At 62.6% G+C, this 57,671-nt stretch carries 51 protein-coding genes, 1 tRNA gene and 1 pseudogene; 36 read left to right on the plus strand and 17 right to left on the minus strand.

Annotated elements, in window-relative coordinates; genetic code table 11:
- From E4O92_RS05950 to E4O92_RS06015, 14 genes are all read left to right on the plus strand, one after another.
- Positions 1 to 2,360 (plus strand): motility hub landmark protein FimV (locus E4O92_RS05950; RefSeq protein WP_135188840.1); only part of this gene is annotated, 2,360 nt, incomplete at its 5' end.
- Complete coding sequence (gene truA, locus E4O92_RS05955) at positions 2,357 to 3,142, plus strand: tRNA pseudouridine(38-40) synthase TruA (protein ID WP_135188841.1); 786 nt, start codon at positions 2,357 to 2,359, stop codon at positions 3,140 to 3,142. The genes E4O92_RS05950 and truA, both read left to right, overlap by 4 nt.
- Positions 3,143 to 3,148: 6 nt before the next feature.
- On the plus strand, positions 3,149 to 3,814 hold the full coding sequence (locus E4O92_RS05960; RefSeq protein WP_206076823.1) for a phosphoribosylanthranilate isomerase: 666 nt from the start codon (positions 3,149 to 3,151) through the stop codon (positions 3,812 to 3,814).
- Between the two features lie 11 nt (positions 3,815 to 3,825).
- Complete coding sequence (trpB, locus tag E4O92_RS05965; RefSeq protein WP_135188843.1) at positions 3,826 to 5,070, plus strand: tryptophan synthase subunit beta; 1,245 nt, start codon at positions 3,826 to 3,828, stop codon at positions 5,068 to 5,070.
- Between the two features lie 40 nt (positions 5,071 to 5,110).
- Positions 5,111 to 5,911 carry a tryptophan synthase subunit alpha gene (gene trpA, locus E4O92_RS05970; RefSeq protein ID WP_135188844.1) on the plus strand — a complete coding sequence of 267 codons (801 nt, stop codon included), beginning with the start codon at positions 5,111 to 5,113 and terminating at the stop codon, positions 5,909 to 5,911.
- A gap of 252 nt (positions 5,912 to 6,163) precedes the next feature.
- Entirely contained in the window at positions 6,164 to 6,439 is a 276-nt protein-coding gene (locus tag E4O92_RS05975) for a hypothetical protein (RefSeq protein ID WP_135188845.1), read from the plus strand.
- 122 nt (positions 6,440 to 6,561) lie between these two features.
- The gene (gene accD, locus E4O92_RS05980; RefSeq protein ID WP_135188846.1) at positions 6,562 to 7,434 is read left to right on the plus strand and encodes an acetyl-CoA carboxylase, carboxyltransferase subunit beta; all 873 of its coding nucleotides are present in this window, start codon (positions 6,562 to 6,564) and stop codon (positions 7,432 to 7,434) included.
- Positions 7,435 to 7,503: 69 nt separating this feature from the next.
- Positions 7,504 to 8,802: a bifunctional tetrahydrofolate synthase/dihydrofolate synthase gene (gene folC, locus E4O92_RS05985; RefSeq protein ID WP_135188847.1), complete on the plus strand. Its 1,299-nt coding sequence runs from the start codon at positions 7,504 to 7,506 to the stop codon at positions 8,800 to 8,802.
- Positions 8,803 to 8,880: 78 nt separating this feature from the next.
- Entirely contained in the window at positions 8,881 to 9,834 is a 954-nt protein-coding gene (locus E4O92_RS05990) for an SPOR domain-containing protein (RefSeq protein ID WP_307721742.1), read from the plus strand.
- A gap of 6 nt (positions 9,835 to 9,840) precedes the next feature.
- Entirely contained in the window at positions 9,841 to 10,329 is a 489-nt protein-coding gene (locus tag E4O92_RS05995) for a CvpA family protein (RefSeq protein ID WP_135188849.1), read from the plus strand.
- A gap of 44 nt (positions 10,330 to 10,373) precedes the next feature.
- A complete protein-coding gene (purF, locus tag E4O92_RS06000; protein WP_135188850.1) occupies positions 10,374 to 11,897 on the plus strand; it encodes an amidophosphoribosyltransferase in 1,524 nt (507 codons plus the stop codon).
- Positions 11,898 to 12,030: 133 nt separating this feature from the next.
- Positions 12,031 to 13,275, plus strand: coding sequence for a cystathionine gamma-synthase family protein (locus tag E4O92_RS06005; protein WP_135188851.1), 1,245 nt, complete (start codon positions 12,031 to 12,033; stop codon positions 13,273 to 13,275).
- 143 nt (positions 13,276 to 13,418) lie between these two features.
- Positions 13,419 to 13,949 (plus strand): hypothetical protein, encoded by a 531-nt coding sequence (locus E4O92_RS06010; RefSeq protein ID WP_167759705.1) that lies wholly within the window; start codon positions 13,419 to 13,421, stop codon positions 13,947 to 13,949.
- Positions 13,950 to 14,087: 138 nt separating this feature from the next.
- On the plus strand, positions 14,088 to 14,834 hold the full coding sequence (locus E4O92_RS06015) for a tetratricopeptide repeat protein (protein WP_135188853.1): 747 nt from the start codon (positions 14,088 to 14,090) through the stop codon (positions 14,832 to 14,834).
- Here the strand turns inward: E4O92_RS06015 and E4O92_RS06020 are convergent, their stop codons facing one another.
- Both E4O92_RS06020 and lexA read right to left on the minus strand, forming a co-directional pair.
- Positions 14,835 to 15,443, minus strand: a complete 609-nt coding sequence (locus E4O92_RS06020; protein WP_167759706.1) for a glutathione S-transferase family protein — start codon at positions 15,441 to 15,443, stop codon at positions 14,835 to 14,837.
- Between the two features lie 8 nt (positions 15,444 to 15,451).
- The gene (gene lexA, locus E4O92_RS06025; protein WP_135188854.1) at positions 15,452 to 16,084 is read right to left on the minus strand and encodes a transcriptional repressor LexA; all 633 of its coding nucleotides are present in this window, start codon (positions 16,082 to 16,084) and stop codon (positions 15,452 to 15,454) included.
- A 186-nt stretch (positions 16,085 to 16,270) separates the two neighbouring features.
- Here lexA and E4O92_RS06030 point away from each other — a divergent pair, with 186 nt between their 5' ends.
- From E4O92_RS06030 to E4O92_RS06065, 8 genes are all read left to right on the plus strand, one after another.
- Complete coding sequence (locus E4O92_RS06030; RefSeq protein WP_135188855.1) at positions 16,271 to 16,837, plus strand: NnrU family protein; 567 nt, start codon at positions 16,271 to 16,273, stop codon at positions 16,835 to 16,837.
- 135 nt (positions 16,838 to 16,972) lie between these two features.
- Positions 16,973 to 17,362, plus strand: coding sequence for a 30S ribosomal protein S6 (rpsF, locus tag E4O92_RS06035; RefSeq protein ID WP_135188856.1), 390 nt, complete (start codon positions 16,973 to 16,975; stop codon positions 17,360 to 17,362).
- Between the two features lie 41 nt (positions 17,363 to 17,403).
- Positions 17,404 to 17,697, plus strand: a complete 294-nt coding sequence (gene priB / locus E4O92_RS06040) for a primosomal replication protein N (RefSeq protein ID WP_135188857.1) — start codon at positions 17,404 to 17,406, stop codon at positions 17,695 to 17,697.
- Positions 17,698 to 17,729: 32 nt separating this feature from the next.
- Positions 17,730 to 18,020, plus strand: coding sequence for a 30S ribosomal protein S18 (gene rpsR, locus E4O92_RS06045; protein ID WP_107143310.1), 291 nt, complete (start codon positions 17,730 to 17,732; stop codon positions 18,018 to 18,020).
- Positions 18,021 to 18,065: 45 nt separating this feature from the next.
- Entirely contained in the window at positions 18,066 to 18,518 is a 453-nt protein-coding gene (gene rplI / locus E4O92_RS06050) for a 50S ribosomal protein L9 (protein ID WP_135188858.1), read from the plus strand.
- Positions 18,519 to 18,632: 114 nt separating this feature from the next.
- Positions 18,633 to 20,018 carry a replicative DNA helicase gene (locus E4O92_RS06055; protein ID WP_135188859.1) on the plus strand — a complete coding sequence of 462 codons (1,386 nt, stop codon included), beginning with the start codon at positions 18,633 to 18,635 and terminating at the stop codon, positions 20,016 to 20,018.
- Positions 20,019 to 20,084: 66 nt separating this feature from the next.
- Entirely contained in the window at positions 20,085 to 20,711 is a 627-nt protein-coding gene (locus E4O92_RS06060; protein WP_135188860.1) for a DUF47 domain-containing protein, read from the plus strand.
- Positions 20,712 to 20,731: 20 nt separating this feature from the next.
- The gene (locus E4O92_RS06065; RefSeq protein ID WP_135188861.1) at positions 20,732 to 21,742 is read left to right on the plus strand and encodes an inorganic phosphate transporter; all 1,011 of its coding nucleotides are present in this window, start codon (positions 20,732 to 20,734) and stop codon (positions 21,740 to 21,742) included.
- 262 nt (positions 21,743 to 22,004) lie between these two features.
- On the opposite strand, the gene E4O92_RS06070 is transcribed toward E4O92_RS06065, so the two are convergent.
- From E4O92_RS06070 to E4O92_RS06120, 11 genes are all read right to left on the minus strand, one after another.
- On the minus strand, positions 22,005 to 22,895 hold the full coding sequence (locus E4O92_RS06070; RefSeq protein ID WP_135188862.1) for an MBL fold metallo-hydrolase: 891 nt from the start codon (positions 22,893 to 22,895) through the stop codon (positions 22,005 to 22,007).
- Positions 22,896 to 23,120: 225 nt separating this feature from the next.
- On the minus strand, positions 23,121 to 24,899 hold the full coding sequence (locus E4O92_RS06075; RefSeq protein WP_135188863.1) for a PhoH family protein: 1,779 nt from the start codon (positions 24,897 to 24,899) through the stop codon (positions 23,121 to 23,123).
- A 229-nt stretch (positions 24,900 to 25,128) separates the two neighbouring features.
- Positions 25,129 to 25,614 carry a peroxiredoxin gene (locus tag E4O92_RS06080; protein ID WP_135188951.1) on the minus strand — a complete coding sequence of 162 codons (486 nt, stop codon included), beginning with the start codon at positions 25,612 to 25,614 and terminating at the stop codon, positions 25,129 to 25,131.
- A 43-nt stretch (positions 25,615 to 25,657) separates the two neighbouring features.
- The gene (locus tag E4O92_RS06085) at positions 25,658 to 26,599 is read right to left on the minus strand and encodes a polysaccharide deacetylase family protein (RefSeq protein ID WP_135188864.1); all 942 of its coding nucleotides are present in this window, start codon (positions 26,597 to 26,599) and stop codon (positions 25,658 to 25,660) included.
- Between the two features lie 3 nt (positions 26,600 to 26,602).
- Positions 26,603 to 27,655, minus strand: a complete 1,053-nt coding sequence (locus E4O92_RS06090) for a bifunctional UDP-4-keto-pentose/UDP-xylose synthase (protein WP_135188865.1) — start codon at positions 27,653 to 27,655, stop codon at positions 26,603 to 26,605.
- A gap of 23 nt (positions 27,656 to 27,678) precedes the next feature.
- Positions 27,679 to 28,593 carry a formyltransferase gene (locus E4O92_RS06095; protein WP_135188866.1) on the minus strand — a complete coding sequence of 305 codons (915 nt, stop codon included), beginning with the start codon at positions 28,591 to 28,593 and terminating at the stop codon, positions 27,679 to 27,681.
- Positions 28,594 to 28,745: 152 nt separating this feature from the next.
- Positions 28,746 to 29,741, minus strand: a complete 996-nt coding sequence (locus tag E4O92_RS06100; RefSeq protein WP_135188952.1) for a glycosyltransferase — start codon at positions 29,739 to 29,741, stop codon at positions 28,746 to 28,748.
- A gap of 11 nt (positions 29,742 to 29,752) precedes the next feature.
- Positions 29,753 to 30,892 carry a DegT/DnrJ/EryC1/StrS family aminotransferase gene (locus E4O92_RS06105; protein WP_135188867.1) on the minus strand — a complete coding sequence of 380 codons (1,140 nt, stop codon included), beginning with the start codon at positions 30,890 to 30,892 and terminating at the stop codon, positions 29,753 to 29,755.
- Between the two features lie 89 nt (positions 30,893 to 30,981).
- Entirely contained in the window at positions 30,982 to 31,356 is a 375-nt protein-coding gene (locus E4O92_RS06110) for a DMT family transporter (protein WP_135188868.1), read from the minus strand.
- Positions 31,357 to 31,363: 7 nt separating this feature from the next.
- Positions 31,364 to 33,019, minus strand: coding sequence for a glycosyltransferase family 39 protein (locus E4O92_RS06115; RefSeq protein ID WP_135188869.1), 1,656 nt, complete (start codon positions 33,017 to 33,019; stop codon positions 31,364 to 31,366).
- Positions 33,016 to 33,405, minus strand: a complete 390-nt coding sequence (locus tag E4O92_RS06120) for an Mth938-like domain-containing protein (protein WP_135188870.1) — start codon at positions 33,403 to 33,405, stop codon at positions 33,016 to 33,018. The genes E4O92_RS06115 and E4O92_RS06120 overlap by 4 nt, the downstream gene beginning before the upstream one ends.
- Positions 33,406 to 33,578: 173 nt before the next feature.
- Here E4O92_RS06120 and E4O92_RS06125 point away from each other — a divergent pair, with 173 nt between their 5' ends.
- Together E4O92_RS06125 and E4O92_RS06130 are read left to right on the plus strand one after the other, a co-directional pair.
- On the plus strand, positions 33,579 to 34,808 hold the full coding sequence (locus tag E4O92_RS06125; protein WP_135188871.1) for a pyridoxal phosphate-dependent aminotransferase: 1,230 nt from the start codon (positions 33,579 to 33,581) through the stop codon (positions 34,806 to 34,808).
- A 21-nt stretch (positions 34,809 to 34,829) separates the two neighbouring features.
- Positions 34,830 to 36,149, plus strand: coding sequence for a homoserine dehydrogenase (locus tag E4O92_RS06130; RefSeq protein ID WP_135188872.1), 1,320 nt, complete (start codon positions 34,830 to 34,832; stop codon positions 36,147 to 36,149).
- A 67-nt stretch (positions 36,150 to 36,216) separates the two neighbouring features.
- Here E4O92_RS06130 and E4O92_RS06135 read toward each other — a convergent pair whose 3' ends face one another.
- Entirely contained in the window at positions 36,217 to 36,396 is a 180-nt protein-coding gene (locus E4O92_RS06135; protein WP_135188873.1) for a hypothetical protein, read from the minus strand.
- A gap of 630 nt (positions 36,397 to 37,026) precedes the next feature.
- On the opposite strand from E4O92_RS06135, the gene E4O92_RS06140 reads away from it, so the two are divergent.
- The 4 genes from E4O92_RS06140 to ftsH all read left to right on the plus strand — a co-directional run bounded on the left by E4O92_RS06140 (position 37,027) and on the right by ftsH (position 41,785).
- Positions 37,027 to 38,910: an MFS transporter gene (locus E4O92_RS06140; protein WP_135188874.1), complete on the plus strand. Its 1,884-nt coding sequence runs from the start codon at positions 37,027 to 37,029 to the stop codon at positions 38,908 to 38,910.
- A 147-nt stretch (positions 38,911 to 39,057) separates the two neighbouring features.
- Positions 39,058 to 39,393, plus strand: coding sequence for an archease (locus E4O92_RS06145; protein WP_135188875.1), 336 nt, complete (start codon positions 39,058 to 39,060; stop codon positions 39,391 to 39,393).
- Between the two features lie 13 nt (positions 39,394 to 39,406).
- Positions 39,407 to 39,856: a universal stress protein gene (locus E4O92_RS06150; protein WP_167759707.1), complete on the plus strand. Its 450-nt coding sequence runs from the start codon at positions 39,407 to 39,409 to the stop codon at positions 39,854 to 39,856.
- 72 nt (positions 39,857 to 39,928) lie between these two features.
- Positions 39,929 to 41,785: an ATP-dependent zinc metalloprotease FtsH gene (ftsH, locus tag E4O92_RS06155; protein WP_135188953.1), complete on the plus strand. Its 1,857-nt coding sequence runs from the start codon at positions 39,929 to 39,931 to the stop codon at positions 41,783 to 41,785.
- Between the two features lie 35 nt (positions 41,786 to 41,820).
- On the opposite strand, the gene ppnP is transcribed toward ftsH, so the two are convergent.
- Positions 41,821 to 42,141, minus strand: a complete 321-nt coding sequence (gene ppnP / locus E4O92_RS06160; RefSeq protein ID WP_135188877.1) for a pyrimidine/purine nucleoside phosphorylase — start codon at positions 42,139 to 42,141, stop codon at positions 41,821 to 41,823.
- 179 nt (positions 42,142 to 42,320) lie between these two features.
- On the opposite strand from ppnP, the gene polX reads away from it, so the two are divergent.
- On the plus strand, positions 42,321 to 44,039 hold the full coding sequence (gene polX, locus E4O92_RS06165) for a DNA polymerase/3'-5' exonuclease PolX (protein ID WP_135188878.1): 1,719 nt from the start codon (positions 42,321 to 42,323) through the stop codon (positions 44,037 to 44,039).
- Between the two features lie 128 nt (positions 44,040 to 44,167).
- A tRNA-Pro gene (locus tag E4O92_RS06170) sits at positions 44,168 to 44,244 on the plus strand.
- Positions 44,245 to 44,411: 167 nt separating this feature from the next.
- On the opposite strand, the gene E4O92_RS06175 is transcribed toward E4O92_RS06170, so the two are convergent.
- Together E4O92_RS06175 and E4O92_RS25440 are read right to left on the minus strand one after the other, a co-directional pair.
- The gene (locus tag E4O92_RS06175; protein WP_135188879.1) at positions 44,412 to 46,535 is read right to left on the minus strand and encodes a GmrSD restriction endonuclease domain-containing protein; all 2,124 of its coding nucleotides are present in this window, start codon (positions 46,533 to 46,535) and stop codon (positions 44,412 to 44,414) included.
- Between the two features lie 9 nt (positions 46,536 to 46,544).
- Positions 46,545 to 46,712: pseudogene (locus E4O92_RS25440) on the minus strand (DUF4391 domain-containing protein); the annotation flags it as partial.
- Positions 46,713 to 47,415: 703 nt separating this feature from the next.
- Between E4O92_RS25440 and tssF the strand changes: the two are divergent.
- The 6 genes from tssF to E4O92_RS06210 all read left to right on the plus strand — a co-directional run bounded on the left by tssF (position 47,416) and on the right by E4O92_RS06210 (position 57,602).
- Positions 47,416 to 49,281, plus strand: coding sequence for a type VI secretion system baseplate subunit TssF (tssF, locus tag E4O92_RS06185; protein ID WP_135188880.1), 1,866 nt, complete (start codon positions 47,416 to 47,418; stop codon positions 49,279 to 49,281).
- Positions 49,245 to 50,339: a type VI secretion system baseplate subunit TssG gene (gene tssG, locus E4O92_RS06190; RefSeq protein ID WP_135188881.1), complete on the plus strand. Its 1,095-nt coding sequence runs from the start codon at positions 49,245 to 49,247 to the stop codon at positions 50,337 to 50,339. The genes tssF and tssG overlap by 37 nt, the downstream gene beginning before the upstream one ends.
- Before the next feature lie 4 nt (positions 50,340 to 50,343).
- Complete coding sequence (locus tag E4O92_RS06195; protein ID WP_135188954.1) at positions 50,344 to 53,148, plus strand: type VI secretion system Vgr family protein; 2,805 nt, start codon at positions 50,344 to 50,346, stop codon at positions 53,146 to 53,148.
- Positions 53,145 to 55,508, plus strand: a complete 2,364-nt coding sequence (locus E4O92_RS06200) for a T6SS effector phospholipase Tle3 domain-containing protein (RefSeq protein WP_135188882.1) — start codon at positions 53,145 to 53,147, stop codon at positions 55,506 to 55,508. The genes E4O92_RS06195 and E4O92_RS06200 overlap by 4 nt, the downstream gene beginning before the upstream one ends.
- A gap of 131 nt (positions 55,509 to 55,639) precedes the next feature.
- A complete protein-coding gene (locus E4O92_RS06205; RefSeq protein WP_167759708.1) occupies positions 55,640 to 57,277 on the plus strand; it encodes a type VI lipase adapter Tla3 domain-containing protein in 1,638 nt (545 codons plus the stop codon).
- A 55-nt stretch (positions 57,278 to 57,332) separates the two neighbouring features.
- Entirely contained in the window at positions 57,333 to 57,602 is a 270-nt protein-coding gene (locus E4O92_RS06210) for a PAAR domain-containing protein (protein WP_135188884.1), read from the plus strand.
- Positions 57,603 to 57,671: the final 69 nt, after the last annotated feature.

Below are 57,671 nucleotides of genomic sequence, written 5' to 3' on the forward strand. Positions count from 1 at the left end.
GGCCGGAGCGCGCCAGCGCCGCCGGCCAGTCCGCGGCGTCGCATGCCGGCCGCGAAGCGACTGCCGGGCAATACCGGGTCAAGCGCGGCGATTCGCTCGGGCGCATCGCCACGCAGCTCAAGCCGGCCGACATCTCGCTCGACCTGATGCTGGTCGCGCTGTACCGCGCAAATCCGAACGCCTTCATCGGCAACAACATGAACCGCCTGAAGTCGGGCCAGATCCTGTCGGTGCCGACCGCCGACGAGGCGCGCGGTATCGCTGAGGGCGAAGCGCACGGCATCGTGGTCGCCCACGCTGCCGACTTCAACGCCTATCGCAACAAGCTGGCGGGCCAGGTCGCGGCAGCCAGCCCGGCGCCCGCCCCGCAGGCCGGCCAAAGCGCGACCGGCAGGGTCACCGCCAAGGTCGAGGAACGCCCGACCGCCGCCAACGAAGCCCAGGACCAGTTGCGCCTGTCGAAGGCGACCGGGCCCGGCGCCGTCGGCAAGGGCGGCACCAGCAACAGCGAGGAAGCGATCGCCCGGCAGAAGGAGCTGGACGAAGCGCAGGCCCGCGTCAAGGAGCTGGAAAAGAACGTCAGCGACCTCGAGAAGCTGATGAGCGTGAAATCGAAAGCCGGCGCGGATGCGCTCGCCAACGCCAAGCAGGAGAGCGCGGCCCCGGCCCCCGCCAAGCCCAGCCCGGCCGCGACCAAGCCGGAGCCCGCCAAAAAGGCCATCGTTCCGGCACCGAAGAAGGCTGCGCCTGCCCCTGCGCCGAGCCTGTTCGACACGCTGATGGACAACGTCACCTACATTGCCGCCGGCGCCGTCGTGCTGCTGCTGGGCGCATTCGGTGTCGCGCAGCGCCGCAAGAATAAGCCGGAGCCGAAGAAGGCCGCGACCGAGCCTTCGGTCCTGGGCGTGCCTCCCGCCGACCAGGCGCCCTCGCTGTTCGCGCAGGCGGGCGGGCAGAGCATCGACACCAACAACAGCGTATTCAACTCGAGCTTTGCTCCATCGGCCAGCCAGCTGGATACCAACGAAGTCGACCCGGTCGCGGAAGCCGACGTGTACATCGCCTATGGCCGCGATGCCCAGGCCGAGGAGATTCTCAAGGAAGCGCTGCGCACCCACCCGGAGCGCTATCCGGTGCGCCTCAAGCTGCTCGAAATTTACGCCGCGCGCAAGGACCTGCGCGCGTTCGAAACCCAGGCCAGCGAGTTGTACGGCATGACCCGCGGCCAGGGCGACGAGTGGGCGCAGGCCGCCGCGCTCGGCCTGTTGATCGATCCGCTCAATCCTTTGTTCTCGAACGGCGGGACGCCGGCTGCACACCCGAGCCTTGAAGAGCGCGGCCAGCAGGCCCTGCTCGCGCAGCAGCTTGAACAGGCGTTCCGCGGCGACGAGCCTGCTGCCACGGCCGATGCACAGCTTGACCACGAACTGACCGCGCTGCCGGAACCGGCGGGGCAGGCCAAGACCGAAGACGACCACCTGCTCGATTTCGACCTGGGCGGACTGAGTTTCGAGCCGGTGGAATCGCTTGATCCGACTGCGGCGCCGACTCCGGACGATGCCGAAAAACCCGAGCCGACGGCGGTGTCGGACCTGGACTTCGACATGGAGCCGTTCCCGCCGCTGGCGGCGCCGGCCGCCGAGGCCGTGCCCGCGACGCAAGCGCAGGACGAGTCGTTCGACCTCGCATTCGACACGGACTTCGACGAGTCCCCCGCCAAGCCGGCGCAAGACGAGGACGCTCTTGCGCTCGACCTGTCGCTCAGCGGCCCGGCGACCGATATCAACATGGCCGACCTGGCCAAGGAATTCGACCTGCCGAACGTGCCGGCCGCAACCGAGCAGGCGGCGCCGGCCAGCGAGCAGAAGGATCCACTGTTCGACCTGGACGCGATGAGTTTTGAGCTGCCGGGGAGCGCGCCGAAGGAAGCAGCGCCTGCGGCGACTGAGCCGAAGAGCACCCTGGCCGAACTGGACGCGATGGACTTCGAGGCGCCGGCAAGCGAGCCGGTGGCGGCACCGTTTGAGGACACGATCGTCCTTGAGGACGAGCCGTTCGCCTCAATCGGCCAAGCGGGGGCGCCGGCTGACTCGCCATTGCCAAGCTTTGACATGTCGGGCATCGACCTGGACCTGCCGGAGCAGGAGCACGCTGGCGAGCCGCTGCCGGAAGCCGAGATTAGCGCCGGCGGCGAGATGTCGGCCGCGCACATGGAAATGGAAACCAAGCTTGACCTGGCCATCGCGTACCAGGAAATCGGCGACAAGGAAGGCGCGCGCGAGCTGCTGGAGGAAGTGATCAAGGGCGGCAACAGCGAACAGGTCAGCAAGGCCAGTGCAATGCGCGCGAAGTTGGCGTGAAGCGTATCGCATTAGGTCTCCAGTACGTCGGCACCGGCTGGAACGGCTACCAGAAACAGCCCGCCCGCGACACCGTCCAGGACCAGCTCGAGATCGCGCTCGAGAAGTTCGCCTGCGCCCCGATTCACACCACCTGTGCCGGCCGCACCGACGCCGGCGTGCATGCGGTCGAGCAGGTGGTCCACTTCGGCACCGAACTGTCGCGCGCGGACCAATCGTGGGTGCGCGGCGTGAACACCTTCCTGCCCGATTCGATCACCGTACGCTGGGCCAGGGAAGTGGATGCCGACTTCCACGCGCGCTTTTCGGCGCGCTCGCGCACCTACCACTACGTCCTGTACAACAACCCGAACCCGTCCGCGCTGCTGGCCGGGCGCGCCGGCTGGGTGTTCCGGCCACTGGACGTCGAGCGCATGCGCGCAGCGGCGGCGCACCTGATCGGCACCCATGACTTCACGAGTTTTCGCGCTTCCGGCTGCCAGGCCAAATCGCCGGTCAAGGACATGCACGAGCTGTCGATCGAGCGGCGCGGCGACATCATCGTGTTTACCGTGCGCGCCAGCGCCTTCCTGCACCATATGGTGCGCAACCTGGTGGGCGCGCTGATCTATGTGGGAACCGGCCGCAACGAGCCGGACTGGATGGCCGAGGTGCTGGCCAGTTGCGACCGCGACGCGGCCGCGCCGACCTTCATGCCGGACGGCCTGTACCTTGCTAAAATCGAGTACGATCCAAAGTGGGGACTGCCGCAGGAGGCGGTCTCGCCGCTGCCCTGGCTGTAATCGATCATGCAACGTACCCGAATCAAAATCTGCGGATTCACCCGCGAAGAGGACTTACGCGCGGCGGTGGATGCCGGCGCCGACGCCCTCGGCTTCGTGTTCTATCCCAAGAGCCCGCGCTACGTCACGCCGCTGCAGGCGGCGCGCCTGGCCTCCAGCCTGCCGCCCTTTGTCAGCGCGGTCGCGCTGTTCGTCAACCCGACCCTGGCCGAGGTCGAGGAGGTGGTGCGGGTCGCGCCCATCTCCCTGCTCCAGTTCCACGGTGACGAAACGCCAGCGCAGTGCGCCGCGATCGCGGCTGCGGTCGCGCGGCCGTTCGTGCGCGCCTGCCGCGTCAAGCCGGACACGGGCGCATCCGATTTGCTAGAATGTGAACTTGCATACCGCGCCGCCAGTCCGTGGTTTTCGGGCCTGTTGCTCGACACCTGGGTGGACGCCTACGGCGGCGCAGGAAAGGTCTTCGATTGGTCTCTCATCCCAAAAGAGCTCGCGCCTCGGGTCGTTTTGAGTGGTGGCTTGAGCGTACAAAACGCGACTGACGCGGTGTCGCGCGTACGTCCCTATGCGGTCGACATCAGCAGCGGTGTCGAGGCCGGCAAGGGAATCAAGGACGCCCGCAAGATCGCCGCGTTCATCGCCGCGGTGCGGGCCGCCGATGCCAACACCTCTTAAGCGAACCTACCATGACAGACGCACATGAGCGCGGCGCCGCCGCGTTGTTCCACACCACCGAATACCAGCTGCCGGACGCCAAAGGCCACTTCGGCCTATATGGCGGCAGCTTCGTCGCCGAGACCCTGAGCCACGCGCTGGCCGAGCTCGACGAAGCCTATGCGCGCTACAGCAAGGACCCGGCCTTCCTCGAAGAGTTCCGCTACGAGCTGGCGCACTTCGTCGGCCGTCCGTCGCCGGTCTACCATGCCAAGCGCTGGTCCGAGCAGGCCGGCGGCGCCCAGGTCTACTTCAAGCGCGAAGACCTGAACCACACCGGCGCGCACAAGATCAACAACGTGATCGGCCAGGCGCTGCTGGCGCGCCGCATGGGCAAGAAGCGCATCATCGCCGAAACCGGCGCCGGCCAGCACGGCGTGGCCACCGCCACCATCTGCGCCCGCTTCGGGCTCGAGTGCGTGGTCTACATGGGCAGCGAGGACGTCAAGCGCCAGGCGCAGAACGTGTACCGCATGAAGCTCCTGGGCGCCACCGTGGTGCCGGTGGAATCGGGCTCCAGGACGCTCAAGGACGCGCTCAACGAGGCAATGCGCGACTGGGTCACCAACATCGAAAACACCTTCTACATCATCGGTACCGTGGCCGGCCCGCACCCGTATCCGATGATGGTGCGCGACTTCCAGTCCGTGATCGGCGAAGAATGCCGCGTGCAGATGCCGCAGATGGCGGGGCGCCAGCCGGACTATGTGGTGGCCTGCATCGGCGGCGGCTCGAACGCGATGGGCATCTTCTATCCGTACATTGACGAAGCGCTCGTCAAGCTGGTCGGCGTCGAAGCGGCGGGCGAGGGCATCGACAGCGGCAGGCACGCGGCGTCGCTTTCCGCCGGCATTCCCGGTGTCCTGCACGGCAACCGCACCTACCTGCTGCAGGACGCGAACGGCCAGATCATCGAGACCCATTCGGTGTCGGCCGGCCTGGACTACCCGGGCGTGGGGCCGGAACACGCGTGGCTGAAGGACAGCGGCCGCGCCGAATACGTCTCGATCACCGACGACGAAGCGTTAGCAAGCTTCCACGACTGCTGCCGGATCGAGGGCATCATCCCGGCACTCGAATCGTCGCACGCGATCGCATACGGCGTGAAGCTGGCGGCCACGCTGCCGAAGGATAAGCTCATCCTGGTCAACCTGTCGGGCCGTGGCGACAAGGACATGCACACGGTGGCGCAGCGGATGGGGCTCGACTTTGGCTGATCACGACGCACGCCATCTCGACAATTACCAGGAAAACAGCATGTCCCGAATCGACACAACCTTCGCCGCGCTCAAGGCGCAAAACAAGACCGGCCTCGTGACCTTCATCACGGCTGGCGACCCGGCACCCGAACTGACGGTACCGCTGATGCACGCGCTGGTCGCGGGCGGAGCGGACGTCCTGGAACTGGGTGTCCCGTTCTCCGACCCGATGGCCGAAGGCCCGGTGATCCAGCGCGCCTGCGAGCGCGCCCTCAAATACGGCGTCAGCCTGACTGACTGCTTCGGCTTCGTGCGCGAATTTCGCAAGACGAACGGCACCACGCCGGTCGTCCTGATGGGCTACGCCAACCCGGTCGAGCGCATCGGCCCCGACAACTTCATCCGAAAGGCAAAGGATGCGGGTGTGGACGGCGCGATCGTGGTCGACTACCCGCCCGAAGAATGCGAAGCGTTCGCGCACGCGATGCGCGAAAACGGCCTCGACCTGATCTTCCTGCTTGCCCCGACCTCGACGACCGAGCGGACCCGCCAGGTGGCGAAGTACGGCAGCGGTTTTTCGTACTACGTTTCGCTCAAGGGAGTAACCGGGGCGGGCGGCATCGACACAGCCGACGTGGCGCGGCGGGTGTCGGCGATCCGCGAGCATGTCAAGCTGCCGATCGGTGTCGGCTTCGGCATCCGCGACGGCGCAACGGCAAAGGCGGTGGCCGAAGTGGCCGATGCGGTGGTGATCGGTAGCCGCATCATCCAGGAGCTGGAAAACACGCCGCAGGACCGGGCCGAAGAGGCGGTACGAAACTTCGTGGCCACCATCCGCACCGCCCTCGACAGCAAGTAATTCCCCCAACTGGGGTCAGAGTCGAATTAATCGGAAAGACTGTGAAATTTCCGATTAATTCTACTCTGACCCCATTTTCTGTTTGGCATCCGCTGCGCGTCAAAGGTGGGGTCAGAGTCGATTTAATTAAAAATTTAACAATGTTCCAATTAATTCGACTCTGACCCCTATTTCATTTTTGTTCAGTTTTGCTTGTGGGTGAGGTACAGTGGTTGCCGTAGTATTTCCCAAACAAAAAACTAGGGGCCGAAAATGAAAAAACAGGTTGTGCATGTGTCCGTGATGCAAACGTCCAAAGTGATGGCGGTCTTGTATCTGGTCATTTCCTTGCCGCTGGTGGTGTTGTCCGCTATCCCGATGTTATTTGGCGGCCAGGGCGCTCTCCCCGTATTCATGCTGATCCTGCTGCCGCTGCTGTACATGGTCTTCGGATACCTGTTCACCTTGCTTGGTGCCTGGGTCTACAACCTCGTCGCGGCGCGTATCGGCGGCTTCGAGTTCACCACTGTTGAGACCGGAGCCGACTGAACAAGGTGGATCCGTGACGGCCGAAATTGTCAAATTTTTAATTTGAATTGGCAAGCATTCGACAAGCAGGGCCGGGCCGTATAAACTACCGCCAACTTTAGATTTGCCGCAAAGGAGAAAAAATGAGTTGGCTAGAAAAACTGCTGCCCCCACGGATCCAGCGCTCCGATGCCGCCAAACGCCAGACCATGCCCGAGGGCCTGTGGGTCAAGTGCCCGTCCTGCGAGGCCGTCCTCTATCGTGCCGACATCGAGTCGAACCTGCATGTGTGCCCGAAGTGCAGCCACCACATGCGCATTCGCGCCCGCGACCGTCTGGACGCGCTGCTGGACGAGGGTGGCCGCTATGATATTGGGCAGGAGACCCTGCCGGTCGATACGCTCAAGTTCAAGGACAGCAAGAAGTATCCGGACCGCCTCAAGCAGGCGATGGATGCCACCGGCGAGACCGACGCGCTGATCGTGATGGGCGGCGCAATCATGAGCATGCCCGTGGTCGTGTCCTGCTTCGAGTTCGAGTTCATGGGCGGTTCCATGGGCTCCGTGGTAGGCGAGCGTTTCGTGCGCGGCGCCCAGGTTGCGCTTGAGCAGAAGGTGCCGTTCATCTGCATCACCGCCACCGGCGGCGCGCGGATGCAGGAAGGCCTGCTGTCGCTCATGCAGATGGCCAAGACCACTTCGATGCTGACCAAGCTGTCGGAAAAGAAGCTGCCGTTCATTAGCGTGCTGACCGACCCGACCATGGGCGGCGTGTCCGCTTCGTTCGCCTTCATGGGTGACGTGGTGATCGCCGAGCCCAAGGCGCTGATCGGCTTTGCCGGCCCGCGCGTGATCGAAAACACCGTGCGCGAGAAGCTGCCGGAAGGCTTCCAGCGCGCCGAGTTCCTGCTGCAGAAAGGCGCGGTCGACATGATCGTCGATCGCCGCAAGATGCGCGAAGAGATCGCGCGCCTGCTGGCGCTCCTGCAGAACCAGTCCGCGGAAGTCGTCGCGTAAATCCTCCCAGGCGCAGGCCGCCAGGCCTGCGCCATGCGCCCCTGCGCCAGCACCTCTCGTTTCATCCCCATGCCAAACCTCCCGACCACTTTGCCCGACTGGCTGGCGCTGCTCGAGTCGCGCCATGCTGAAGTTCATATCGACATGGGCCTTGACCGCGTGCGTACCGTGAAGGAGCGCATGGGCCTGGCCTTCCGCTGCCCGGTGATCATGGTCGCCGGCACCAACGGCAAGGGCTCGACCTGCGCCATGCTCGAGTCGATCCTGCTGCAGGCCGGCTACCGCGTCGGCCTGTACATCAAGCCGCACTTCCTGGACTTTAACGAGCGCGCCCGCATCAACGGCGACATGGCGAGCGACGCGGCGCTGGTCGAGGCTTTCGATTTCGTCGAGGCGCACCGCGGCGAGGTCGACCTGACCTATTTCGAGTTCACCACGCTCGCGATCATGCACCTGCTCTCGAAAACCGATCTCGATGTCGCGATCCTCGAGGTGGGCCTGGGCGGGCGCCTGGACGCGGTCAACGTGGTCGACGCCGATGTGGCCGTGGTCACCTCGATCGACATCGACCACACCGCCTACCTGGGCGACACGCGCGAGGCGATCGGCTTTGAAAAGGCCGGCATCTTCAGGGCCGGCCGTGCGGCGATCTGCGGCGACCCGGTGCCGCCTCAGTCGCTCATCGAGCACGCCGGGAAGATCGGCGCAGACCTGTGGCTGCTGGGCCGCGACTTCAACTACCAGGGCGACAAGCAGCAGTGGAGCTTTGCCGGCCGATCGACACGTCGCAATTCGCTGGCGTATCCGGCGCTGCGCGGCGCCAACCAGCTGCTCAATGCCTCGGCCGCGCTGGCCGCGCTCGAGGCGCTGCGCATGCAGCTGCCGGTGGGCGCGCAGGAGGTGCGGGCGGGCCTGGCGCTGGTCGAACTGCCTGGGCGCTTCCAGGTGCTGCCCGGCCGTCCGACCGTGATCCTCGACGTGGCGCACAATCCGCACGCTGCCGCAGCCCTGGCCCAGAACCTCGGTAACATGGGCTTTTACCGCTACACCTATGCGGTTTTCGGTATCATGCAGGACAAGGACATCGACGCCGTGATCAATCCGCTGCTCGAGCAGGTCGATCACTGGTGCGTGGCCAACCTGGATTCTCCGCGCTCGGCGCAGGCCGCGGAATTGGTCGCCAGGTTGTCGGCGCACAGGCCGGCCGGCGCCAAGCCGGAAGACTTCTCGGCGATCGCGTTCGCCAATCCGGCCGAGGCCTATGCGAATGCCCTCAGCCGGGCTGGAGAGAATGATAGAATTGTGGTCTTTGGCTCGTTCTACACCGTCGCCGGCGTGATGGCGGCCCGAAAATCCTCTCTTCACTGACCAAAACAACGCATGGGCTTGTTCTCGTTCCTAAGTAAAAACAAGCAAGACCGCACCGCCGAAGACAGTGGCCGTTTCATGACCCGGGCCGAAGACGACGCCGAGGGTCAGCGCGCGCGTTCCAAGCGCGCGTCCCCCGCGGGCGAGGGCGCGCGCCGCAACCGCGGCGCGGATTCGGCATTACCGGAAAAGAAGCGCGCGCGCCGCCGCCTGGTCGGTTCGATCGCGCTCGCGCTGGCAGCGGCCGTCGGCCTGCCGATGCTGCTCGATTCCGAACCCAAGCCGCTGGCCGGCGATATCGCGATCGACATCCCGGCCAAGGACAAGGCGCCGCCGCTTCCCGCTCCGGGTGACCCCGCGGCCAAGCCGGGCGCGGTGGCCGCCGCCGACTCGGTGGACAAGGGCGAGGAGATCGTCGAGCCGTCCAAGAGCGCGCTGCCCCCAGCTGCGAGCGAGGCGCAAAAGGCCGCCGACGCCAAGCGGGCAGCCGACGCACGCCAGATCGCCGAGGCGCGCACCGCGCCGGCCAAGCCCGAAACGGCGACGCCTGAACTGGCCAAGCCCGAACCGGCAAAGCCTGAACCCGCCCGGCCCGAACCGGCGCGGCAGGAGCACGCCAAACCCGAACACAAGGCGCTGCCCAAGCCAGAACCCAAACCGGAGCCCAAGCCGGAAGCCAAGGCAGTCGACAAGCCGGCGCAAAAGCCGGCGGCCAAGCCCGAGGAAAAGCATGCGGCAGCGGATGATTCGGCGCGCGCGCTGGCTATCCTCGAAGGCAAGCCAGCCGAGAAGGCCGCGAGCCCCGCGCAGGACAAGGTCGTGCTGCAGGTGGCGGCACTGGCCAGCGCGGAGAAGGTGGCCGAACTCCAGTCCAGGCTGAGCGCGGCGGGCATCCATTCGCATACCGAGAAGTTGTCCCGCCCGACCGGCGACCTGATCCGTGTAAAGGTCGGCCCGCTGAGCCAGGACGAGGCCGAGAAGGTCAGCGGCAAGCTCGCCAAGCTCGGCCTGACCCCAAAACCCGTCCATTGACGCGGCGTGACGATCTTCGACTATCTGCTCCTGTTCGTGCTGGTGGCGTCGGTCGTCATCAGCACCTTGCGCGGCCTGGTGAAGGAAATATTGTCGCTGCTGGGCTGGATCGTCGCTTTCGTCGTCGCGAACGCCTACGGCGCCAAACTCGCGCCCATGTTACCCTCTATGATTCCAGGCGATGCGGTGCGCCTGATCGTCGCCTTCATCGCGCTGTTCCTTGGCGCGCGCATCCTGATGGGATTGCTGTCGCTGGCGGTCGGCGCGCTGGTGACCGCGACCGGCCTGTCGCTGGCCGACCGCGGCCTGGGCGGTTTGTTCGGATTGGCGCGCGGCATTGTAATCGTGCTGGCCGGCGTCATATTGTGCGGTATGACTGATATTCCCCAGCAGGCTTTCTGGAAAAACGCACTGCTCTCGCCAATGGCGGAAGCGGGCGCGCGTACCGTCATGCCTTTCTTGCCCGCTGCCCTGACGCAGCACGTACAGTTTTGAATCTTTCTGCAATATCGCAGTCCAGTCTTTAGGAGCCCAGCACCATGTGTGGCATCGTCGGCGTCGTTTCGCAAACTCAAGTCAATCAGCTGTTGTATGACGCGTTGTTGCTGTTGCAGCATCGCGGCCAGGATGCGGCAGGCATCGCAACCGATCACAACAACATGTTCTCGATGTACAAAGCGAACGGCCTCGTGCGTGACGTGTTCCGTACTCGTAACATGCGTTCGCTGCTGGGCACGTCGGGCATCGGCCACTGCCGCTACCCGACCGCCGGCTCGTCCAGCGAAGAGGAGGCCCAGCCGTTCTACGTGAACGCACCGTTCGGCATCACTCTCGCGCACAACGGCAACCTGACCAACCAGGCGGAACTGAAACAAGACATGTTCCGCAAGGACCGCCGGCACATCAACACCGACTCGGATTCGGAAGTGCTGCTCAACGTGCTGGCGCACGAGATCCAGGAGGTGAGCACCAGTTATTCGCTCGATCCGGACGCGCTGTTCAAGGCGGTCGCGATGGTGCATCGCCGGGTGCGCGGCGCCTATGCGGTGGTGGCGCAGATCGCGGGCGTCGGCTTGCTGGCCTTCCGCGACCCGTACGGCATCCGTCCGCTGTGCATCGGCGTGAACGAAACCGACCGCGGCACCGAATACCTGGTGGCCAGCGAATCGGTCGCGCTCGAGGGCATGGGATTCCGCTTCCTGCGCGATATCGCGCCGGGCGAGGCGGTGTTCATCGATAACGACAGCAAGCTGTACGAGAAGCAGTGCGCCGACAACCCGTCGCTCAACCCCTGCGCGTTCGAGTACGTGTACCTGGCGCGGCCGGACTCGGTGATCGACGGCGCCTCGGTGTACGCGACGCGCCTGAAGATGGGCGAGTACCTGGCCGACAAGATCCGCCGCGAGATCCCGAGCGGCGAGATCGACGTGGTCATGCCGATTCCCGATTCGTCGCGGCCGGCCGCGATCCAGCTCGCGCTCAAGCTCGGTATCGAATACCGCGAGGGCTTCATCAAGAACCGCTATATCGGCCGTACCTTCATCATGCCGGGGCAGGGCATGCGCAAGAAATCGGTGCGCCAGAAGCTCAACGCGATCAGCTCCGAATTCAAGGGCAAGAACGTGCTGCTGGTGGACGATTCCATCGTGCGCGGCACGACCAGCCGCGAGATCGTCCAGATGGCGCGCGACTCGGGCGCACGCAACGTGTTCTTCGCATCCGCCGCGCCGCCGGTGCTGTTCCCGAACGTGTACGGCATCGACATGCCGACCCGCGACGAACTGATCGCGCACGGCCGCACGGTGGACGAGATCTGCCGCGAGATCACGGCGGACCGCCTGGTGTACCAGGACCTCGATGCGCTCAAGCGCTCGATCTCGGACGTCAATCCCGCGCTGCAGAACTTCGAGGCTTCGTGCTTCGATGGTGTGTACGTGACCGGCGACGTGACGCCCGAGTATCTGGACCGCCTGGAACACGCGCGCAACAGCCCGAACAAGCCGCAGGTGGAAGACGCGGTGCGCACGCAACTGAACCTGAATCCGCCGGTGGCAGCGGAGTGACATCGTAGGGTGCGCACCTGTGCGCACGCGGTCAGCGCTTGCGGACCGCGAACGTGTAGTCTGCGCACCGCTACCTTACCCGGCGGGGCACGGGGTGCCCACGCCATCTCGAACAACAAGGCCTGGGATCACCATGAGCGACACCAAACAATTCGGATTCACGACCACCATCCTCCACAACGATCGCCGCAAGAGCATTGAACACGGTTCGCTGCACAAGCCGGTGCACACCTCCGTCACCTTCGGCTACAGCGATGCGCGCCAGCTGGCCTCGGTCTTCCAGGGCAAGGAGCCGGGCTTTCGCTACGGACGCCAGGGCAATCCGACCGTCTCCGCGCTGGAAGACAAGATCAGCAAGATGGAGGATGGCGTCGCCAGCATCTGCTTCGCCACCGGCATGGGCGCGATCGGCGCGCTGTTCCAGGCGCTGCTCAAGGCGGGCGACCATGTGGTCTCGTCGTCCTTCGTGTTCGGGAACACCAACAGCCTGTGGAACACCGTGGCGGGGCAGGGCGTGGACGTCTCGTTCGTGGACGCCACCGATGTCGCCAACGTCGAACAGGCGCTGACCGCCAACACGCGCCTGGTATTCGTCGAGACCATCGCCAACCCGCGCACCCAGATCGCCGACCTGGCGCGCATCGGCCAGCTGTGCCGCGAGCGCGGCATCCTGTACGTGGTCGATAATACGATGACCACCCCCTACCTGTTCCGTCCGAAGACGGTCGGTGCCGGCCTGGTAGTCAACGCGCTGACCAAGTCGATCGGCGGCCACGGCATCGCTCTGGGCGGTGCGCTGACCGATACGGGCCTGTTTGACTGGGCCGCCTATCCGAACATTGCGCCGAACTTTCGCCGCCTCGCATCAAGCGCGCAAGGCATGGCCCAGGTGCGCGCGAAAGCACTGCGCGACTTCGGCGCGTCGCTTGGGCCGGAAGCCGCGCACCACATCGCGGTCGGTGCCGAAACGCTGGCGCTGCGCATGGAGCGCTCCTGCGCCAACGCGCTGGCGCTTGCCACCATGCTGGAGCAGGACGAACGCGTGGCCGCGGTCTACTATCCGGGGCTGGCGTCGCACCCGCAGCACGCGCTCGCTTCAAACCTGTTTCGCGCCGCCGGCTCATTGTTCTCATTCGAGCTGAGGGAGGGGATCGACTGCTTCGATTACCTGAACCGCCTGAACCTGGGCATTCCGGCTTCGAACCTGGGCGACACCCGCACGCTGGTGATCCCGGTTGCGCACACCATCTTCTTCGAAATGGGCCCGGAGCGTCGGGCCAGCATGGGCATCGCCGAGTCGCTTATCCGGGTCTCGGTCGGCATCGAGGATACGGCCGACCTGCTGGACGACTTCCGCAGTGCGCTAAACGTCGCTTGATAGGGAGCGGCAGTTGCTCTTTGGAAATATGTTAAAAATATGTATTTGTAATTGCCACAACGTGGCAATTGAATAGTAGTATTGTCCCCGTTGAAACTAACCGTCGAGGGGAAACAATGCGCAAATACTTTTTCGTGTTGGCCATGGCAGTGGGCGCCGTTGCTATGGCCGATGAGCCCGCGGACGCTAAGAAATCCGCGCGCGAGCAACATGCCGCCGAGATCGAATACTGGACCAGCAAGTACGACGGCGCCGACCTGTCCAGTGGCCAGTTCAACTGCAAGGCGCCCTCGCTGCCCACCATGTCCAGGAACAACAGGGCCATTAAAACGGTTGAAACCTCGGTGGCTAACTGGAAGGAATGCTACAACGGCTTCGTGAGTAACCTCAACGACGCCATGCCGCCCGGCAAGCGCATTCCTGCCGAGATCGCGAAACTGATGACTGCTGCCGAGATGGAGCAGGCCAAGGCGCATCTGAACGAGGTCTACGCCCGCGTTGGCGCTGAGGCCAGCGCGTCCGCGGACAAGACGATGGCGGCTTACGAAAAATGGTCCAAGTCGACCGAGGCCTACGTGCGCCAATCGAATAGCCAATCGGAAGACGAGGAGCACAAGATGGATTTGATGCGCGACAACGCTCAAAGGGGCGCCGCGCCCCCGGTCCGCAACTAGGGAGCGCGGGCGAGCATTTCGGGCTGGCGGCCACCGCCGCCAGCGCCGATGGGCAGCTCCGAGTCGGCCACGAGGGACATTGAACAGGCCCGACAGTGCGGTTATGATTGGGTTTTTGGACAACCATTATTCCGCGCGATGAAGCCGATTTTGTTCTGCCTGTCCTTGTTCATTGCCGGCAGCGCCTGCGCCGATGAGCTGGCCGACGCCAACGCACTGTTCGCGAAAAAGGCCTATCCCGAAGCGCTGCAGAAGTACACCAAGCTGGCGAACGCCGGCAACGTCGAGGCGCAGCAGCACCTGGGTGAGATGTACTGGTATGGCGAAGCCGGCGCCGTCGACGAGGCCAAGGCCGAGGCGTGGTTCCAGAAGGCCGCGGCCAAGGGCAACAAGGTAGCCATCGCGTCGCTCGACGTCATGAAGCAGCGCGTGCAGCGCCGCGCCGACATCGATTATTGGGTGAGCAAATACGACTCCTACGAATTCAGGTCGGGCGAGTATCGCTGCCCCGCGCCGCGCTTCCCGGCCGTCTCCAAGCAGAACGACGAGATCGACCGCGTCGGGAGCAAAATGCAGGACTGGCAGGACTGCCACAACCGTTTCGTTAAGCACCTGAACGAATCGACGCCGTTCACCAAGCTGATCCCGGCCGACATCTCCAAGCTGATGAACAAGGACGAGATGGAGCGCGCCAAGGCGCACCTGGAGCAGGTGCAGGCAAACGTGACGGAGGACGCCAAAGTATCGGCCAAGCTGGTGCTGGCCGACTTCGCCGTCTGGCGCAGTGCGACCGAAGCTTACGTCAAGCAGAACAATGAAATCGTCCGCAACCTGCCGTCGCCGGAGCGTCAGTCCGATACCGAGTCGCGCAAAAGCGCCAAGTAATCAGTAGAAGTCGTACGGGTGGCGCCAGCCGGGCAGGGCGGCAATGCGTCCTAACCAGGCCTGTACGTGACCCGGCAACTCCACCTGCGCCTGGTCGGGCCAGAACAGGTAGCCGCACAGCGACAAGTCGGCCACTGTGGGGCTGGCGCCGAGGATGAAGGCGCGGCCGTCCGAGAGCTCGCCGTCAAGGTAAGCGATGTCGGCGTCAAAGCGCCGGCGCAGCATGCCCTGCACCGCCGGCTCGGCGCTTGACCAGCGCAGGCTGTAGCGCAGGTTCGCCAGCGAAAAGCCGATCCGGTTCGCTTCCCAGAACAGCCACTCGCGCACGCGCTCGGTGGTGGCGGTGTCGTCACCCCCAAGCGCGCCGCTGTGCGCGGCCAAATGCAGCAGGATCGCGTTCGATTGCACGTACGCCTGCCCGCCATGCAGGAGCAGCGGCACCTCGCCATATTTGGCCAGCGAGCGGAACTCCTCGGATCGCGTCTCGCGCGGGGCGAACACGTCCACTTCCTCGAACTCGTGCGCTAAGCCGGCCAGGTTCAGCATCAGCCGGACCTTGTAGGCATGGCCGGATTCCCGGTTGCCGAACAGCTTGATGCTGTTGTCCATGGCTTGCGTCAGTTCCAGGTGCGCATCAGGCCAACGGCCAGTCCCTCCAGCGCGAATTCGTCATCCGGTGCCACGCGAATGATCTTGAAGTCCGGGTTTTCCGGCAGCAGTTCGATCAGTTCGCCCGTCTTGCGGTAGCGCTTGACGGTCACGTCGTCGCCCAGCCGTGCCACCACGATCTGGCCATTCTTGGCCGCGGTCACCTTCTTCACCGCCAGCAGGTCGCCATCGTTGATGCCGGCGTCGCGCATGGACCAGCCGCGTACCTTCAGCAGGAAGTCGGGTTTGCTTGAGAACATTGCCGGATCGACGCTGTAGGTGGCCTCGACGTGTTCCTGGGCCAGGATCGGCGAGCCCGCGGCCACCCGGCCGACCAGCGGCAGCGACATCATCAGCAGCGCGGCCGGCACCGGCGGCGGCTCGGCCGCGGCGCCCACCAGGCGGATGCCGCGCGAGGTACCAGGGGCGATCTCGATGGCGCCCTTGCGCGCCAGCGCCTGCAGGTGCTCCTCGGCAGCATTGGCCGACTTGAAGCCCAGTTCCGCCGCGATCTCGGCGCGGGTCGGCGGAAAGCCGGTGTTTTCGATCGCTTCCTTGATCAGGTTGAGGATCTGTTCTTGCCTTGCAGTGAGCTTGAGCATGGGTGTGCCGCGACAGTTGTAGGAACAAACTGTATTTTTGTACAGTATGCACCAGTTTGCAAGCGATATTTCGCTGTTTTAGAGATCGGATGCCCGCAGGGCGGACGCGTGGGCGATTTGAACGTACCCTGTTGACACCATGTTGTATATCCAACAAGCTTGAGCAAAACCATCTGGAGGCTGGCAATGGAAATCCTGATCCTCGGTCTTGTGTTGTTTCTTGTCCCGCATTTCGTTCCGGTGTTCAATCGATTGCATTTGGGGCTGAAGCAAAGCGTTGGCGAAAAGCCTTTTAAGCTGGCTTTTTCGTTGCTTTCCGTACTGGGCCTGGTGCTGATCGTTGTTGGCTATGCCCGCGCGCCCGCCCAGCCGCAACTGTTTGCGCCATCGGCGCTGGCGATCCGGTTCGCGCCGCTGGTGATGCTGGTGAGCTTCGTGCTGCTGGCGGCGGCCAATATGCGCACCCGCATCCGCCTTGCCGTGCGCCATCCGATGCTGATCGGCGTGATCCTGTGGTCACTGGTCCACCTGCTGGCCAATGGCTCTGCCCGCGCCACCGTGCTGTTTGGCGCCTTCCTTGCGTGGGCGCTGATCGATCTGGTGTCGAGCATTCGCCGCCATGCGGTCAAGCAATTCGTCCCGTCCGGCCGGCAGGACCTGGGCGCGCTGGTTGCCGGCATCGTGCTGGCGCTCATCGTGATGGCCTTCCATCGCCAGCTGTTCGGCGTGGCGGTCGTGCCGTGGGGCCGGTAGCACAGCGGCTGGGTTGGCGCAACAACAAATGATGGATTGCCGATCATTTTTGGGTTACAATCTTGGGCTTTCCCTTCCCGCACTCGTCTTGACGCCGAGGCGGGCATTTGTTTAAACGTCCTTAAGGAGTGTTTCATGCGTCATTATGAAATCGTATTCATCGTCCACCCGGACCAGAGCGAGCAGGTCCCGGCGATGATCGAACGTTACAAGACCACGGTCACGACCCGTGGCGGTAACATTCACCGCGTCGAAGATTGGGGCCGCCGCCAGATGGCTTACCCGATCCAGAAGCTGCCGAAGGCACACTACATCTGCATGAACATTGAGTGCGACAACGAGACCTTGGTCGAGCTGGAAACCGCATTCAAATTCAATGATGCCGTGCTGCGTCACCTGACCGTTAAGATGAAGAAGGCTGAAACCGCGCCGTCGCCGATGATGAAATCGGTCCAGCGTGAAGACGCAGCCAAGAGCCACCGCGCTGAAGCCGCCGCTGCTGCCGCTCCGGCCGCCGCTGCCTGAGTTCTTCGCTAAGGAATACCGGGCTCGCAGCCTGTCACGCAGTGAACCAGTTTGAAGTCGTCGCCAGCATCATCGAGCGCGACATCCTGCGTTTTTCCCCGGCCGGCGTGCCGATCGTGTCAGCCATCCTGGCGCACGGGTCGCAGCAGGTCGAGGCGGGAGTGACAAGGCAGGTCGAGTTTGAAATCACCGCGCTGGCCGCGGGTGAGATCGCAGGACGGTTTGCCAGCGCCGAATTGGGCGCCGCGCACCGGTTCACGGGATTTCTGGCCAGGAAGAACCGCAACAGCAAAGCCCTGGTGTTTCACATCATTGATTTCAGTGCCGCCGCGTAAAGCCGGCACATTTTAGATACAGGAGCCTCAAAATGGCATTCGGTAAAAAGTTCGACAAAAACAAAGCTAAGCTCAAAGAGAAGCGCAAACAGCAGAACCCGCTGTTCAAGCGCAAGAAATTCTGCCGCTTCACCGCCGCTGGCGTTGAGCAGGTCGACTACAAAGACGTCGACACCCTGAAAGACTTCATCCAGGAAAACGGCAAGATCATGCCGGCACGCCTGACCGGCACCAAGGCGCACTACCAGCGCCAGGTTGACACCGCCATCAAGCGCGCACGCTATCTGGCGCTGCTGCCGTACACCGACCTGCACCACGCCTAATCGTCGGTTGACGACAAGCACAGTCAGAACATCTGGAGAAAATAAATGCAAGTCATTCTGCTCGAAAAAGTAGTCAACGTCGGCAACCTCGGCGACGTGGTCAAAGTCAAGGATGGTTACGCACGTAACTTCCTGATCCCGCAAAAGATGGCTCGTCGCGCCACCCAGGCCGCCGTGGCCGAGTTCGAAGTCAAGCGCGCTGAACTGGAAAAGGCCGCAGCCGAGAAGCTGGGCGCTGCCCAGGCACAAGGCGAAAAGCTGAACGGCATGACCGTCACCATCGCCCAGAAGGCTGGCGTCGATGGCCGTCTGTTCGGTTCCGTGACCAACTTCGACATCGCCGAAGCCCTGACCAAGCAAGGTTTCGCCGTCGAGAAGGCGCAAGTGCGCATGCCGACCGGCCCGCTCAAGACCGTTGGCGAGCACCCGGTTGCGGTTGCCCTGCACACCGACGTGGTGGTCGACGTGACCATCGCCGTGGTTGGCGAAGCAGCGTAATTACACAAACTCGCGCCATTTGGCTCGAAAAAGCCGGGTTCGCCCGGCTTTTTTATTCCTGAAAATTTCCCGCTCAATACGGCAGGCGGAATTTATGCAGGTATAATGCCGCCCATGAACTCCCCCGCCGATCCGCAAGTCGACTCCCTGCGAATCCCGCCGCACTCCATCGAAGCAGAACAGTCCGTCATTGGCGGCCTGCTGCGCGATAATGCGGCGTGGGACCGCATTGCCGACTTCATGCACGCGGACGATTTTTACCGCTACGACCACCGGATCATCTTCGAACAGATGGTCCGCCTGATCAACGCCGGCAAGCCTGCCGACGTGATCACCGTCTACGAGGCCTGCAACCTGCTTGGCAAAGCCGAGGAAGTGGGCGGCCTGGCCTACCTGAACGCGATGGCGCAGAACACGCCGTCGGCAGCCAACATCCGGCGTTACGCCGAAATCGTGCGCGACCGCGGCGTGCTGCGCAAGCTCATCACCGTCGCCGACGAAGTGTCGGGCAAGGCCTTCAACCCGCAAGGCGCCGAGGTCAAGCAGATCCTCGACGAAGCCGAATCCAGGATCTTTGCGATCGCCGAGCAGGGCGCGCGCGGCGCTTCCGGCTGGGTGCCGGTGCAGCCGCTGCTGACCCAAGTGGTCGAGCGCATCGATGAACTGTACTCGCGCGAGAACCAGGGCGAGATCACGGGCGTGCCGACCGGCTTCATCGACCTGGACCGCATGACCTCCGGCCTGCAGCCGGGCGACCTGGTGATCGTCGCCGGCCGTCCGTCGATGGGCAAGACCGCGTTCTCGGTCAACATCGGCGAGAACGTCGCGATCGAAGCCGGCCTGCCGGTGGCCGTGTTCTCGATGGAGATGGGCGGCGCCCAGCTTGCGATGCGTATGCTCGGTTCGGTCGGCCAGCTCGACCAGCACCGCCTGCGTACCGGCCGCCTGAACGACGAAGACTGGCCGCGCCTGACGCACGCGATCCAGAAAATGAACGACGCCCAGCTCTACATCGACGAGACGCCGGCGCTCAACCCGATCGAGATGCGCGCCCGCGCACGGCGCCTGGCGCGCCAGTGCGGCAAGCTCGGACTGATCATCGTCGACTACCTGCAGCTGATGCAGGGCAGCCAGCCGGGCGACAACCGCGCCGCCGAGATCTCCGAGATTTCGCGCTCGCTCAAGGGCCTGGCCAAGGAGCTGCATTGCCCGGTCATCGCGCTGTCGCAGCTGAACCGCTCGCTCGAACAGCGCCCCAATAAACGGCCTGTCATGTCCGACCTGCGCGAATCCGGCGCTATCGAGCAGGACGCCGACGTTATCATCTTCCTTTACCGAGACGAGGTCTACAACCCCGACTCGCCGGACAAGGGAACCGCCGAGATCATCATTGGTAAGCAGCGTAACGGCCCGATCGGGGCAGTGCGCCTGACCTGGATGGGGATGTACACCAAATTCGGCAATTACAGCGGCAACCTCGCCATCTACCAGGGCGACTAAGCCGATATTGGCCGCGTGCGGCAGCCGCGGCTTGAAGTTCCAAGAGATTTACGAACGGAGAACAACATGTTTGGACGCCTGATGCCCACCGAGGGCAAATTTTTTGACCTATTCAACCAGCATGCGGCGCTGTGCGTCAAAGGCGCGCAAGAGATGGTTGGCCTGATGACCAACTTCGACGACCTGGAGAACCGCACCCACGCTGTTGAGAGCGTCGAAAAGCAGGCGGACAAGATCACCTACGCATGCGTGGACCTGCTGCACAAGACCTTCATCACCCCGATCGACCGTGACGACATCCACAAGCTGATCACGCGCATGGACGACATCCTGGACATGATGGAAGACGCGGCGCAGACCATCTCGCTGTACGACCTGCACGCCGTCACGCCGGAAGCCAAGCGCCTGTCGGAACTGTGCCTGGCCTGCTGCGAAAAGGTGCAGGCCGCGGTTGGCCTCTTGAACAACATGGATAACGCGCAGAAGATCGTCTCCATCTGCGAAGAGATCGACCGGCTGGAATCGGACGCCGACCACGTGATGCGCGCCGCGATGTCCAAGCTGTTCCGCGACGAGCCGGACGTGCGCAACCTGATCAAGATGAAGGCGATCTACGAGATTCTCGAGACCGTCACCGACCGCTGCGAAGACGTAGCGAACATCATTGAAGGCATCATCGTAGAAAACGCATAAGCCCGGCGAAAAGAACAAGAATGGAACCAATCCAACTGAGCATCTACGTGCTCGCGCTGCTGGTCGGCCTGGCGCTTATTTTCGACTTCATGAACGGATTTCACGACGCCGCCAACGCGATTGCGACGGTGGTGTCGACCGGGGTGCTCAAGCCCCAGACCGCGGTCGCCATGTCCGCACTGTTTAACTTCGTCGCCATCTTCACGGTCGGCCTGCACGTCGCGGCCACGGTCGGCAAGGGCACGGTCGACCCGCACGTGGTCGACCACTACGTCGTGTTCGGGGCGCTGGTGGGCGCCATCATCTGGAATATCGTCACCTGGTACTACGGCATTCCGTCGTCGTCGTCGCACGCACTGATCGGCGGCCTGGTTGGCGCGGCCGTGGCCAAGGCGGGCACCGGCGCGCTGGTCGCCGAAGGCCTGATCAAGACCGTCGCCTTCATCGTGATTTCGCCGCTGATGGGCTTTGTCCTGGGTTCGGTGGTCATGCTGATCGTTTCGTGGATCTTCGTCCGATCGACACCGCGCAAGATCGACACCTGGTTCCGCCGCCTGCAGCTGGTCTCGGCCGCGGCATACAGCCTGGGCCATGGCGGCAACGACGCGCAGAAAACCATCGGCATCATCTGGATGCTGCTGATCGTGGCCGGCATCTCCAAGACGGGCGACGCGGCGCCGCCGATGTGGGTGATCATCTCCTGCTACACCGCGATCAGCCTGGGTACGTTGTTCGGCGGCTGGCGCATCGTCAAGACCATGGGCCAGAAGATCACCAAGTTGAAACCGGTCGGCGGCTTCTGCGCGGAGGCGGGTGGCGCCATCACGCTGTTCACGGCGACGGCGGCGGGCATTCCGGTCTCGACCACGCACACCATCACCGGCGCGATTGTCGGCGTGGGCGCGGCGCAGAAAGCATCGGCGGTGCGCTGGGGCGTAGCGGGCAACATCGTCTGGGCCTGGATCTTCACCATTCCGGCATCGGCCTTCATGGCGGCGATCGCGTGGTGGATCGGCAAGCAACTGCTCTAACCACTAGGGTCAGACCCTAATTTTCGGGCAATTAACTGCCCAAATTCAAATATGGGGTCAGACCCTAATTGTTGTGCAACAGGCTGCTCAGCAATTAGGGTCTGACCCCATTTTTTCCGTGTGGTGGATCGGCAAGCAACTGCTTTAACCTCTGGGGTCAGACCCTAATTTTCGGGCAATTAACTGCCTAAAATAAAATGTGGGGTCAGACCCTAATTGTTGTGCAATAGATTGCTCAGCAATTAGGGTCTGACCCCATTTTTTACAGCTGGACTTCGAGGCCTTCGTAGGCAAGGATGACTTCGAGTTCGCCCAGCTGGCCACGGTGACGCGCGAGCGCGTCGGCGAATACGGCCTCGAGCTCGTCGTCGCTGCGGGTGGGTTCGTGGTGGGTACAGTACAGGCGCTTGGCGCCTACCCGCACGGCCATCGCGAGCGCCTCGTCGAAGGTGCCGTGTCCCCAGCCGCGCTTGGCCGGGTATTCTCCACGGGTGTATGAGCAATCGGCAATCAGCGCGTCCACCCCTGCAATCGCGGCGTCGATCGCGTCGCGTTGTGCGGCGAGCTCCTGGTCGCACAGCGCATGTCGTTCGTCGTCCTCTCGATATGGGTTGAACCAGTGCTCGTGGTCGCCCGTGAAGAACAGCGATTTGCCGTTGCAGTTGATGCGGTAGCCGAGGTTGGTGACAGGGTGGTTCATGACGACGTTGTCAACCCGGGCGTCTCCCACCGCGACCGGCTTCCCGTATTCGAGGGTCTGGTACTCGACGGTGGCGGCCATCTGGCTTTCGCTGACCGGGAAGTAGCTGCTTTGCAGTTGGACGCCCATCACGTGTTCGATGCCATCGCCGGTGTCCGGGTTGCACGCGCCGTGCATGCGCACTCGGCTGCCTTTGATGAACAGCGGGGCGAAGAAGGGCAGGCCATGGATGTGATCCCAGTGGCTGTGGGTGATGAAGATGTTGGCGTCAACAGGCTGGCCGCGCTTGAGCAGGTCTTGCGCCAGCGCGAAGATGCCGGTGCCGCCGTCGAGGATGATCAGGGTGCCGTCGTCCGTGCGTACTTCGATGCAAGTCGTGTTGCCACCGTAGCGCATGGTGCGCGGACCGGGGGACGGAATTGACCCTCGTACTCCCCAGAAACGGAATTTCATGCAGTCCCCTTGCCTTTTATTATCGTTTTATTTTGAACAATCGATGATAGCGGTTTTGTGTCCGTCTGGCACAGGAAGTTGTATTTTCACACAGCCTGATGCTGAGGCGAGTGCATTCCGCGTGAATTTTCACGGCAGGGCCGGCCCCTGATCGGGGCGAGTGGAAATAGAAAAGCCTGTGGCCCGCCAAGGCGCACAGGCTTTCCTAGGGTGTAATACGTTAATTTACAGCACGTCGCTCGCGTGGTCGGCCAGGCGCGAACGTTCGCCGCGCGCCAGTGTCACGTGGCCGCTGTGGCTCCAGCCCTTGAAGCGGTCGACCACATAGGTCAGGCCACTCGAGCCTTCGGTCAGGTAGGGGGTGTCGATCTGCGCGATGTTGCCAAGGCAGAGGATCTTGGTCCCCGGACCGGCGCGGGTGACCAGCGTCTTCATCTGCTTGGGCGTCAGGTTCTGCGCCTCGTCGATGATCAGGAATTTGTTGACGAAGGTGCGGCCGCGCATGAAGTTGAGCGACTTGATCTTGATCCGCGACCGGATCAGGTCCTGGGTGGCGGCGCGCCCCCAGTCGCCGGCATCGCTGTCGGATTTGTTGAGCACTTCGAGGTTGTCGTCGAACGCGCCCATCCATGGCGACATCTTTTCTTCTTCGGTTCCCGGCAAGAAGCCGATGTCCTCGCCGACCGGCACGGTGACGCGGGTGACGATGATTTCGTTGTAGAGCTTGGTCTCCAGCACCTGCGCCAGGCCCGCCGCCAGCGCGAGCAGGGTCTTGCCGGTGCCGGCCTGGCCGAGCAGGGTGACGAAGTCGACGTCCGGATTCATCAGGAGGTTCAGCGCGAAGTTCTGTTCCCGGTTGCGCGCCGTGATGCCCCAGACGTTGTTCTTGTGGTGGCTGTAATCGCGCAGGGTCTGGAACACGGCGGTCTTGCCGTTGATCTGCTTGACCTGGCCGTAGAACGCGGCCTCGCCGTTTTTCGGCTCAAGGTACACGAACTGGTTGACCAGCAGGCTGGGGATGAACGGCCCGGTGACCCGGTAGTAGGTGCTGGTGTAGTTGTTTCTGGTTTCTTGCCACGACTCCATGTCCTTGCCGTGCTTGTTCCAGAAGTCTTCCGGCAGCTGGACGATGCCGGAGTACAGCAGGTCGGTGTCTTCCAGCACATGGTCGTTGAAGTAGTCTTCCGCCGGCAGGCCCAGCGCGCGCGCCTTGATGCGCATGTTGATGTCTTTGGACACCAGCACGATCGCGCGGCCGGGCTTGTCGCCTTCCAGCGCCTGCACCACGCCGAGGATCTGGTTGTCGGCTTTGCCCATCGGCAAACCTTCGGGCAGGGATACGCCGTTCAACTTGGTCTGGAAGAACAGCCGCCCCTTGGCATCCTTGTTGCCGAGTTTGCTCAGCGCAATGCCGGATTCGATCGCGTCGTCGTCCACGTTGGCAATCAGCGCGTCGAGCGTGCGCGAGACCTGGCGCGCATTGCGTGCCACTTCCGACATGCCTTTCTTGTGGTTGTCGAGTTCCTCGAGCGTCATCATCGGCAGGTAGACGTCGTGTTCTTCGAAGCGGAACAGGCAGGTCGGGTCGTGCATCAAAACATTGGTGTCGAGCACGAAGACCTTGGCCGCGCCGGCCTTGTCGGCCTTGCGGCTGGTCGAGGACTTGACGTTGATCTCGACCGGCTTGTGCTTGGCCGGATGGGGCCGTTCGATGTCGGCTTCTTTCAGCTTGGCACGCACGCTGTCCTTGCCTGCCGGGGCGGATCCTGGCGCAGAAACCGGCTCAAGGCCGGGCGCGGGGGCGGCGGCGAGCAGGGCCGCCTTGCTCTTGCGCGCTTTGGTCTTCGGCGCGGGCACCGCTTCGCCGCTGATCAGGTCTTCGACCGCATCATTGCCGGCTTTGGCCGACGCAACGGCGCGCACCGGTTTGCCCGGTTCAGCCTTGGGGTAATCGTTCACCGGCAAGATCGTGGCCGGTTTGGTGGGCATTTTTGGCAATGGCATCAGGTTCTCAATCTATAAAAAAGTCATGGGACGCGCAGGGGCCTGCGCCGGGTGGCGCGGGTGCCGGGCGGGATCGATGCTACCTGGGGAGTATGGCGAAAACGCGGGCCAGGACCGGAATGTGGCCGGCCTGGCCGCAGCCAGATTGGAATGATGCAGCAGGGTAAAGCTTCGACTCAAAATGGATGGTTCTATCCAGCAGGTTGATCGACTGGGAGCCGTCCGTTTTTCAGGGCTGGCTCTTCACAAATTCCAGCACTTCATCGACGTGATCGCTAACTTTCACGCCACGCCATTCTTTCACTATTCGACCGTCAGCGTCAAATACAAACGTGCTGCGCTCCACACCGCGCACCTTTTTGCCATACATGTTTTTCATCTTCATGACGTCGAACTGGTTGCAGACGGTTTCGTCGGGATCGGAGATCAGTTCGAACGGCAGGCCGAGTTTGGCCTTGAAGTTTTCGTGCGACTTGAGCGAATCGCGGGAGACGCCATAGATCGCGGTGTTGACCGTCTCGAATTCCGGATAGCGGTCGCGAAATGCGATCGCCTCGGTCGTGCAGCCCGGGGTATTGTCCTTCGGGTAGAAGTACACGACGGTGTACTTGGCCGGGCGGCCGAACAGTTCGAAGGTCTGGTCGCCGGTCATCGGCGCCGTAAAATTGGCGAATTTCGCGTTGGCGGTGGGGGATGCGGATGGGCTCTCGGCCACGGGTTTCTCCTGGTTTTGGGTCACGCCGGTCTCGAGCCCGGCGTTACAAACTGGTATCGAGGACAATCAGCTCGCCTGACCGGCCGGGCACTTCGCCCCAACGGATCGGGAATTCGGGCAGCGCGACATCCCTAATCTTCTCATAATAGTCCGCCATTGAGGCAAGCTGGTAACCTTGGGCTTTCCAGCCTGTCAATAACTGTTCGAATATGGGGGCGAGCTTTTGCCCTTCAAGCTCGGCATGCAGGGTGTAGACGTGGTCGCGTTTTTCGGCGCTTGTCAGCTGCAGCAGGTGTTCGGCGATGTTGCCGGTATCGATCGTCTTGCCGTCCACCTCGCGCCCGAGCAATTCGTCGAGCGTGGGCAGGGTGGTGGGCATCTGGATGTGCTGGTAGCCCTGCAGGCGGTAAGGGCCGGCGTTGCGATCGAGCAGGGCGCCCTGGTCGGTGAGCTGGGCCCGTCCGTCCGAGGCGTAGCGGTAGCCCGCGGCGTCGTGCCGCGCAAAGGCGTGCGCGTTCATCTGCCAGCCGGCCGCGCCGTGGGTGGGGGCCGCTTCGCCGAACAGTTCGCTGAAGCGTTGCTCGGCCTGTTCCATCAGGCGCGCGGTCCAGGCGTGGTCGCGCTTGCCCACGTTGTCCTGCCACAGCACGTGGTCCCAGGTGTGGATGCCGCATTCGAAGCCGGCGCGCCTGGCCGCGACGATCTCGGCCGCGGCCTTGGCGCCGATGTCCGGCCCCGGCAGCAGCGTGCCGTACATCAGGGTCTTGAAGCCGTAGTGCTCGACCACCGAAGTGCGCGAGACTTTCTGGAAGAAGCCGGGGCGCAGCGCGCGGCGCAGCGCCCAGCCGGTGTGGTCGGGCCCGAGCGAGAACAGGAAGGTGGCCCCGGCATCGTGCCTGCCCAGCATGCGCACGAGGTTGGGGACGCCTTCCCGGGTTCCGCGATAGGTGTCGACGTCGATCTTAAGGACGAGCAGTGGACGCAAGTCTTAGTCCATCAGTGCTTTGGCTTCGGTAACCTGGCTGCGGTAGGCGTCGAAGATGCCGCGCAGCGCGTCGGCCATCGTGGTCTTCGGCGACCAGCCCAGTTCCTCGCAGGTGTTGGTGATCTTCGGCACGCGGTTCTGCACGTCCTGGTAGCCCTGGCCGTAGTAGGCGCCCGAAGTGGTCTCGGTGATGGTGACCTTTTTCGCGCCGTCGGCGTATTCTGGGTACTCGGCAGCCAGGTCGAGCATCATCGATGCCAGTTCGCGGATTGAGTAGTTGTTGGTCGGGTTGCCGATGTTGTAGATCTTGCCTGATGCCGCGCCGTTCTTGTTCTCGATGATTTTCATCAGTGCGTCGATGCCGTCGTCGATGTAGGTGAAGGCGCGCTTCTGGTAGCCGCCGTCGACCAGCGAAATTGATTCGCCGCGCACGATGTGGCCGAAGAACTGGGTCACCACGCGCGAGGAGCCTTCCTTGGGCGTGTGGATCGAGTCCAGGCCGGCGCCGATCCAGTTAAATGGACGGAACAGGGTGAAGTTCAGGCCTTCCATGCCGTAGCCCCAGATCACGCGGTCCATCAGCTGCTTGGCGCACGAGTAGATCCAGCGCGGCTTGTTGATCGGGCCGCAGATCAGTTCCGAGTTCTCCGGGTCGAATTCCTCGTCGTGGCACATGCCGTAGACTTCCGAGGTTGACGGGAACACCAGGTGCTTGCCGTACTTGGCGGCCGAGCGCACGATCGGCAGGTTGGCTTCGAAGTCCAGTTCGAACACGCGCAGCGGCTGCTTGACGTAGGTCGACGGGGTGGCGATCGCCACCAGCGGCAGGATCACGTCGCACTTCTTGACGTGGTACTCGACCCATTCCTTGTTGATCGTGATGTCACCCTCGAAGTAGTGCATGCGCGACTTGTATTCCGGGTTCGCGAGCAGGTCTTCGATGCGGTCGGCCTGCATGTCCATGCCGTACACGTGCCAGTCGGTCGTCTCGAGAATGCGCTTGGAGAGGTGGTGGCCGATGAAGCCGTTTACGCCGAGGATGAGGACTTTTTTCATAAATGATCTCTTTCAGGAATTCGTTACTCGCCACTGGCGGAAAGGTTGGCTTTCAGTTCGGCCGCGCTGATGGGCAGGCCGTCGGCCAGCAGGCTGTGGATCGCGAGCGCGCCGCCGTCGCCGCAAACGCCAAAGATGCCATTATCTACCACGGCTAAGCCCGGTGGCAAACTTGGGAGCGGGTCCTTGTATAGTCTTGCACGTTCGATAACATAGCGACGCCCATTGATGTCGGTAAACGCGCCGGGGTAGGGTGGGGCGACGGCGCGGTGCAGGTTGTAGACCTGCGCGGCCGGTTGCGACCAGTCGATGCGGCCGTCCTCGGGCTTGCGGCCGCCGAAGTAGCCGCCCTGGCTGAGGTCGTTCAGGGTGCGCGGCGCGCTCCCGGCCAGCAAGCTCGGCAGGATGTTCCACAGCGTTTGCTCGGCGGCCACGGTGACTTTGCCGAATACCTCGTGCGCGGTGTCGTCCGGCAGGATCGGCACCGCAGTCTGGGCGACGATGGCGCCGGCGTCGGGCTTGACGGTCATTTCGTGCAGGGTGGCGCCGGTTTCCGTGGCGCCGTGCAGCACCGCCCAGTTGACCGGCGCGCGGCCGCGAAATTGCGGCAGCAGCGAACCGTGCATGTTGTAGGCCGGGGCGATCGCGAGGATGCTCTCGGGCAGCATGTGGCGGTAGTAGAAGCTGAAGATCAGGTCGGGCTTGGCGGCCGCGATCTGCGCGCGCAACTCGTCGTCCCTGGCGTGCTCGGGAGTGATGAAGGGAACGCCTTCGGTCTGGCACAGCGAAATGACTGATTCGAACCAGATGTTTTCGCTGGTGCTGTCCTGGTGGGTGACCACCAGGGCGACGTCGACGCCGCCGGCCAGCAGTACTTTCAGGCAGCGCACGCCGACGTTGTGGTACGCGAATACGACTGCGCGTTGTTTAGCTTGCATAAATTAGTTAGCCCCAAAACCGTCGTTCCCGCGCAGGCGCCGCGCAGGCGCGGCCCCATAGGCAGCGTGAAATGACGCTCAGTATGGGTTCCCGCCGGGCTGCCGCCGAGGCCGGGAACGACGTGCTAATTGAAGTGGTACTGGAAGCGCTTTTAGCGCACCACCTGCCGCTTCTCGATCGTGACGCCGGCCGGCACCTCTTCGGTTTCCTTGCCCGGCATCCCCTGCAGGATGGTTTGCACCACGTAGCGCGGCCGCGCGCGGACCTGCTGGTAGATCCGGCCGACATATTCGCCAACCAGCCCAATGCCGAACAGGATCACACCCATGAAGAAGAACGCGATCGCGAACAGCGTGAAGACGCCTTCCGCCTCCGCCCCGAACAGGAAGCGCCTTGCCAGCAGCAGCAGCACCAGCAGGGCCGAGCCGAACGACAGCATGATGCCCAGCATCGAGAACATTTGCAGCGGCACCAGCGAAAAGCCGGTCATCAGGTCGAAATTCAGGCGGATCAGGCTGTAGAGCGAATACTTCGATTCGCCGGCCGCGCGTTCCTCGTGCTCGACCACGATCTCGGCCGGCTTGCGGGCAAACTTGTACGCCAGCGCCGGCACGAAGGTGTTTACCTCGCCGCACTGGTTGACCAGGTCGATCACATTGCGGCCGTAGGCGCGCAGCATGTTTCCCTGGTCCGTGATGCGGATGTTGGTGATCCGCTCGCGCAGGCGGTTCATCATCTTGGACGCGACGGTGCGCCAGGCCGTGTCCTGCCGCTTGCGGCGGATGGAGCCGACGTAGTCGTAGCCTTCGCGCATCTTCTCGATCAGTTTGCCGATCTCTTCCGGCGGGTTCTGCAGGTCGGCGTCGAGGGTGACGACGATCTCGCCGCGGGTCTGCTCAAAGCCGGCCAGGATCGCCATGTGCTGGCCATAGTTGCCGTTGAATAGGACCACCCGGGTCACGTCAGGCCGCTGGCGGTATTGCTCGGCCAGCAGGGCGACTGAATTGTCGCGGCTGCCGTCGTTGACGAAAATGATTTCGTACGGCATCTGCAGCGCGTCGAGCGCCGGGTACAGGCGCGCGAACAAGGTGGCCAGCCCGGCTTCTTCGTTGTAGACGGGAATGACGACCGACAGCTCCGGTTTCATTGGGACGACTTTCATTGTGCCAGCACCGCCTTGACTGCCTCGACCGCGCGCTCGACATCCGCCTTGGTCATTGCATAGAACATGGGGAGGGTCACGGTCAGGCGGCCGATGCGTTCGGCGACCGGGAACATGCCTTCCTTAAAGCCGCGTTCGCGGTACATTGTGAACAGGTGGATCGGCGCGTAGTGGTAGCCAGTGCCGATATTGTGTTCCTTCTGCATGCGCGCCATGAACTCGGCGCGCGTGCCGGGACCGCGGTCCGGCAGGATAATCTGGAACAGGTGCCAGTTGCTGGTCTCGAACGCCTGCAGCGGCAACTGCGCGCCGGTCTGCGCCTCGAACTCCGGGCCGAAGCACTGGAAGTAGTGCTCGGCCAGTTGGCGCCGGTGCGCGTTGACATTCTCCAGGTTCTTCATCTGGCCCAGGCCGATCGCGGCCATGATGTCGCTCATGTTGTACTTGCCGCCCAGGACGTCGACGTCGATGCCGTCCAGGCCGCTGCGGGTAACGCCCTGCAGCCGGTATTTCTCGGCCAGGCGCGCTTCTTCCGCGTTGTTCAGGACCAAACAGCCGCCTTCGCCAGTGGTGATGTTCTTGTTCGCTTGAAAGCTGAACGAGGCGAAGTCGCCGAACGCGCCGATGCGCTTGCCTTTCCACATCGAGCCGATCGCCTGGGCCGCATCCTCGATCACGCGCAGCTTGTATTTGTCGGCGATCGCGTACAGGCGGTCCATGTCGACCGGCAAGCCCGACAGGTAGACCGGAATGATCGCGCGCGTAGCCGGGGTGATCGCCGCTTCCACCTTGTCCAGGTCGATGTTGCGGGTGACCGGATCGATATCCGCAAACACCGGGGTAGCTCCGACTTCGATGATCACGTTGCTGGTGGCGACCCACGAGATCGGGGTGGTGATCACCTCGTCGCCAGGGCCAATGCCGGCGATACGCAGCGCGATTTCCATCGTGCAGGTGCCAGAGTTGAAGGTGCGCACCGGGCGCCCCCCGAAGTAATCGGACAGCAGTGCCTCGAACGCCTGGTTCTGCGGGCCGGTCGTCACCCAGCCCGAGCGCAGGACAGCGCCGACGGCCGCGATGGTGTCCTCGTCGATGGTGGGACGGGAGAACGGCAGGAATGGCACCTCAGCAGTCATTTGTTTCTCGTGTTTTGTACGGTTTTAACATTGCTTGGCCGTGCATGGTATGCAGGCTGCGCGAAGGGGGCATTTTATCAGCGTATTGATCAGGAGCGCGCCAGCAAGGCGACGCCGACCATGATCACGCCGATGGCGAGCAGGCGCTGCGGCGAGATCGCTTCGCCCAGGAACATCCAGGCGCCGAGCGCGCCGACCACGTAGCCGAGCGAGAGCATCGGGTAGGCGACGGTCACGTCGGTGCGCGACAGGCCGATGATCCACACCACCAGCGAAATGCCGTAACAGGCCAGGCCCGCCATGATCGGCAGCTGGGTCGCGACCTTCAGGCCGGTGGCGAACCAGTTGTCCGCGGTGAGATGGATCGCGCCGCCGAGGCGATTGGTGCCGGCCTTGAGGCAAAGCTGGGCGACAGCGTTGAGCAGCACGCCACTGAGGATGAAGGCGAAAGTGGTCAGGTTCATGATTATTTTAGTAATTGGCGATGATGGTGCGGCGCGCGTCCTGCGCCACGACGCGTACCGGCAGCCCTTGCAGCTGCATCGAGGCGGCGACGTCGGCGGTCGTGATGGCGATCGCGTGTACGCCTTGTTGCGCCTCGCGCTGCCATTGTTCGAGGAAGGCGCCCATGGTCGGAATCGACAGCTGCGGCTGCTGCTGCAGGCCGAAGGTGAACTCGTCCCAGTAGTCGACCAGGGTTACCGGGCGCTGCAGGTAGAAGGTGAGCGACTGGTCGTAGTGGTCGACCGAATAGATTTTGGTCGCGGGCGTGACTTCCTTCTGGATCGCGGGCAGCAGGTTGGCGCCGGCGCGCACCTGCCCGATCGGTTCAAAACCCGCGAGCATCAGTTGGGTGGTGAAAAAGCCGGCTAGCGCGAGCGTCACCACCATCAGATCGCGCTGCATCTGGCGCGCGTACAGCAGCGCGAGCGCGCCGCCAACCAACGCCACGAAGCCGGCGGCCAGCACCCACGGCTGGTAGGCCGCGTACAGCGCGCCTTCGGCGGCATGCTTGGCGAGGCCGGGCGCGTAGGGCACCAGTGCCAACAGGAGCACGCCGAGCAGCATGGTCAGGCCCGCGGTGACCATCCTGCCGCGGCGGGTACCCAGCTCAAGGTAGTTCGCGACCAGGAGCGCCAGCGCCGGGAACACCGGCAGGATGTAGCCCGGCAGCTTGGAGCTCGACTTGGTGAAGAACAGGGTGATGAATACCACCCAGATCAGCAGCAGCAGACGCGGGCGGAAGGTGCCCGCTTCCCGTTTGGCGCCCAGCACCAGGCTCTGGAACAGCACGCCGATCCAGGGCACGATGCCCGCCGCCACCAGGGCAAAGAAGGTCCACCATGCCGCTTCGCGGTGGTGCTCCTTGAGCAGGAACCGGTCGAAGTGTTCGTGGATGAAGAAGAAGTGCGGCTGCTCCGGGTTCTTCAGCCCGACCAGCACGAACCACGGCGCGGCGATTACGGCGAACAGCAGCAGGCCTTTGCCCAGGTGCAGGCGGGTCCAGATCTTCCAGTCGCGCGCCAGCAGCGTGTAGAGCACCAGCACGCCGCCCGGCAGCACCAGCCCGATCAGGCCCTTGGCCAGCATCGCCAGCGCCATGCCGGCCCAGCACACCAGCATCCAGTTGCGGCGCTCACTCGCAGTCGCGTCGTCGCGCTGGGCGATGAGCAGCGCGCACAGCGCCACCGTCATCATCGCCGACAGGCTCATGTCCAGCGAGTTGATCTGGCTGCAGGCGACCCAGTAGAAGCAGGAGCCGAGCACCAGCGCGGCGTAAAAGCCGACGCGCTGGCCGAACACGCGCGCGCCGGCGTAACCGGTGAACAGCACGCCGAGGATGCCTGAGAGGCCGGTCCACAGGCGCGCCTGCCATTCGCCCAGGCCGAACGCGGCGAACGACAGCGCGTTCATCCAGGTCTGCAGCGGCGGCTTTTCGAAGTACTTGATCCCGTTTAAGCGGGTGGTGATCCAGTCGCCGGTGACAAACATCTCGCGCGCCATTTCGGCGTAGCGCCCTTCGTCGGGCGGCACCAGGGTGCGCACGCCCAGCACGAACAGCGAGGCGATGATGAAGGCAATGGCGAGGGACCAGAGGAGGGTGCGGTTGCGGTGCAGTTCGGTCATTGACCAGCCTCACCGCCTTCGATGATCAGCGCGAGCGTGACCTTGCGGCCTTCCCCCATCAGGATGTTGTAGGTGCGGCAGGCCGCATGGCTGTCCATGGCCTCCACGCCGACACGCAGCGCGGACAGGCTGGCGATCAGGCGCGGATGCACGAAGCGCTGGCGCGCGCCGGTGCCCAGCACCACCACGTCCGGCGTGTCCTTGGCGATTTCCTCGAAGTGGGCCGCGGTCAGGTCTTCGAAGCGCGTCACGTCCCAGCGGCGCGGCGCCACTTCGGGCATCACGATCAGGCTGTGGTCATAGCGGCGTGCGTTGATTTCGACGCCGCCGGCATCATAACCTGTCACGGTCTGGTATTGTTGAGTGCTGCTGGAATGAAGCTTCATCGTGTCTGGCACTAGTTGGCGGGGACAATTGGTTATTGTAACCCGTTTGGAAGCGGCCCGAGGGGCCGCGCCGGGGGCCGCGACACTAGCGGCAAGGTTGCTTAAATCGGGCGCTTTCGGCAGAATGGAATTTTTCGCATTGCAACAAAACGGCCACTTGGCAAGGTGATATTTTGCGACCGATCCTCAAATCGAACAAGCTAGACGATGTGTGCTACGAGATCCGTGGCCCCGCCATGGAAAAGGCGCGGCAGATGGAAGACGACGGGCAGAAGATTATCAAGCTGAACATCGGAAACCTGGCGGCGTTCGGTTTCGATCCGCCGGACGAGATCGTGCAGGACATGATCCGCAACATGCAGGGCGCGGCCGGCTATACCGATTCCAAAGGCATGTTCGCGCCGCGCAAGGCGATCATGCACTACACGCAGCAGAAGAACATCGCCGGCGTCAAGATCGACGACGTCTACCTCGGCAACGGGGCGTCGGAACTGATCGTGATGGCGATGCAGGGCCTGCTCAACAATGGCGACGAGGTGCTGGTGCCGGCACCGGACTACCCGCTGTGGACCGCGGCGGTGAGCCTGGCCGGCGGCAATCCGGTGCACTACATCTGCGACGAGCAGGCCGACTGGATGCCCGACGTCGACGACATGCGCCGCAAGATCACGACGAACACACGCGCGATCGTCGTCATCAATCCGAACAACCCGACCGGCGCGCTGTATTCGCGCGACGTGCTGCTCGAGATCATCGAGCTGGCGCGCCAGCACCAGCTGATCATCTACGCGGACGAGATCTACGACAAGGTACTGTACGACGGCCACCAGCACGTGTCGATCGCGTCGCTGGCCGACGACGTGATGTTCGTGACCCTGAACGGCCTGTCGAAGAACTACCGCTCGTGCGGCTACCGCGCCGGCTGGATGGTGCTCTCGGGCGAGAAGCGCCACGCCAAGGACTACATCGAGGGCCTGAACATGCTGGCCTCGATGCGCCTGTGCGCCAACGCGCCCGGGCAGCACGCGATCCAGACCGCGCTCGGTGGCTACCAGAGCATCGCCGACCTGGTCGGCCCCGGCGGGCGCCTGCTCAAGCAGCGCGACCTCGCGCACAAATTACTCACCGATATACCGGGCGTTACCTGCGTCAAGCCAAAAGCTGCGCTGTACATGTTCCCGCGCCTCGACCCGGCGGTCTACCCGATCGCGGACGACCAGCAATTCATCTGCGAACTGCTGGCCGAGGAAAAAGTCCTGCTGGTGCAAGGCACCGGCTTTAACTGGACCGCGCCGGACCACTTCCGGCTGGTCTTCCTCCCCAATTCCGACGACCTGGCCGACGCCTGCGGGCGCCTCGCGCGCTTTTTGGACGGCTACCGACGACGACATACGCGCGTCTAGAACTAGATAAGAACCACGACCATGAAACCCATCAAAGCAGGCCTGCTCGGCATCGGCACCGTCGGTGCGGGCACCTTCAACGTCCTTCAACGCAACCAGGATGACATCCGCCGCCGCGCCGGCCGGGGCATCGAGATCGCCATGGTCGCCGCCCGCAATGTCGAGCGCGCGGCGCGCATCGTCGGCGGCCAGTGCCGCGTGGTGGCCGATCCGTTCAAGGTGGTCGACGATCCCGAGATCGATATCGTCGTCGAGCTGATCGGCGGCTACGAGCTGCCGTACGAGCTGGTGATGCGTGCGATTGCCAACGGCAAGCATGTGGTCACGGCCAACAAGGCGCTGCTCGCGCTGCACGGCAACGAGATTTTTGCCGCGGCCCAGGAGAAGGGCGTCATGGTCGCGTTCGAGGCGGCGGTGGCCGGCGGCGTGCCGATCATCAAGGCGCTGCGCGAAGGGCTGACCGCCAACCGCATCGAGTCGGTGGCCGGCATCATCAACGGCACCACCAACTTCATTCTTTCCGAGATGCGCGAGAAGGGGCTGGACTTCGCCACCGTGCTCAAGCAGGCGCAGGAGCTGGGCTATGCCGAGGCCGACCCGACTTTCGACATCGAAGGCGTGGACGCGGCGCACAAGCTGACCATCATGTCGGCGATCGCGTTCGGTATCCCGGTCCAGTTCGACAAGGCCTACGTGGAAGGCATCAGCAAGCTGCAGGCGGTGGACATCCGCTACGCCGAGCAGCTCGGCTACCGCATCAAGCTGCTGGGCATCGCGCGCCGCGCGACGGTGGACGGCGTGGAGGGCATCGAGCTGCGCGTGCATCCGACCCTGATTCCGGCCGCGCGCCTGATCGCCAACGTGGAAGGCGCGATGAACGCGGTGCTGGTGCAGGCCGACGCCGTCGGCTCGACGCTTTACTACGGCAAGGGCGCGGGCGCGGAGCCGACCGCGTCGGCGGTGATCGCCGACCTGGTGGACGTGACGCGCCTGGCCACGGTCGACCCGTACTGCCGCGTGCCGCACCTGGCGTTCCAGCCGGGCGAGATGGTCGACCTGCCGATCCTGCCGATGGCCGAGATCACCAGCAGCTACTACCTGCGGGTGTACGTGAACGACCAGCTGGGTGTGATGGCCGACCTGACGCGCATCCTGGCCGACGCCGGCATTTCGATCGATGCGGTGCTGCAGAAGGAGCCGGGCGGCCAGGCGCGCACCGACATCATCATCATCACGCACCAGACCCGGGAAAAGAACGTGGATGCCGCGATCGCCAAGATCGAGCAGCTGGAGACTGTGGTGGGCACAGTCACCCGAATCCGCCTCGAAAGCCTCAGCTAAGCGGAAAGCCAAGCGGGCGCGCCGGCGGACAAGCCAGCCCGGCTGCGCCCGGTGCGGCTTGAGGGAATCAGTTCGGCGGGCGGCGCAAGGGCAGCGGGAACTCGTTCGAAAACTCGTCGACGCAGCCGCTCGGCGGCGCTTCGTCGTCGAGCGCGGCGGTGGACAAGGCGAGCAGGTCACGCTCGATCTGGTCGAACAGCGCCTCGGACGGGCTGCACAGGCTGGGGAAAAGCTTGGTCGTTTTCATAGGTGCATTCTACCTGCGCTGCGCCGCACAACGGACGTTGACGTGGCCGCTTTTTGCGTCGGCTCAACGGCGACCGTGCCGGCCGTATATGGTTTGGCGCAAACATTCTGTTGCGAAAAGTCGGATTTCGTGCATTCTCCCGCGCACGAAGTAGCGCCACGCGCGCCCGCCGGTAGCGTGGAAAGCGCCGACGAAAAAAGCTGAACGAAGAGTGTTCGTTCGGGGTGGACTAACGTCGAACATGATTCGTTTCGTTCAAAGGGAAACTGGCCATGGAAAATTTGTTCAGCCCAAACCGCCCCATGCAACGTTAATCAGCAGAAAATTTCATCCGGCGTTCCAGTGCGCTAGCATCATCCGCATGCTGCTGGGCTGGTGCGTTTTTGTGCGACGCACAAATGCCGTGCGGCCATTTATTCGGAACGCAGCGGGGCGCGCGGCTTGATCTTGCCACGCATGCTTTTTGTTCGAGATAAAGGTCCAACGAAAGCGCGGCAGCGACGTATCGCGCGCTGGCACCGGAAGGATTAGTATCGGCTACCGTACAAGTAGTTAGCTTATGGAAATACGGTTTGTCCACCGCCGTGTTGTAAGGTAGATTACAAGCCTTCCTGACTAGCGAGCATTTGCATGAGCCACCCGAACCAGTTCTCCCTGTTGGCCCAGCGCCGTTTCGGGCCATTCTTCTGGACGCAGTTCCTCGGCGCGTTCAACGACAACCTGTTCAAGACTGCACTGATCGTGGTCCTGACCTACGACACCACGCGCTGGACCACGGCGAGCCCGGCGCTCTTGAACAACCTGATCCCGGGCCTGTTCATCCTGCCGTTCGTGCTGCTGTCGGCCACCGCCGGGCAGGTCGCGGACAAGGTCGAGAAGGGTCGGCTGGCGCGCGCGGTCAAGCTGCTGGAAGTGGGCATCATGCTGGTGACCGGGCTGGGCTGGCTGACCCACACGCTGTGGCTGCTGGTGCTGGGCGTGGTGGGGATGGGCCTGCACTCGACGCTGTTCGGGCCGGTGAAATATGCCTACCTGCCGCAGCATCTGAAGTCGGAGGAACTGGTTGGCGGCAACGGAGTGATCGAGATGGGGACTTTTGTCGGCATCCTGCTGGGCGAAATCATCGGCGCGGTGCTGGTGGCGCAACCGTCTGGCGTCGTGCTGATCGCAAGTGGTACGCTGGCGGTCGCGGTGCTGGGGCTGGCGACGAGCTGGCGCATTCCAAGTTCGCCCGCGCCAGCTCCTGAGCTGAAAATCAGCGGCAACTTCCTGGCCGAGTCCTGGCGCAACCTGTCATACTCGCGCCAGAACCGCACCGTGTTCCTGTCGATGCTGGGCAATTCCTGGTTCTGGTTCTACGGCGCGCTGGTGCTGTCGCAGTTCCCCGTCTTTGCCAAGGACTACCTGCATGGCGACCACAGCGTGTTCGTGCTGCTGCTGACCGTGTTCTCACTCGGCATTGGCGCCGGCTCGCTGCTGTGCGAAAAGCTCTCGGGCCGCAAGGTCGAGATCGGGCTGGTGCCGTTCGGGTCGATCGGCCTGTCGCTGTTCGGCATCGACCTGTATTTCGCCAGCCTGGGCTACAGCAACAGCGCAACCGTCGGCGCCGCCGGCCTGCTGGCCCAGCCGGGCGTGCTGCGCATTTTGGCCGACCTGCTGTTGCTCGGGGTGTTCGGCGGCTTTTACATCGTGCCACTGTTCGCGCTGATCCAGACCCGCTGCGATCCCAAGCACGTGGCGCGCACGATTGCCGGCACCAATATATTGAACGCGCTGTTCATGGTGGCCGCGGCCGGCGTCGCGATCCTGATGATCAAGAATGGATTCACGATTCCCGAGATGTTCCTGGCGACCGCGCTGATGAACGCCGTCGTCGCGCTCTACATCTTCTCGCTGGTGCCCGAGTTCCTGATGCGCTTCCTGGCCTGGCTGCTGATACACACCATCCACCGGGTCAGGACGGTCGGTGTCGACAGTATCCCGGACAGCGGACCGGCGGTGCTGGTCTGCAACCACGTGAGCTACGTCGACGCGATCGTGATCGGCGCCGCCAGCCCGCGTCCGATCCGGTTCGTGATGGATCACCGCATCTTCAAAACGCCTTTCCTTGGCTGGATTTTCCGAACGGCCAAGGCAATTCCGATCGCCTCGGCGAAGGAAGACCCGTGGCTGATGGAAAAGGCGTTCGTCGACATCGCCCAGGCGCTGCACGAGGGCGACCTGGTCTGCATCTTCCCCGAGGGGAAACTGACCGGGAACGGCGAGATGAACGAGTTCCGCGGCGGCATCGCCAAAATCGTGGAGCGCAGCAAGGTGCCGGTGATCCCGATGGCCTTGCGCGGCCTGTGGGGCAGCCTGTTCACACGCGACAAGACCAACGTGTTCGAGCGCTCGTTCTCGCGCGGCCTGCGCTCGGAGCTGGCGCTGGAGGTCGGCGCGCCGGTGCCGCCGCAGTGTGCCACGCCCGAATACCTGTACGAGCAAGTGCTGGCGCTGCGGGGCGACTGGCGGTAGCGCGGCTCCCGATTCGCGGCGCGAATTTGATTTATCTCAAGTACGTTGGGGTCGCCTGTTAGAGAGTAGGTGTTGCGCGACCTGTCGTCGCGCGGCCCGCTGACCGTACTCGTCAGCGGAGCCTGAGCAGATCGGACTGCGAACGCGATGCTTGAACCCGACCATGTCGCGGCTTGGGAACATTTTCCACATGATGCGGACATCGGTATCCGCGGCAAGGGCGCGACCTGCCTGGCGTCATTCGAGCAGGCCGCCTTGGGGCTGACGGCCATCGTCACGCCGCTGCAAAAGGTGCGCGCGCCCGATGCCATTCAGATTGCCTGCCCGAGCAGCGGCGATTCCGAGTTCCTGTTCCTCGAACCGATCGATCTGGCGCGTCACGCGCCGGCTGCCTTGCCGCGCGGGCCCATACTTTCCGGCCTGAAGGTCGCGCAGCATGCCGACCGTTCATGGCGGGCGCAGTGCGTGGTACGTGTGTCGTAGCGAGGGGGTGAGCATGTATCGGAGAATTCTGCTACCGACCGATGGTTCGGCGCTGTCGAAGGAGGCTACGGCAGCGGGCGTTCACTTTGCCCGCGACCGCGGCGCGCAGATCGTGGCGGTGCACGTGATTCCGGAGCTGCTCGACGACCAGCTGGAAGCGTGGATGCACCACGACCCGCACCTGGTCGAACGGCGCCAGGCGCTGTTCGACAAGTTCGCGGACGACTACCTGGCCTTCGTGGCTGCCAAGGCGGCGGCGTTTCATGTGCCATGCGAGCTGCGCAAGGTGAGAGCGGGCGAAGCGGCGCCGGGTATCCTGAAGGCGGCGATTGACGCCAAGTGCGACCTGATCTTCATGGCATCACATGGCTGGCGCAACCGCGAGGCCGAAATGCTCGGCAGCGAAACGCTCAAGGTGCTTTACCTCAGCAAGTTGCCGGTGCTGGTCTACAAGCCGGGCTAGGCGCGGAGGACGCTCGTGAAACAGGACAAGGAAAAGGATAAGGACGGCGCGACCAACTACCTCAGGCCCGCGATGTGGTACTGGCTGATTGGCCTGCTCGCGTTCATGCTGTTCCAGGGCGTGGCCGGGATTTTCAATACGTCGACGATCGCGTACAGCGACTTCAAGCAACTGCTGTATGCCGGCAAGGTCAACGAGGTGACAATCTCGGACACGACCATTACCGGCACGCTGAAGAACAGCGGCCTGGAAAATGTCCTACCCAAGGACAAGGTCGAGAACTTGAGGTGCACGCCGGAACAGGGCTGCGCGTTCAGCACCGTGCGCGTGAGCGACCCCGACCTGGTGGCCGACCTGGAGGCGAACAAGGTGCGCTATGTTGGCCAGCCCAAGAACGATTGGCTGATGAACCTGCTGTCCTGGGCGTTTCCACTGATCCTGCTGTTCTGGTTGTGGAGCAGCGTCGCCAAACGCGGCGGCATGATGGGCGGCGGCCTGTTTGACATCGGCAAGAGCAAGGCGCGCGTCTACGTGCAAAGCAAGACCGGCGTGACCTTCTCGGACGTGGCCGGCATTGACGAGGCCAAGGAAGAGCTGATGGAAATCGTCGAATTCCTGAAAAGCCCGCAGCGCTACCGTCGCCTGGGCGGCAAGATTCCGAAGGGCGTGCTGATCGTGGGCGCGCCGGGCACCGGCAAGACGCTGCTGGCCAAGGCGCTGGCCGGCGAGGCCGGGGTGCCGTTCTACTCGATCAGCGGTTCTGAATTTGTCGAGATGTTCGTGGGCGTGGGCGCGGCGCGCGTGCGCGACCTGTTCACCCAGGCCGAGAAGAGCGCGCCGTGCATCATCTTCATTGACGAACTCGATGCGCTGGGCCGCGCGCGCGGGGTGGCCGGGGTGGTCGGTGGCTACAACGAACAGGAGCAGACCCTGAACCAGCTGCTGGTCGAGATGGACGGGTTCGACACGAACAAGGGCGTGATCATCCTCGGCGCCACCAACCGGCCCGAGATCCTCGACCCGGCGCTGCTGCGTCCCGGGCGCTTCGACCGCCAGATCGCGCTCGACCGGCCGGACCTGAAGGGGCGCGAGAAAATCCTCGAGGTGCATACCAAACAGGTGACGCTGGCGCACGACGTCGACCTGGGCCTGATCGCCGCGCGCACCGCGGGCCTGGTGGGCGCCGACCTGGCCAACCTGGTCAACGAGGCGGCGCTGCTGGCGGTGCGGCACGGCAAGGAAGCGGTGGACATGAGTGATTTCGACGAGGCGGCCGACCGCGTGATTGCCGGCATGGAGAAGAAGAACCGGGTGATGAACCCGACCGAAAAGCAGACCGTGGCCTACCACGAGGCAGGGCACGCGATCACCGCCGAATTCCGGCGCCACGCGGACCGGGTGGCCAAGATATCGATCATCCCGCGCGGGATTGCCGCGCTTGGCTACACGCAGCAGCTGCCCACCGAGGACCGCTACCTACTCAAACGCAGCGAGCTGCTCGACCGCCTCGACGTGTTCCTTGGAGGGCGCGTGGCGGAAGAGATCGTGTTCGGCGACCTGTCGACCGGGGCGCAGAACGACCTGCAACTGGCTACCGACATGGCGCGGCACATGGTGACCCAGTACGGCATGAGCCAGCGGCTGGGGTTGGCCACGTTCGAACAGGCCACGTCGCCGTCGCTGTATCCAACCGGACTGGCGGAGAAGCGTCCCTACAGCGAGCAGACCGCGCAGACCATCGATGCCGAGATCGGCAAGCTGCTGTCGGAGGCGCACGACCGGGTGCGCGAGACGCTGATGGAAAAGCGCGACCTGCTCGATGCGCTCGCGCGCACGTTGCTGGAAAGGGAAACGGTCGATCGCGCGACGCTGGACGCTCTGATCCGCGAGCGCGCCCCGGGGCCGATCAGGCGCGTGGGCAGCGCCTAGGCCAGCCCCGGCCAAGCGTTATTCGTTGTTGTTGGTTACTGGTTGTTGAAGTGGCACACGTAATGGACCGTCTCCTGCACCTCGATCTCGAAGCTGGACTTGGCCGGAACCTTGAACTGCTGGCCGCCGGAACAGTTTTTCCACTCGCCGTCACTGCCGATTCGGACGCGGCATTTGCCATCGACGATTTCCATCACTTCCGGCACGTCGGTCCCGAAATTGAGCGTGCCGGGCATGATGACGCCGACGGTCTTGCGGGTCTGGTCGGGGAAAGTGATGTTGTACGATATGCACTTGCCGTCAAAGTAGACATTCGCCTTTTTGTTGATCGATGCGTGGTCGAACTGGGTGCTCATCCGGGCCTCCTTTGTCGCAGGGTGTTGGTGCGGCGGCCTGCCACTGTTTTTGACCATCCCCGCCAAACCAAGTGCGGCCGGCGCAGGAGGGGCGAAGATGCAGTATATCCTTTTTAGCAATCCAGTTGCCGGACCGACTGCGGCCGTGGCTGACCTGACGCTGCCGCCGGAGGCTGAGCATGCATATCCATAACGCCGACGTCGCGGCCGTGTTCACCGAAATCGCGGACCTGCTCGAAATCGAGAACCAGAATCCGTTCCGCATCCGCGCCTATCGCAATGCCGCGCGCACTGTCGAAATGCTGGCGCCGAGCGTGCAGACGCTGGTCGAGGAAGGGCGGGACCTCTCCGAACTGCCCGGCATCGGTGCTGACTTGGCCGGACGTATCACCGAAATCGTGCACGGCGGCACCTGCGAGCTGCGCGAACAGTTGCGGCGCGAACTGCCGCCGGGGATAGGTTCGCTGCTGCGGGTGCCTGGGCTTGGTCCCAAGCGGGTCAAGCTGCTGTTCGACGAGCGCGGCATCCATACGCCCGAACAGTTGCTGCGCGCGGCGCAGGAAGGGCAACTGCAAACGATCAGGGGCCTGGGCGAAAAGGCCGAGCAGCGCATCCTGGAGGCGGTGCAGGCGCAGCTGTCGAAGGAGCGGCGTTTTAGCATTGCGGTGGCGGGGCAGGTGGTCGAGGCGCTGGTTGCTTACCTGCGGCAGCTTGCGCCGGTCGCACGGGTAGAACCGGCCGGCAGCTATCGCCGCATGAGGGAGACCGTAGGCGATCTCGACATCGTCGTAGCGTCCGCGGACGGTCCGGCGGTGACCGGCCATTTCATCCGCTACGACGCGGTGGCGCGTGTGCTGTCGCACGGGCCGACGCGCGCCAGCGTGGAGCTGCATAACGGGATGCAGGTCGATCTGCGCGTGGTGGAGGAAGCCAGCTTCGGCGCGGCGCTGAACTACTTCACGGGCTCCAAGGCGCACAACATCGAATTGCGCAAGCTGGCGCTAAAGCGAGGCCTGAAGCTGAACGAATACGGCATGTTCGCGGGCGAGCAGCCGCTCGCGGGCGAGACCGAGGAGGCGGTGTTTGCCGCACTTGGGCTGCCGTTCATTGCGCCCGAACTGCGCGAAAACCGTGGCGAGATCGAGGCCGCGCGCGACGGGCGCTTGCCGCATCTGGTGACCCTGCATGACCTGAAAGGCGACTTGCACGCCCACACGACGGCAAGCGACGGTCGCAGCAGCCTGCGCGACATGGCGCAGGAAGCGCGCAGCCACGGCATGACTTACCTCGGGATCACCGATCATTCGCAGCAGTTAACGGTCGCAAGCGGGTTGGATGCAGAGCGGCTGGCGCAGCAGATCGACGAGATCGACCAGCTCAACGCCGAGCTCGACGGCATTACCGTGTTGAAGGGAACTGAGGTCGACATTCGCCAGGATGGCACGCTGGACCTGCCGGACAGTATCTTGCAGCGGCTCGATTACGCGATTGCGTCCGTGCACACGAGGTTTGGGCTGGGCAGCGAAGCGCAGACCGCGCGCATCATGAGGGCGATGGATAACCGGTACGTGCGCATCCTGGGCCATCCGAGCGGCCGGCTGCTGTTCGAGCGCGAACCGTACCCGGTCGACATGGGACGGATCATCCGGCACGCGAAAGAGTGCGGCTGCGCGCTTGAACTCGATTCGCAGCCGGGGCGGCTTGACCTGAACGACATCTACTGCATGATGGCCAAGGACGAAGGCGTGTTGGTCAGCATCGACTCGGACGCGCACAGCGTGCTCGACTTCGACAACCTGCGCTGGGGCATTGGACAGGCGCGGCGTGGGTGGCTGGAAAAGAAGAATGTGCTCAACACGAAGACGCTGGCGCAGTTGAAGGCGCATTGGAAGCATTGATTCATGGTATGGGTCGCGCTTGCCGGACGGCGGGCTGGTCGTTGTATTGACGGGAGCGGAATGAAATGACTGTCGTATGACAAAAGCTCAAGAATTTTTTCTGTCTCTGGTATAATGCCGGACCAAGTCGGGGCGTAGCGCAGCCTGGTAGCGTACCTGCATGGGGTGCAGGTGGTCGGAGGTTCGAATCCTCTCGCCCCGACCAATAGAATCAATGAGTTAGGCCAGCCTCAGCGCTGGCCTTTTTCATATCCAGGCCATTTCGGTAAGAAAGTTGGTAAGAAAAGTTCTTGCTAGCGCCGCACTACCCAGGAGGCGAAATGAAGTCCTGTTGGGTGTCGTTGTGGCGGCCAAAATCTAAACATATCGATATCAGTCATCTTGTAGGCCGCCCATCTGGCGGTCGAACGACTGGCGGATCAGTCCTATTACGTATGGCAGTTCGTCTGGGCTGCTCAAACCCACTTCCACGTCACCATTGCCCCAGCGGCCAATGTTGGAGATGTCGCGGCACAAGCCTTTGGGGTCCTCGATGTCATCAATGCCGAGATTGAGGACCAGCAGGAGGCGCTTGGCCTGCGGCACCACATCAACAAAGTTCGTCTCTGCCTTGTAGGCCACGTAGAGCTTCAAGAACTCTTCACTGATGCATGGGTCTAGCGCCAAAATGGACTTACGCAGCGCCTCAAACAAATCGCGCATTGGGCCTGTTGACAGGTGTGTGTGGTCAGCCACGCTGTATTGCTGGCCGGATTTGGCTGCGGTTGGTCGGTAGGCATTCAGCACGTCCTCTGCCAGTTGCGGCGCGTCCCAAACTTTGGCGGCATCCCCAGCCAAACGGTCGGCGCGGCCTTTGATGGCAGCCTCATCCCACCTGCTGACTTTGCCGAGGCCAAGGTTGAGCTTCAGTGGGCTGTGTGCAAATCCAACGGGATTGCCGTCTTTGTCGGTGACTTGGTCGCGCTTGTAGGCGAAAGGATGATCGCTGTATTCGCTGTTGTAGCCGGTCAGCGTGAGGTTGCCCAAGGTGTGCAACCAGTCTTGCTGAACGCGCTGCCATTCCGCGCCAAGCTCGGTCTGCCATTCCTTGGACAGGGATTCGTTCTGCGGAAGGATGTGTTCAATGGTGTAATCCTCCACCACCACACGCTCTTTGCGGCCGTGGTTCTCAAGGCGGCGCAGCCAGTAGCTGCGGCTGCGGAAGTTGTAGAGGTCCCGTACCTTGATGTCGCGCTGGAATTCGTCGTTGCTTGGGAAGCGACGGTACGAGGGCAGCATCAGGAATGCCGCCTGCACGCTTTCAAAGTAGCGATCCTTCTTGAGTGTCCGGCTCAGGCCCGCAAACGTTTTGTTCAGGGAATTCGTTGGGATGGCGCAGATGGCGCGGCGGAACACGTAGCTCTCCACCAAGCGAACAATTCGCAGCACTTCATCGCTGGTCAAGCGGCCTTGTTTGTAGTCGTGATACACCTCCAGTAAGAACGGATACGCCACATCGACCTTCAATTCGCGCAGGTCATGAAAGGCTTGTCTGAGCCCCGCGTCCGTCTCTTTACCTAACGCCATGGAGCAGTAATAGGACGCATAAGCGTGAATGTCGGCCACTAGGTCGCGGGTATCGCCCTTGAGGCTGCGCGCAAAAATCTTGAACGCGACGTACACCTCGCGGACGTTTGGAATCTCACCCGTTTTGGTCGTTAGGTAGTGACGCATGAAGGCGTCGAAGTGCACTACATAGGCCCCCTGACCAAAGGCCTTTTCCATGGGCCGCCAGTAGGTTTTGTACAGCTCGGTTTGCAGCTTCGGTTCGAGCCCCATCAAGATGTAGTTGCGGATGAGGTCAGCCTGGCTGAGTTCGAGCCCGGTGGAGTTCATGCTTTCAAAGATCAATTGCGGATTGTCTTGGGCACGGTCCAGCGACACGTCCACGATCACCAGCTTGGCAAGGCCTTGGCAGATGGCTTCCACTTCGGCATGGTTGGCGGCGATCAGCTCTTGAAACAGCGCGTAGTTCTCAGTAATGCGGCTGCTGACCTCTGTGGGCATAGGCGTACCTTGCAGGAGGGCAAGCAATGTGTCCTTATCGGTCTCTGACAAGATGAGCTTGAAATAGCGCTCGCCTTCTTCGTCTGGATTCACCAGATAGTAGTTGCGCAACTTCTTGTTCGAGAAGGTTTCCAGCAGCTCTCCCAAGCCTTGGGTCTCAAAATGCTTGGCCAGCGCCGCAATGAGCAAGGTGCTGGTAGTCAGGCGTTGCTGCCCGTCGATGACCAGCAATGCTTCCTGACTGGTGACAGCGGACAGGCCGCGCTCTACGTAAACGATGGAGCCAATGAAGTGCGCATTAACTTTTTCGTCGCGGCCAGCGCGCATCAAGTCCGCCCATAGCTGACGGCACTGAGCGGCCGTCCACGAGTAGTTGCGCTGGTAGATCGGGATGACGAATTGCGGAGACTTGCGTAGGAACTTGAGCAGGTTGGCTTCGGTGGCTTTCACTTCGATCCCTTAAAGGCTTTGTGCGACCAGCTGGCGTTCGGCCAGCATCGCTTTGATTTCTAGATTGGCGGCAACTTGCCTGGCCACCTGCTTTTCTTTCGCCGCTGCGCTGCGAGCTTCGGCAATTCGGGCGTCCAGGTCTTTGCAGTTGCGCCACGCGGTGCGGCGCTCTACGGCTTGCGCACGGCTATCGTTAAGTTATTGCAATGGTTAAAAATCATAGTGCTGCAATGCACTTTTTGCAAACTTGATATTGGCGCTACACTGGAAGGACACCCCTGCTGGGTAACGGGGAAGAAAAGGAGTTCCAGGCGCGAGGGCGCGTTGCATGCTCTGGATCACGATTTTTGTTGTCCTTCAGCAGCATGTTCCGGTTCGACTGAGGTCAAGCAATGCGAGAGACGTTGCTTGTAGGACACTTATTGCTAGCCGGACTCCTGGCACTTGCCGTTCGACCACACAACCCCTGTGGTCGCATCCCCGGCGGAACGTAGCCAACAAAGCGAGAGGTGTGAACATGCTTCCCGTACTTCCTACACATAGGATCGTCGTCTTCGATAGCGCGCTACTTGGCATACGTGCTGACGAATATGCGACAGCGCTCGTTACCTGGCACGACGATTATCAGCCTGAACGATGCTGGGAATGGTTCTTCGAATACTTCGGCGAAGAACACTTCGAAGCAATTCTTTGCCCAATCGAAGGCTTCGCGGCGCCAATTGCATTTGGATTTCTGCATTAGGTCAGCTTCTTACGACACAAGCAATTTGCGGCACCGCATCACGCTGCGTTGTAAGTACATCAATAATTCTGGCTTCTCGTCCGAAGGTGGCTGAGCCTTAAGGGTGGCGCCGCCGCAGTGTAAGCAAGGGGAATCTGCATGTCGTCCAGCCTGCAAAACCTGCTTCGCTACTTCCAACATGAGCTCGTGATGAACGACGCCTTGCGGGATGACTTCACACGCCGGCATCCGTCGCTCGCAAGCTCTTTAGGCATGGCCGGGGCAGGTGCCGAGCAAGACCCGCACATACAGCAGTTACTCCAAGCGATCGCGTTGATGAACGCCCACACGGCAATGCGCATCGACGCCGGCCACGACTGGTTGACCGAAGCACTGCTGCACATGAATTATCCGCATTACCTACGCCCGTTCCCTTCCTGCACAATTGTTCAGTTTGATGCTGGAGACACTGAGCGAGGTGCTCACACCCTTGAGACGGTCACTAGCGTCCAACGCGGGACCTTGCTGCTCGGGCCGGTCAGCGAGAAAGTACGGTGTCAATTTCGCACGGTATACCCAGTAACCATCGCACCCATCAGGCTCTGTGCAGCTCTATTTGGGTCGGCGCTCAGCCGGCCGGCGGCTGGCCGCCTTCCGCCTGAAGTCACCCACCTCATCAGTCTCACCTTTGAAACAACTTCGAGTATGGCCGGGATCGGCGACTATGGACTGGAGCAGCTACGCCTGTTCATCGACGCGGAACCGTCGCTGTGCGCGCACCTGCGCGACGCCGTCTACCTCGGCGTCACATCCGCCTGGCTTGAATGTGGGGAGGCCGGTTCGTGGGTACGGCTGCGCCAGTTGCCGCTGCGCTCAGTCGGGTTCACGGACGATGAGGCCATCTTGCCGTTCCAGGCGCGCTCACATCACGCCTTTCGACTGCTCACCGAATATGGGTGTTTTCCCGAGAAGTTTAACTTTCTGGGCCTGGATCTCGCAGCGTGTGCCAATTCGATACCTGCCGGTTGTCACCGCGTCACCTTGCATCTCGGGGTGGCGGGAATGCGTCACGATTCCGATGCAGCACAAATCCTCGGCAAATTGACACAGCAGCACTTGCGCCTCTTCTGCACGCCGGCGGTGAATCTTTTCAACAAGGCTGGTTGCGCTATTGAACTCGACCACACAAAGACCGAGTACGTCTTACCGACGGATGCAGTGGAACCGCGGGCTTTCGATCTCTACAGTATCGACCGGGTTTCGGCTATCGAGGAGCGCGCTGACGGCAGAGGCGAAGCTCAGGAATTTTTCCCTTACTACTCCCTGAAGCACGGCATTGCCGGTGGACGGCGGGGGAACTACTACTATTTCCGCCGCAAAGACCTGCTGGCCGACCTCAGCCCCGGTTACGAGCACGCGATCTCACTGGTAGACCTCGACCTCAACCCGCTGCAAGTGAAGGCTGCAAAAGTATCGATCGATCTGACCTGCACCAATCGTGACCTCCCGACACGGATGCCATTCGGAGCGCGGAACGGGGACTTGAGCATGGCCGAGCCGCTCGGCGGCATTCCGATCCGTATCCTGCGCAGGCCAAGCAGAAGCTATCGCTTTTCACCCAAGGACCGCTGGCGGCTAATTTCCCACCTTTCATTGAACCACCACTCATTAATGCAGGGTGACGTGGCGCCTCTCGCCGAATTGCTGACGCTGTATAACCTGCCGCAGTCGCCAGTCAACGCGCGTCAGGTTGGCGGGATCGTTGCGCTGTCGGCGAAGCCTGCTCGAATCAGGTGGAGGGAAGACTTCGCTACCAGCTTCATTCGCGGTATTGAAATACGGCTGGCCGTGGATGAACAGGCTTATGCCGGGTGCGGCTTGCATGCATTTGTTCAGGTGCTTGACCACTTCTTTGGCCTGTACGTTCACCTGAACAGCTACGTTCAGTTGATCGTCGTTTGCCACCAAACCGGGAAGGAGATTCTGCGATGCTCACCGCGCAGCGGAAGCCTGCAGCTTCTCTGATTCGACGCCTGCTCGACCAGCCTTACCGGTTCGAGTTCGCTCAAGCCGTCCGTATCGTGCACGCGTGGCTTGCCAAGGTCTTGCCAAATGCACCGGCCGAAACAGGTCAATACCTTCGGTTTCGTAATCGGCCCTCTTTTGTGTTCCCGCCTAGTGAGATCGATGCGCTGGTCGTGGAGGTGGACACTTCGACGGAAACGAATCCTCATGATGTTGTCACCGCTGGCCAACTGCGCCGGATCAGCATCACACCATCATTCGGTGGACTGCTCGGCGTGTCGGGCGCGCTGCCGAATCACTATACCGAGAAGATTCTGGAAGCGCAGGAGCGTTCCGCCGTTGATGGTCAACTCGAATTCTTCGACCTTCTATCCCAGCGCGCGCACGCTTTGCATTACGAGGCATGGGAAAAGGGCCGCGTCTACGAAAGTGTCGATGCGCAGGGGGAGGACGAACTGCGGCAGATGCAGTGGGCACTCGCTGGCGTAGGGGCGCAACGCGGGCCACGACCATATGGAGCGCTGAGTGGCGATATCCCCGTATTTTACGCGGGCGTGCTACGGCATTACTCAACGTCGCCGCAAGTGTTGGAAGATGTGCTGACCGAATACTTCGGGGTGCCCTTCAAAGTCGTGCCATTTATCGGTGAATGGATCGACCTAGGGCCGTGGGACTCCGCGCAAATTGGCCGTGGGTTCTCGCTCAACGGGGGCTCTATTCTAGGCCCCAGGACATACAGCAAGGCGGAACGCGTACGCCTGCGCGTTGGGCCCTTATCCATCGATGAATTTGAACGCTTTCTCCCCCGATCAGAGGGTGCGAAGGCGATTGCGTTGATGGTGTCGATGTTTCGCGTACAGGAGCTGACCTTCGAGGTCCAACTCGTGCTTCGTGCCCGAGACGTTGTGCCCGCAGCTCTCTTACCCAAGAGTCGGCGGGGACTTGGACTGGGATACTCCGCGATCTTAACGACTCGCGTGCCCCAGGATCGTGACCATGACGGGCTTCGGTATGAGCTCTCAATCCATTACCTAGAGACGATAGATGGCAGAGTTTGACCCAATGGACCTTGCTAGGCTGGCTCAGTACGCCCTTTCGACACAGGATCGGCCGCTCAGGCTTGTGCTTGACCGGCCAGGCGGGGACGCGGACTGGGGTAGCCAGCTTTTACCCCAGAAGGTTACAGGACAGGAAGCAATATGCGGCGGATTCGAGTTTCGGATCCTTTGCGTGGCCGAGAGCGCCAAGCTTGCCCTCAAGAAGTTCATCGGTGTGCCTGCCGAACTGCAAATCGTGACCGACCACGGCCAGCTGAGGCGATTTTGCGGCATTGTTACTGGCGTCCTGTCGGGACAGAGTGACGGCGGACTGGCCACGTATCAGCTGGTCATGCGTGATGCGCTGTCCGTGATGGAAAATCGCGTTAACACGCGAGTGTTCCGCGACATGAGTGAGCTGGACATTATCCAGGCTCTGATCGCGGAGTGGCGTGTCAACAATTCCGTGCTCGCCGCTTCGTTCGACCTCGAAATCGACGTCGGTTTGAACGGCAAGCTCGCGCGGCGCGAATTTACCATGCAGCACAACGAATCGGACGCCGCATTCGTTCGCCGCCTAATGCAAAGACGTGGCATTGCGTGGTTCTTTCGGCCTGGGCTCCCCAATCGTGCGGGTCCCATTGGGAGCCAGAAGAACGACGAGATCGGCCATACCTTAGTGCTCTTCGACGATTCACTCCGTCTTCGTGAGAATGAAGCTGGCAGCGTGCGATTTCACCGGGATGCAGCGACCGAAGAGCGCGACGCGATCACCTATTGGAGCGCCGAGCGCAACCTGCAACCCGGCAGTGTATGGCTGCACAGCTGGGACTACAAGAACCCTGGCGGGACCGCCTTCAACACGACGCAGGCCCAGTCCCGAGCGAACCAGGGAGAGCGTGGAAACCAACTTGCGGCAAGCCTGGAGGACTACTACGTTGCGGCGCCGCACTTGGGGGATACGGCGCTTGATTTGACTGAACTGGGAAACACGCAGATGGCGCACTACGAGTATGCGTCCAAATGCTTCCACGGCGAAGGCAGCGTGCGCGACCTGGCTGTAGGCGAGTGGATCAGCCTGGATGGGCATCCCGAGATCGACACACATGCGGAAAAGGAACGCCGGTTCGTCATCACCGAGCAGCGGATCGTCGCCCAAAACAACCTGCCGGTTGAGATTAGCGCGCGAGTGGAACGCCTGTTTAATCGGAACGGCTGGGCACAGGGGGAATACGCTGTATTCACGGACCACGACGGAACACCGATCCGCTACAAGACGCGGTTCTCCTGCGTGCGGCGCAGCGTGCGGATCGTCCCTCCGCGCCCAATCCTGCCACGACTTCAGATTCAGACAGCCATCGTGGTTGGTCCATCCAACGATGAGGTATGGTGCGACAAAATGGGGCGGGTCAAAGTGCGGTTTCCGGCAACAAGGCCGCAGGATCACGCGCATGCGGCCGGGGCCGGTGCCTCCGATTCGGACGGAGACTCGGCGTGGGTACGCGTGGGCTCGAACTGGGCGGGCAACGGACCGGGTAGCGGCGGCCAATGTGGTGTGCGACTGCTTCCGCCCGTCGGCACAGAAGTGCTGGTCGATTTTGCAGGCGGCGACCCGGACAAACCGATCATCGTCGGCCAGTTATACAACGTAATCGCGCTTCCACCAGCCTTTCGGCGGGAAGGGGCGCTGCCGGCAACCAGATATCAATCGGGCATCCGTAGCCGCGAGGTGCGCGGGCAGCGCGGCAACCAACTCCGGTTTGATGACACTCCGGGCCAGATCAGTGCACAACTGGCGAGTGATCATGCGACCACCGAGCTGAATATGGGTTACCTGACCGAGCTGCGCCAGGATGGCCGCGCCGCGCCGAGGGGCGAGGGAGCTGAATTGCGCACGGACGAGGCGATCGCGCTGCATGCCGCAAGGGGGATTTTTCTGAGCGCATGGAAACTGCTCGGCGCCGCGACCACCAAGGGTGGCCAGCTTGCACGAGATGATTTCCTCGGCTTGATGCGCGAATGCGGCGAGCTTTTCGCATCGCTCGGCAATTACGCTGCTTCGCACAATGGACTGCCGATCGACGCCAAGGAGCAGGACGAACTGCTGGCGCGCTTTAAGAAGTGGGAAGACGGCAGTAACACCGCGCCAAAGGCGGCCGAGCCACGGGAGCCCGTGATTGGCGTAACCTCGCCAGCCGGGATTGGCTTTGCCAGCTCCAAGGCCATCGTCAGCTACTCGGCCAAGAACATCGACACGGTCGCGCAGCAGCACTTGCAGCTGGCGGCCGGCCAGCGTGTCAACGTCAATGCCGGCAATGGGCTTTCGCTGTTCGCGCAGAGCGGAGGGATAAATGCCATCGCGCACGCCGGCAAGCTGCTCCTTCAAAGCCAGCACGGCGATGTCGAGATCAACGCGGACGAAAACGTGAAAGTCACCGCCACGAAAGGCACGGTCACCATCGCGGCCGAGAAGCTTCTGTTTGTGACTGCCGACGGCTCATTCTTCAAGTTGGGCGATGGGCCACCAGTCATCGGCAGCAAGGATCCGCTCAAGTTCCACGCGCCGGATTTCATCTGGGATGGTCCGGAGACGATGAGCACGCAGTTGCCATCATTTGGCAAGGACGGAACGGATCTCCAGTTCACTCCGCACTACTACCCGCACCTCGATGGCGGCGTACCCGCGACCGGGCTCAATTACAAGATCGAATCGGCTGCCGCTGCAAGCAGCGAGGGCAGTACAGATGCTGCCGGGAAGAGCAGTACCTTGCAGCACGACCAAATGCACTTTGCGAGCATAAATCTCGTTAGGAAGGATGGGCAGTCATGACCAAGGAAAAGAGCCCAGGGCTTTACAAAAAATTGCCGTTCAGCGTAGGCACCGGACAAGGAGTGACTTTGCCGGGGCAAGGGAACAAGAAGATTGTCGGGGTAAAGCACAACCTGCCAGGTTCAATCATTCTTGTTCATGGCGTGAACGACGTCGGCACCAGCTATGACGCGGTGGAATCGGGCTTGTGCGAGGGCCTGACGACGCGCCTGCGCGGCGACGTGAGGCCGGCCACGTACCGGATGCCGCAAACAGCCGATACCGAAAAACTGGAAGAAGATCCGGACGCGGTGTTCTACAAGCGGCAGATCACCGACAACACGCACAGCCCGGTGATCCCGTTCTATTGGGGCTTTCGGGAAGAAACGGGCAATGCAGGCGACTGGAGGAAGACGCCACACGGTCAGGCGGTCGACCGCTACGGCAACCGGTTGGACAGGGACTACGCGAAGGGCGGCGGCCCGTTTGGCAACGCGACCACCTCGCTCCCGGAAATGTGGAACCGCGGTAAGAGCGATGCCCATGGAGCTCTGGACTGGGTGCAGCGCGATGCAACCCGCCCCATCCGGAAAAACCCGGGCCGACTCTACATGATCCTGGCGGCGCGACGGCTCGCCGCCCTCATTTCAATGATCCGCGACTACGATGAAGACGAAACGGTCTCGATCGTCGCCCACAGCCAAGGTTGCATGCTCAGCCTGCTGGCCCAGGCTTTTCTGCTCGACCCGAAAATGCAGGAAATCCAGCCCGGCGCACGGCCAGCCGACACGCTGATCCTGTGTAACCCGCCGTACAGCCTGGTCGACGAGCTGCCGACACTGGCCGGTTGGGTTGACGGATATTCGGGCGAAGACGCACAGATGAAGAAGGACGACCGTTACCGATATATTCGCGGCGGCCAGACACTGCACGCGCGCTTGACCACGCTGGCGAACATTGTCAAGGGCGTAGTGGGGAACAAGCATGAGTCGCCGCCATTGGCGGAACTGACGGATGCACACAAACACTGCGGCACGGTCGGCCCCAAATGGGTGGCCAGCACGGACCGCGACAACCGAGGCAAGGTCTACCTGTACTTCTCGCCCGAGGACATGACGGTGGCGCTCTCCAGCGTGCAAGGGATCGGCTGGCAAGGCGTGCCTGACTACCAGCGGGGCCATCGCCTCGAAACCAAGCAAGTCAGCGCCGGCGCACCATTTAAGGATTTCGTGCCCCCGCACAGCAAAACTGCAGAAGTACCGAACCCGACCATACGCAAGCCACTTTCGGAGCTAGGCGCAGGCTTCTTTCAACGCGTGTTTACATTGAAGCGCCGCCCCGATCCTCAAAACGGCAGATTCGTCATGGTCGGGGAAGCGCCCCATGACTTTGCGCTCCGGGTGCCCGGCGAGGACGATCACGCCCATACGGCCGACAGCGACACGTTTGCGAGCAATCATGGGGTTCGCGCGCACCTGCCGGGGCCCGGTGACGCGCCCAGCGACGCGTCGCCCGAAGAACAGGCTCGCTTCATCCTGCGCCGCATCACCGGCGAAGCATTGCCCAAGCCGATTGTCGCCCGCATGGCCGAGGGCGCCTTCCCCGATGCGCAGCACCGGTACGGGGCCAGTGAACACGTCGACCAGATCGACGCCGCGATTGCGGTCACCAGCGATTACGGTATCGACAAACACTGGGAATGCATCGGAGATTCGGGCAGCGTCTGGATGGCGTTGCGTGACTATGAGCCGATTTCGAGCCCGCGCCCAGCCCTGTATGAGGGTAAGGTGGCAAAGGTCAACGACCAGCGGTTCGCGCTCGCGGAACGGCTCAATCGCGGCAAGGAAAACGCCGACAAGTGCGAGATCAAGAACGTGTACGTGTGCCTGGACGGCGGCTACAAGCCGCGCCCGGTCAACCCGCCCAAGCTGTTGATTGAGCGGACCGAGACGCCGAACGAGGCCAGGAAGCGCTGGCAGAAGACGGATGTGCCGCGCTCGTTCCACAGCGCCGTGTACGGCGGCCGCAAGAACCACAGCCATGTCACGGCCTACGACGTGGCGATCGGTGGAGGGCATGCGCCTACCCATCCCCTGTTCTATAAGTACCTATGTGCGGTCGCGGACTGGCGCCTGAAGCAACCGGGGCCGCGCGAGCAACCACGGCCGGGAATCCTCACCAGGGAAAAATTCTTGCAGCAATTTTCGGTCTACTGGGCGGACGAACGCCCCTGGCGCAAGGCGCTGATCGAAGGTAACTCAGGCTATTACTCCAAAGGGATTCTGCCGGACGGCCTTCCCCTGCCGCCCGAGCTTCCGACTGCGCTTGTCGTCGAACCGATGTCGAAACCTGTTGGAAACTCGGAGCGCGTGACCTCATGAGCTCGAACAGGAAAAAGAAGACTGCTGCAGCAAGCCGGGTGAGGGCTCGTCACCTATCCGTTCTCGCTCTGGTCTCTCTCTTCGCAATCTCGATCGACGGGATGGCGGCATCCAACCAAACGGAGGTGGCAATGAGCAAACCATGGTGGCTCTTGGCTGTAGTGTTGGGGATCGGGGCGGTGCTCGGCGGGCGTTGGGTACTGGCGGCACGCGAAGCCGAAGCACGGCAAGCGCAAGCCACGGCCGCGGCGCTGAAGGCACGCCAGCAGTTGGCGGCGGCGCGCACCGGACAAGGGCGACGCGAGTACGTGCTGGAAGTCATCAGTTTGGGCGTCACCTTTGACAAATTCCGGCAGGGAAAACTGTGGGACGTGCTGCAAACCGGCAATCCCTACACTTCGATTCGAGAGCAAGATCCCAAGAAATATCCCTGGTCGGACGATGACAAGCTCGGTACAAGCGGCGGCCGGGCCGGCGACACGCTGGAAAACGGCGCCGGGTATACGGTGACGGAATGGGGGACTCCGGTATTTAACGCGGCACCGCCGAATTCGAGTGATGACCGAGATAGTCCGTTGTCGCCTGACATGGGCATCGCCGGCTCGGCGGAAGCGTCAGGGATGTCCACTAGTCTCTTCGTGGCCGGCCCGCGACGCTTTGCCGAACGCCCGGACCGCATCCTCGAAGACGTTTTCGATTTCTTCGACGCCAACCCGGACATTCCGTACATCGTCTTGAACTCGGACGACGGCATGGGGCTCCGGGACCTTTCCCGACCGACTGGTTCACCGCCGCTCGTCAAGGACGGCTACTACATCCCGGAAATGCCTGACTCGTCCGCGCTGTTCCTGCTGGCACGGCGCGAACGTGTCGATCCGATCCGGCCGTTCGTCTATGACGACATCGACGATTACCGCGTCGGTATGGATGTGCTCAACCGCGATGGAGTCGCACGCCGGCTCTTTCTGGGCTACCTCGACTTGAAAAAATCGGTACCGCGACCGAAAGAACCCGCATGGCGAACGGAGCGCGCCGTGACGGCCTCCGAATGGCTGGACTACGCCGCCAAGTTCGGCGTGCGGCCGGACATCCGAGGCACCGGCCCGACCAGCTTTCTCGACCGAGAGCTGAACGCGAAGCATCTACCGCCGAGAGATTGGAAGCCGACGCCGTGGTTCCCTGTCCCCTGGAGCAAGACCCAACTGGAGCAGTTCGACAAACTGCCGACGCTCGGCTTTATCCATCGCCCCGTCTTCGTTAAAACGACAGACGAACACGGCAAGCCGCTGGCACGTCGCGACGCCCGCCAAAAAGCGCTCGTGGAAGGCTTGCAGGAAGCGCTGCGCACCTTGCCCGAGGCCGCGCGGGCCAAGGGGCCTGCGCGCGTGATCGCCGCCACGAACGACCAGACCGAACAGCTAATTGCGCTCGAAGGCATGCTGCGCCACTACGCTACACAGGGCGGCCCCGAGATCGACAGCGGCAAGCTCGACAAGTTCATCAATATTGACCGGCGCCTCGGCAATACCGGCGCGGCAACGTTGTTCATGGAGATGGCAATCGGCGTGATGGGCAGTTATCGCGCCGGTGGCCCCAGCTTGGCAGTCAACCTGCGCGATCCGCACGAGGCGAGCTTCATTTTCATCAGCCCGCCCTCCGAAGAAAAGCGAAAGGCCCAGCAACACGTGCGCGGCGGGGATGTCTTCCGCAGTATCAAATCGCCTGCAATCGACCCGGCTAACTATGCCGTACCGGTGGAAGCCAAGTAATGGATTAGCGCACTCCGTTTTCAATCGAACTTACCAAAGACGAGATATTCGCGTTATGAAAAACGTCATCCGGTTAGGCGACGCCACTTCACACGGCGGCAAGGTGATCAGTACCGGTGCCACCAATTTCAGGGTTCACGGGGTCCCCGTGGCATGCGTCGGCGATAGGTGCAGTTGCCCTATCCCTGGCCATACGGAGTGCACGATTACGACAGGGTCACATCACCACATCATCAACGGGAAGAGGATCGCCTTCGATGGCGACAGCCTTAGTTGCGGCGCAAAGCTGATCTCAAGCTTGAAGCACTTCAGTACGACGATGTAAGCAGTTTTGAATGTGGTAGGTTGTCGGCCGACGCGGGCCGGGCCGCCAATATCGGCCTTTTGCGCATCA

It is taken from the genome of Massilia horti, assembly GCF_004614195.1.
GTDB lineage: Bacteria > Pseudomonadota > Gammaproteobacteria > Burkholderiales > Burkholderiaceae_D > Telluria > Telluria horti.

Bases quoted from the DNA above. Each gene is read 5' to 3' on its own strand.
- E4O92_RS05990 (WP_307721742.1), top strand. From the start codon at position 8,881: ATGACCCGGGCCGAAGACGACGCCGAGGGTCAGCGCGCGCGTTCCAAG.
- E4O92_RS06005 (WP_135188851.1), top strand. From the start codon at position 12,031: ATGAGCGACACCAAACAATTCGGATTCACGACCACCATCCTCCACAAC.
- E4O92_RS06210 (WP_135188884.1), top strand. From the start codon at position 57,333: ATGAAAAACGTCATCCGGTTAGGCGACGCCACTTCACACGGCGGCAAG.
- E4O92_RS06195 (WP_135188954.1), top strand. From the start codon at position 50,344: ATGGACCTTGCTAGGCTGGCTCAGTACGCCCTTTCGACACAGGATCGG.
- E4O92_RS06145 (WP_135188875.1), top strand. From the start codon at position 39,058: ATGCTTGAACCCGACCATGTCGCGGCTTGGGAACATTTTCCACATGAT.
- polX (WP_135188878.1), top strand. From the start codon at position 42,321: ATGCATATCCATAACGCCGACGTCGCGGCCGTGTTCACCGAAATCGCG.
- E4O92_RS06075 (WP_135188863.1), bottom strand. From the start codon at position 24,899: ATGCCATTGCCAAAAATGCCCACCAAACCGGCCACGATCTTGCCGGTG.
- E4O92_RS06015 (WP_135188853.1), top strand. From the start codon at position 14,088: ATGAAGCCGATTTTGTTCTGCCTGTCCTTGTTCATTGCCGGCAGCGCC.
- E4O92_RS06115 (WP_135188869.1), bottom strand. From the start codon at position 33,019: ATGACCGAACTGCACCGCAACCGCACCCTCCTCTGGTCCCTCGCCATT.
- E4O92_RS06030 (WP_135188855.1), top strand. From the start codon at position 16,271: ATGGAAATCCTGATCCTCGGTCTTGTGTTGTTTCTTGTCCCGCATTTC.
- E4O92_RS06205 (WP_167759708.1), top strand. From the start codon at position 55,640: ATGAGCAAACCATGGTGGCTCTTGGCTGTAGTGTTGGGGATCGGGGCG.
- E4O92_RS06060 (WP_135188860.1), top strand. From the start codon at position 20,085: ATGTTTGGACGCCTGATGCCCACCGAGGGCAAATTTTTTGACCTATTC.
- E4O92_RS06200 (WP_135188882.1), top strand. From the start codon at position 53,145: ATGACCAAGGAAAAGAGCCCAGGGCTTTACAAAAAATTGCCGTTCAGC.
- ftsH (WP_135188953.1), top strand. From the start codon at position 39,929: ATGTGGTACTGGCTGATTGGCCTGCTCGCGTTCATGCTGTTCCAGGGC.
- accD (WP_135188846.1), top strand. From the start codon at position 6,562: ATGAGTTGGCTAGAAAAACTGCTGCCCCCACGGATCCAGCGCTCCGAT.
- E4O92_RS06135 (WP_135188873.1), bottom strand. From the start codon at position 36,396: ATGAAAACGACCAAGCTTTTCCCCAGCCTGTGCAGCCCGTCCGAGGCG.
- E4O92_RS05975 (WP_135188845.1), top strand. From the start codon at position 6,164: ATGAAAAAACAGGTTGTGCATGTGTCCGTGATGCAAACGTCCAAAGTG.
- E4O92_RS06065 (WP_135188861.1), top strand. From the start codon at position 20,732: ATGGAACCAATCCAACTGAGCATCTACGTGCTCGCGCTGCTGGTCGGC.
- E4O92_RS06130 (WP_135188872.1), top strand. From the start codon at position 34,830: ATGAAACCCATCAAAGCAGGCCTGCTCGGCATCGGCACCGTCGGTGCG.
- E4O92_RS06090 (WP_135188865.1), bottom strand. From the start codon at position 27,655: ATGAAAAAAGTCCTCATCCTCGGCGTAAACGGCTTCATCGGCCACCAC.
- rpsF (WP_135188856.1), top strand. From the start codon at position 16,973: ATGCGTCATTATGAAATCGTATTCATCGTCCACCCGGACCAGAGCGAG.
- E4O92_RS06140 (WP_135188874.1), top strand. From the start codon at position 37,027: ATGAGCCACCCGAACCAGTTCTCCCTGTTGGCCCAGCGCCGTTTCGGG.
- E4O92_RS06120 (WP_135188870.1), bottom strand. From the start codon at position 33,405: ATGAAGCTTCATTCCAGCAGCACTCAACAATACCAGACCGTGACAGGT.
- E4O92_RS06010 (WP_167759705.1), top strand. From the start codon at position 13,419: ATGGCAGTGGGCGCCGTTGCTATGGCCGATGAGCCCGCGGACGCTAAG.
- E4O92_RS06105 (WP_135188867.1), bottom strand. From the start codon at position 30,892: ATGACTGCTGAGGTGCCATTCCTGCCGTTCTCCCGTCCCACCATCGAC.
- E4O92_RS06150 (WP_167759707.1), top strand. From the start codon at position 39,407: ATGTATCGGAGAATTCTGCTACCGACCGATGGTTCGGCGCTGTCGAAG.
- rpsR (WP_107143310.1), top strand. From the start codon at position 17,730: ATGGCATTCGGTAAAAAGTTCGACAAAAACAAAGCTAAGCTCAAAGAG.
- E4O92_RS06110 (WP_135188868.1), bottom strand. From the start codon at position 31,356: ATGAACCTGACCACTTTCGCCTTCATCCTCAGTGGCGTGCTGCTCAAC.
- E4O92_RS06020 (WP_167759706.1), bottom strand. From the start codon at position 15,443: ATGGACAACAGCATCAAGCTGTTCGGCAACCGGGAATCCGGCCATGCC.
- purF (WP_135188850.1), top strand. From the start codon at position 10,374: ATGTGTGGCATCGTCGGCGTCGTTTCGCAAACTCAAGTCAATCAGCTG.
- E4O92_RS05960 (WP_206076823.1), top strand. From the start codon at position 3,149: ATGCAACGTACCCGAATCAAAATCTGCGGATTCACCCGCGAAGAGGAC.
- ppnP (WP_135188877.1), bottom strand. From the start codon at position 42,141: ATGAGCACCCAGTTCGACCACGCATCGATCAACAAAAAGGCGAATGTC.
- trpA (WP_135188844.1), top strand. From the start codon at position 5,111: ATGTCCCGAATCGACACAACCTTCGCCGCGCTCAAGGCGCAAAACAAG.
- folC (WP_135188847.1), top strand. From the start codon at position 7,504: ATGCCAAACCTCCCGACCACTTTGCCCGACTGGCTGGCGCTGCTCGAG.
- tssG (WP_135188881.1), top strand. From the start codon at position 49,245: ATGCTCACCGCGCAGCGGAAGCCTGCAGCTTCTCTGATTCGACGCCTG.
- rplI (WP_135188858.1), top strand. From the start codon at position 18,066: ATGCAAGTCATTCTGCTCGAAAAAGTAGTCAACGTCGGCAACCTCGGC.
- E4O92_RS06095 (WP_135188866.1), bottom strand. From the start codon at position 28,593: ATGCAAGCTAAACAACGCGCAGTCGTATTCGCGTACCACAACGTCGGC.
- E4O92_RS06055 (WP_135188859.1), top strand. From the start codon at position 18,633: ATGAACTCCCCCGCCGATCCGCAAGTCGACTCCCTGCGAATCCCGCCG.
- lexA (WP_135188854.1), bottom strand. From the start codon at position 16,084: ATGCTCAAGCTCACTGCAAGGCAAGAACAGATCCTCAACCTGATCAAG.
- tssF (WP_135188880.1), top strand. From the start codon at position 47,416: ATGTCGTCCAGCCTGCAAAACCTGCTTCGCTACTTCCAACATGAGCTC.
- trpB (WP_135188843.1), top strand. From the start codon at position 3,826: ATGACAGACGCACATGAGCGCGGCGCCGCCGCGTTGTTCCACACCACC.
- E4O92_RS06100 (WP_135188952.1), bottom strand. From the start codon at position 29,741: ATGAAACCGGAGCTGTCGGTCGTCATTCCCGTCTACAACGAAGAAGCC.
- E4O92_RS06070 (WP_135188862.1), bottom strand. From the start codon at position 22,895: ATGAAATTCCGTTTCTGGGGAGTACGAGGGTCAATTCCGTCCCCCGGT.